This window comes from Agrobacterium sp. CFBP 3001 (genome assembly GCF_027871605.1).
Taxonomy (GTDB): domain Bacteria; phylum Pseudomonadota; class Alphaproteobacteria; order Rhizobiales; family Rhizobiaceae; genus Agrobacterium; species Agrobacterium leguminum.
In genome coordinates, this window is the sequence record NZ_JAQAHD010000004.1 from 115,343 (window position 1) to 172,616 (window position 57,274).

At 60.5% G+C, this 57,274-nt stretch carries 52 protein-coding genes (2 of these 52 cut by a window edge); 32 read left to right on the forward strand and 20 right to left on the reverse strand.

Going from position 1 to position 57,274, the window contains the following annotated elements; translation table 11 throughout:
- Positions 1 to 948: the 3' portion of an IlvD/Edd family dehydratase gene (locus PH605_RS07485; RefSeq protein WP_065655500.1), read on the forward strand. 873 nt of this gene lie to the left of the window's left edge; 948 of the gene's 1,821 nt are visible here — the last part of the coding sequence; its start codon lies off the left edge, out of view; the stop codon is at positions 946 to 948.
- 124 nt (positions 949 to 1,072) lie between these two features.
- On the opposite strand, the gene PH605_RS07490 is transcribed toward PH605_RS07485, so the two are convergent.
- From PH605_RS07490 to PH605_RS07535, 10 genes are all read right to left on the reverse strand, one after another.
- Positions 1,073 to 1,297 carry a hypothetical protein gene (locus PH605_RS07490; RefSeq protein ID WP_236781174.1) on the reverse strand — a complete coding sequence of 75 codons (225 nt, stop codon included), beginning with the start codon at positions 1,295 to 1,297 and terminating at the stop codon, positions 1,073 to 1,075.
- Between the two features lie 56 nt (positions 1,298 to 1,353).
- Positions 1,354 to 1,758 carry a VOC family protein gene (locus PH605_RS07495; protein WP_003523747.1) on the reverse strand — a complete coding sequence of 135 codons (405 nt, stop codon included), beginning with the start codon at positions 1,756 to 1,758 and terminating at the stop codon, positions 1,354 to 1,356.
- Between the two features lie 14 nt (positions 1,759 to 1,772).
- On the reverse strand, positions 1,773 to 2,255 hold the full coding sequence (locus tag PH605_RS07500; protein ID WP_125146291.1) for a helix-turn-helix domain-containing protein: 483 nt from the start codon (positions 2,253 to 2,255) through the stop codon (positions 1,773 to 1,775).
- 66 nt (positions 2,256 to 2,321) lie between these two features.
- On the reverse strand, positions 2,322 to 2,510 hold the full coding sequence (locus tag PH605_RS07505; protein ID WP_003506556.1) for a hypothetical protein: 189 nt from the start codon (positions 2,508 to 2,510) through the stop codon (positions 2,322 to 2,324).
- 164 nt (positions 2,511 to 2,674) lie between these two features.
- On the reverse strand, positions 2,675 to 3,793 hold the full coding sequence (locus tag PH605_RS07510) for a pyridoxal-phosphate-dependent aminotransferase family protein (protein ID WP_142844578.1): 1,119 nt from the start codon (positions 3,791 to 3,793) through the stop codon (positions 2,675 to 2,677).
- Positions 3,794 to 3,802: 9 nt separating this feature from the next.
- The gene (locus tag PH605_RS07515; protein ID WP_142844577.1) at positions 3,803 to 4,582 is read right to left on the reverse strand and encodes an ABC transporter ATP-binding protein; all 780 of its coding nucleotides are present in this window, start codon (positions 4,580 to 4,582) and stop codon (positions 3,803 to 3,805) included.
- A complete protein-coding gene (locus PH605_RS07520) occupies positions 4,579 to 5,382 on the reverse strand; it encodes an ABC transporter ATP-binding protein (protein WP_142844576.1) in 804 nt (267 codons plus the stop codon). The genes PH605_RS07515 and PH605_RS07520 overlap by 4 nt, the downstream gene beginning before the upstream one ends.
- Positions 5,379 to 6,209: an ABC transporter permease gene (locus PH605_RS07525; RefSeq protein WP_142844575.1), complete on the reverse strand. Its 831-nt coding sequence runs from the start codon at positions 6,207 to 6,209 to the stop codon at positions 5,379 to 5,381. Before PH605_RS07525 ends, PH605_RS07520 begins: the two co-directional genes overlap by 4 nt.
- Complete coding sequence (locus tag PH605_RS07530) at positions 6,206 to 7,195, reverse strand: ABC transporter permease (protein WP_142844574.1); 990 nt, start codon at positions 7,193 to 7,195, stop codon at positions 6,206 to 6,208. Before PH605_RS07530 ends, PH605_RS07525 begins: the two co-directional genes overlap by 4 nt.
- 9 nt (positions 7,196 to 7,204) lie before the next feature.
- Positions 7,205 to 8,815, reverse strand: coding sequence for an ABC transporter substrate-binding protein (locus PH605_RS07535; protein ID WP_142844573.1), 1,611 nt, complete (start codon positions 8,813 to 8,815; stop codon positions 7,205 to 7,207).
- A 374-nt stretch (positions 8,816 to 9,189) separates the two neighbouring features.
- Here PH605_RS07535 and PH605_RS07540 point away from each other — a divergent pair, with 374 nt between their 5' ends.
- Both PH605_RS07540 and PH605_RS07545 read left to right on the forward strand, forming a co-directional pair.
- A complete protein-coding gene (locus PH605_RS07540) occupies positions 9,190 to 11,880 on the forward strand; it encodes a DNA translocase FtsK (protein ID WP_142844572.1) in 2,691 nt (896 codons plus the stop codon).
- 92 nt (positions 11,881 to 11,972) lie between these two features.
- Positions 11,973 to 13,049: an Ldh family oxidoreductase gene (locus PH605_RS07545; RefSeq protein ID WP_065655490.1), complete on the forward strand. Its 1,077-nt coding sequence runs from the start codon at positions 11,973 to 11,975 to the stop codon at positions 13,047 to 13,049.
- A 43-nt stretch (positions 13,050 to 13,092) separates the two neighbouring features.
- On the opposite strand, the gene PH605_RS07550 is transcribed toward PH605_RS07545, so the two are convergent.
- Entirely contained in the window at positions 13,093 to 15,087 is a 1,995-nt protein-coding gene (locus tag PH605_RS07550; RefSeq protein WP_142844571.1) for a putative bifunctional diguanylate cyclase/phosphodiesterase, read from the reverse strand.
- A 316-nt stretch (positions 15,088 to 15,403) separates the two neighbouring features.
- Between PH605_RS07550 and PH605_RS07555 the strand changes: the two genes are divergently transcribed.
- From PH605_RS07555 to PH605_RS07595, 9 genes are all read left to right on the forward strand, one after another.
- Positions 15,404 to 16,450, forward strand: coding sequence for a class I SAM-dependent methyltransferase (locus tag PH605_RS07555; protein WP_161987804.1), 1,047 nt, complete (start codon positions 15,404 to 15,406; stop codon positions 16,448 to 16,450).
- 92 nt (positions 16,451 to 16,542) lie between these two features.
- Complete coding sequence (locus PH605_RS07560; RefSeq protein ID WP_078052735.1) at positions 16,543 to 17,367, forward strand: bifunctional allantoicase/(S)-ureidoglycine aminohydrolase; 825 nt, start codon at positions 16,543 to 16,545, stop codon at positions 17,365 to 17,367.
- 166 nt (positions 17,368 to 17,533) lie between these two features.
- On the forward strand, positions 17,534 to 19,039 hold the full coding sequence (locus PH605_RS07565) for a sensor domain-containing diguanylate cyclase (RefSeq protein WP_142844570.1): 1,506 nt from the start codon (positions 17,534 to 17,536) through the stop codon (positions 19,037 to 19,039).
- Positions 19,040 to 19,426: 387 nt separating this feature from the next.
- Entirely contained in the window at positions 19,427 to 20,617 is a 1,191-nt protein-coding gene (locus tag PH605_RS07570) for an efflux RND transporter periplasmic adaptor subunit (protein WP_080858116.1), read from the forward strand.
- Between the two features lie 11 nt (positions 20,618 to 20,628).
- The gene (locus PH605_RS07575) at positions 20,629 to 23,763 is read left to right on the forward strand and encodes an efflux RND transporter permease subunit (protein WP_125146280.1); all 3,135 of its coding nucleotides are present in this window, start codon (positions 20,629 to 20,631) and stop codon (positions 23,761 to 23,763) included.
- Between the two features lie 118 nt (positions 23,764 to 23,881).
- Entirely contained in the window at positions 23,882 to 24,505 is a 624-nt protein-coding gene (locus tag PH605_RS07580; RefSeq protein ID WP_080857209.1) for a TetR family transcriptional regulator, read from the forward strand.
- Between the two features lie 201 nt (positions 24,506 to 24,706).
- Positions 24,707 to 26,230 carry a sugar ABC transporter ATP-binding protein gene (locus PH605_RS07585; RefSeq protein ID WP_142844569.1) on the forward strand — a complete coding sequence of 508 codons (1,524 nt, stop codon included), beginning with the start codon at positions 24,707 to 24,709 and terminating at the stop codon, positions 26,228 to 26,230.
- Between the two features lie 50 nt (positions 26,231 to 26,280).
- Positions 26,281 to 27,282, forward strand: a complete 1,002-nt coding sequence (locus PH605_RS07590) for an ABC transporter permease (protein WP_142844568.1) — start codon at positions 26,281 to 26,283, stop codon at positions 27,280 to 27,282.
- 72 nt (positions 27,283 to 27,354) lie between these two features.
- Complete coding sequence (locus tag PH605_RS07595) at positions 27,355 to 28,308, forward strand: substrate-binding domain-containing protein (RefSeq protein ID WP_020810860.1); 954 nt, start codon at positions 27,355 to 27,357, stop codon at positions 28,306 to 28,308.
- Between the two features lie 246 nt (positions 28,309 to 28,554).
- Here the strand turns inward: PH605_RS07595 and PH605_RS07600 are convergent, their stop codons facing one another.
- The gene (locus PH605_RS07600) at positions 28,555 to 29,448 is read right to left on the reverse strand and encodes a LysR family transcriptional regulator (protein ID WP_142844567.1); all 894 of its coding nucleotides are present in this window, start codon (positions 29,446 to 29,448) and stop codon (positions 28,555 to 28,557) included.
- A 537-nt stretch (positions 29,449 to 29,985) separates the two neighbouring features.
- Here PH605_RS07600 and odc2 point away from each other — a divergent pair.
- The 7 genes from odc2 (at position 29,986) to PH605_RS07635 (ending at position 36,524) form a co-directional block, all read left to right on the forward strand.
- A complete protein-coding gene (odc2, locus tag PH605_RS07605; RefSeq protein WP_003523360.1) occupies positions 29,986 to 31,119 on the forward strand; it encodes an ornithine/lysine decarboxylase in 1,134 nt (377 codons plus the stop codon).
- A 193-nt stretch (positions 31,120 to 31,312) separates the two neighbouring features.
- Entirely contained in the window at positions 31,313 to 31,882 is a 570-nt protein-coding gene (locus PH605_RS07610) for a GNAT family N-acetyltransferase (RefSeq protein ID WP_142844566.1), read from the forward strand.
- A gap of 147 nt (positions 31,883 to 32,029) precedes the next feature.
- Entirely contained in the window at positions 32,030 to 32,431 is a 402-nt protein-coding gene (locus PH605_RS07615) for a MarR family winged helix-turn-helix transcriptional regulator (protein WP_020813347.1), read from the forward strand.
- A gap of 89 nt (positions 32,432 to 32,520) precedes the next feature.
- Positions 32,521 to 33,816, forward strand: a complete 1,296-nt coding sequence (locus tag PH605_RS07620) for an MFS transporter (protein WP_080820717.1) — start codon at positions 32,521 to 32,523, stop codon at positions 33,814 to 33,816.
- Positions 33,817 to 34,125: 309 nt separating this feature from the next.
- Positions 34,126 to 34,824 carry an OmpW/AlkL family protein gene (locus tag PH605_RS07625; protein WP_142844565.1) on the forward strand — a complete coding sequence of 233 codons (699 nt, stop codon included), beginning with the start codon at positions 34,126 to 34,128 and terminating at the stop codon, positions 34,822 to 34,824.
- A 207-nt stretch (positions 34,825 to 35,031) separates the two neighbouring features.
- The gene (locus tag PH605_RS07630; protein WP_142844564.1) at positions 35,032 to 35,475 is read left to right on the forward strand and encodes a glyoxalase superfamily protein; all 444 of its coding nucleotides are present in this window, start codon (positions 35,032 to 35,034) and stop codon (positions 35,473 to 35,475) included.
- A gap of 305 nt (positions 35,476 to 35,780) precedes the next feature.
- Positions 35,781 to 36,524 carry a class I SAM-dependent methyltransferase gene (locus PH605_RS07635; protein ID WP_142844563.1) on the forward strand — a complete coding sequence of 248 codons (744 nt, stop codon included), beginning with the start codon at positions 35,781 to 35,783 and terminating at the stop codon, positions 36,522 to 36,524.
- A 59-nt stretch (positions 36,525 to 36,583) separates the two neighbouring features.
- Here the strand turns inward: PH605_RS07635 and PH605_RS07640 are convergent, their stop codons facing one another.
- The 4 genes from PH605_RS07640 to ugpB form a co-directional block, all read right to left on the reverse strand.
- The gene (locus tag PH605_RS07640; protein ID WP_142844562.1) at positions 36,584 to 37,645 is read right to left on the reverse strand and encodes a sn-glycerol-3-phosphate import ATP-binding protein UgpC; all 1,062 of its coding nucleotides are present in this window, start codon (positions 37,643 to 37,645) and stop codon (positions 36,584 to 36,586) included.
- Positions 37,645 to 38,493, reverse strand: coding sequence for a sn-glycerol-3-phosphate ABC transporter permease UgpE (gene ugpE, locus PH605_RS07645; RefSeq protein ID WP_080854682.1), 849 nt, complete (start codon positions 38,491 to 38,493; stop codon positions 37,645 to 37,647). The genes PH605_RS07640 and ugpE overlap by 1 nt, the downstream gene beginning before the upstream one ends.
- Positions 38,494 to 38,503: 10 nt before the next feature.
- Positions 38,504 to 39,385, reverse strand: a complete 882-nt coding sequence (gene ugpA, locus PH605_RS07650; RefSeq protein ID WP_078052474.1) for a sn-glycerol-3-phosphate ABC transporter permease UgpA — start codon at positions 39,383 to 39,385, stop codon at positions 38,504 to 38,506.
- A gap of 69 nt (positions 39,386 to 39,454) precedes the next feature.
- Complete coding sequence (gene ugpB, locus PH605_RS07655) at positions 39,455 to 40,765, reverse strand: sn-glycerol-3-phosphate ABC transporter substrate-binding protein UgpB (RefSeq protein ID WP_003523344.1); 1,311 nt, start codon at positions 40,763 to 40,765, stop codon at positions 39,455 to 39,457.
- Positions 40,766 to 41,104: 339 nt separating this feature from the next.
- Between ugpB and PH605_RS07660 the strand changes: the two genes are divergently transcribed.
- From PH605_RS07660 to PH605_RS07670, 3 genes are all read left to right on the forward strand, one after another.
- Positions 41,105 to 42,211: a CobW family GTP-binding protein gene (locus tag PH605_RS07660; RefSeq protein WP_236780914.1), complete on the forward strand. Its 1,107-nt coding sequence runs from the start codon at positions 41,105 to 41,107 to the stop codon at positions 42,209 to 42,211.
- The gene (locus tag PH605_RS07665; RefSeq protein WP_080857204.1) at positions 42,208 to 42,477 is read left to right on the forward strand and encodes a hypothetical protein; all 270 of its coding nucleotides are present in this window, start codon (positions 42,208 to 42,210) and stop codon (positions 42,475 to 42,477) included. Before PH605_RS07660 ends, PH605_RS07665 begins: the two co-directional genes overlap by 4 nt.
- Before the next feature lie 97 nt (positions 42,478 to 42,574).
- On the forward strand, positions 42,575 to 43,012 hold the full coding sequence (locus tag PH605_RS07670) for a YqaA family protein (protein WP_003523340.1): 438 nt from the start codon (positions 42,575 to 42,577) through the stop codon (positions 43,010 to 43,012).
- A 156-nt stretch (positions 43,013 to 43,168) separates the two neighbouring features.
- Here the strand turns inward: PH605_RS07670 and zigA are convergent, their stop codons facing one another.
- On the reverse strand, positions 43,169 to 44,374 hold the full coding sequence (zigA, locus tag PH605_RS07675; RefSeq protein ID WP_080857203.1) for a zinc metallochaperone GTPase ZigA: 1,206 nt from the start codon (positions 44,372 to 44,374) through the stop codon (positions 43,169 to 43,171).
- Positions 44,375 to 44,670: 296 nt separating this feature from the next.
- Between zigA and aztA the strand changes: the two genes are divergently transcribed.
- From aztA to PH605_RS07725, 10 genes are all read left to right on the forward strand, one after another.
- Positions 44,671 to 45,498 (forward strand): zinc ABC transporter ATP-binding protein AztA, encoded by an 828-nt coding sequence (gene aztA / locus PH605_RS07680; protein ID WP_142844560.1) that lies wholly within the window; start codon positions 44,671 to 44,673, stop codon positions 45,496 to 45,498.
- A complete protein-coding gene (aztB, locus tag PH605_RS07685; protein ID WP_142844559.1) occupies positions 45,491 to 46,357 on the forward strand; it encodes a zinc ABC transporter permease AztB in 867 nt (288 codons plus the stop codon). The genes aztA and aztB overlap by 8 nt, the downstream gene beginning before the upstream one ends.
- A gap of 28 nt (positions 46,358 to 46,385) precedes the next feature.
- Entirely contained in the window at positions 46,386 to 47,411 is a 1,026-nt protein-coding gene (aztC, locus tag PH605_RS07690; protein WP_003525096.1) for a zinc ABC transporter substrate-binding protein AztC, read from the forward strand.
- Between the two features lie 125 nt (positions 47,412 to 47,536).
- A complete protein-coding gene (locus PH605_RS07695; RefSeq protein ID WP_142844558.1) occupies positions 47,537 to 48,010 on the forward strand; it encodes a ribonuclease H family protein in 474 nt (157 codons plus the stop codon).
- Positions 48,011 to 48,235: 225 nt separating this feature from the next.
- Complete coding sequence (locus PH605_RS07700; RefSeq protein ID WP_003525094.1) at positions 48,236 to 48,928, forward strand: FadR/GntR family transcriptional regulator; 693 nt, start codon at positions 48,236 to 48,238, stop codon at positions 48,926 to 48,928.
- Positions 48,925 to 50,097 (forward strand): PLP-dependent transferase, encoded by a 1,173-nt coding sequence (locus PH605_RS07705; RefSeq protein WP_065655466.1) that lies wholly within the window; start codon positions 48,925 to 48,927, stop codon positions 50,095 to 50,097. Before PH605_RS07700 ends, PH605_RS07705 begins: the two co-directional genes overlap by 4 nt.
- A gap of 38 nt (positions 50,098 to 50,135) precedes the next feature.
- Positions 50,136 to 51,395 (forward strand): ABC transporter substrate-binding protein, encoded by a 1,260-nt coding sequence (locus tag PH605_RS07710; RefSeq protein ID WP_142844557.1) that lies wholly within the window; start codon positions 50,136 to 50,138, stop codon positions 51,393 to 51,395.
- Positions 51,396 to 51,545: 150 nt separating this feature from the next.
- Positions 51,546 to 52,490 carry a carbohydrate ABC transporter permease gene (locus tag PH605_RS07715; protein ID WP_121490427.1) on the forward strand — a complete coding sequence of 315 codons (945 nt, stop codon included), beginning with the start codon at positions 51,546 to 51,548 and terminating at the stop codon, positions 52,488 to 52,490.
- 3 nt (positions 52,491 to 52,493) lie between these two features.
- Positions 52,494 to 53,324, forward strand: coding sequence for a carbohydrate ABC transporter permease (locus PH605_RS07720; RefSeq protein WP_035228147.1), 831 nt, complete (start codon positions 52,494 to 52,496; stop codon positions 53,322 to 53,324).
- Between the two features lie 4 nt (positions 53,325 to 53,328).
- Complete coding sequence (locus PH605_RS07725) at positions 53,329 to 54,405, forward strand: ABC transporter ATP-binding protein (protein WP_142844556.1); 1,077 nt, start codon at positions 53,329 to 53,331, stop codon at positions 54,403 to 54,405.
- A 3-nt stretch (positions 54,406 to 54,408) separates the two neighbouring features.
- Here PH605_RS07725 and PH605_RS07730 read toward each other — a convergent pair whose 3' ends face one another.
- The 3 genes from PH605_RS07730 to PH605_RS07740 form a co-directional block, all read right to left on the reverse strand.
- Complete coding sequence (locus PH605_RS07730; protein ID WP_142844555.1) at positions 54,409 to 55,413, reverse strand: ABC transporter ATP-binding protein; 1,005 nt, start codon at positions 55,411 to 55,413, stop codon at positions 54,409 to 54,411.
- A gap of 12 nt (positions 55,414 to 55,425) precedes the next feature.
- Positions 55,426 to 56,250: a carbohydrate ABC transporter permease gene (locus tag PH605_RS07735; protein ID WP_142844554.1), complete on the reverse strand. Its 825-nt coding sequence runs from the start codon at positions 56,248 to 56,250 to the stop codon at positions 55,426 to 55,428.
- Positions 56,251 to 56,495: 245 nt separating this feature from the next.
- Positions 56,496 to 57,274: the 3' portion of a carbohydrate ABC transporter permease gene (locus PH605_RS07740; RefSeq protein ID WP_104679882.1), read on the reverse strand. Its footprint extends 94 nt past the window's final position; the window shows 779 of its 873 coding nt (coding positions 95–873); its start codon lies off the right edge, out of view; it ends in the stop codon at positions 56,496 to 56,498.

The following is a 57,274-nucleotide window of genomic DNA, read 5'->3' on the forward strand; positions in this document are numbered from 1 at the left end:
CTGAACGGCCTCGCGCGTCACGTCGGCGTCGAGCTGACGGTGGATGACTGGCAGACCTATGGCGAAGACGTGCCACTGCTCGTCAACCTGCAGCCGGCCGGCGAATATCTCGGCGAAGATTATTACCATGCCGGCGGTGTTCCGGCTGTCGTCAATCAGCTGATGAACCAGGGACTGATCATGGAAGACGCCATGACGGTCAACGGCAAGACCATCGGCGAAAACTGCCGTGGCGCGATCATCGAGGACGAGAAGGTCATCCGTCCCTATGAGCAGCCGCTCAAGGAACGTGCCGGCTTCCGCGTCCTGCGCGGCAACCTGTTCTCCTCCGCCATCATGAAGACGAGCGTGATTTCGGAAGAGTTCCGCAACCGTTACCTCTCCAACCCGAACGATCCGGAAGCCTTCGAAGGCCGCGCCGTGGTGTTCGACGGTCCGGAGGACTACCATCACCGCATCGACGATCCGTCGCTGAAGATCGACGCCAACACCATCCTCTTCATGCGCGGCGCCGGTCCCATCGGTTATCCGGGTGCGGCGGAAGTGGTTAACATGCGCGCGCCCGATTATCTCCTGAAGGAAGGCGTCAATTCGCTGCCCTGCATCGGCGATGGTCGTCAGTCTGGCACGTCGGGCAGCCCGTCCATCCTCAACGCTTCGCCCGAAGCGGCGGCCGGCGGCGGTCTCGCCATCCTGCAGACGGGCGACCGCGTCCGCATCGACGTGGGCCGTGGCAAGGCGGATATCCTGATTTCCGGCGAGGAACTGGCCAAGCGTTACGAGGCGCTTTCCGCCGAGGGCGGTTACAAGTTCCCCGATCACCAGACGCCATGGCAGGAAATCCAGCGCGGTATCGTCAGCCAGATGGAAACCGGCGCGGTTCTGGAACCGGCCGTGAAGTATCAGCGCATCGCGCAGACCAAGGGCCTGCCGCGCGACAACCACTAAGACAAGGCAGTTTTTGCCGACCGCGTTTTAATCGGCCCCGGGGTAAAACCCGGGGCCGAAACATTTTGGATACCATGCTTCGCAACCGCGTGAACCGTGCGGGCGGCCGAAGAGCGCGATAGCCTCATTGCTTACCTGCCTGCTTCCCCGATGGGGCTGGCGGCTTTCCCAGATATGGCAGGAAGAACATGTAAAGCCCGCTGAGAACAAGCAAAGTCAACGGCACCAGCGGAGCATAAACGATCACTGGTGGCGTCGGGCCGAAGGCCATCGAAGCGAAGTTCGCCAGAATGGTGACAGTCAGCAGAATGCCCAGCCACCGATGGCCCTGCCTTATCCAGTTTCGCAAGATCAAAGTCGCCCCCAAGAAAAAACATCCATGATGGAATGTGACACATCGGCGCTTCAGCGGGCCTGAACGAGCTTCCAGCCATTGCCGGAAGGATCGCGGAAGCTCGCATCCACCGAGCCGTAGCGGGCGATCGGTTCCTGGGTGAATTCGACGCCGCGTTTGTGCATGGCGTCAAAGGCTTTCTGGCAATCCTCGACCACCAGAACCAGCGGCGGCATGGCGCCTTTGGCCACGGCTTCATTCAGATCCTGTGCCGTCGCTTCATCAACGGTCGGGGCCTGCGGCCGAAACAGGCCCAGCTGGAAATCCGGCTGGTCCGGGTGCTGCACGGTCAACCAGCGATAATCGCCGTTGCGTGCGTCCGTATGCAGACGAAATCCGACTTTTTCGACATAAAATTGCAGCGCTTCGTCCTGGTCATGAACATAAAGCCCGACAAGTTGAACACCATTTTTCATGAGCTATCTCCCTTTCACTCACCGTGCCTATCGCTTTCCGTTCGCCGGCGCTTCTCCGAAACTGCGATTGTGAGATGGGGACGATGCGCGGCGCTGACGAAGCAATGGGGAACCTGCTCAAGCTCGGCAGGCAAAAGCCGCATCCTGCGCCGCAATTCACTCGGGTTTTCCCCCGTCACGTCGCGGAAAACACGGCCGAACGTGCCGATGCTGTTCCAGCCGGTTTGCAGCGCGATGTCGATGATCGGAAGGTCCGTGTCACGCAACAGCGCCACGGCGCGCTCCACGCGTCGTGTTAGCAGATAGCGGTGAGGGGGTATGCCGAAAGCATCGCGAAACGATCTCGCGAAGTGCGCCTGCGAGGCGCCGCTGACGCTTGCAAGGCGTGAAACAGGCCACGCCTCATGGGGCGCCGCGTCCATATGATCCTTGGCCCGCAGAAGGCGGCGCAACAGTTGCAAGTCTCTGTTCGCAGAGTTCTTTTCGGGCCGGCGCATGCGGCAATCATTGAATGAACCCGCGGTCCTTGGCAAGGTTCATACCTGCAAGCCGCTGTGAGTGGCTCAGATCACCGGGTAAAGCGACCAGAAGAACAGTTCATATTCCTGATCGCGGTCGTCATCGTGCGACTCGTCATCGGGTCTGCGCGGTGTTTTGTCCTGAAACTCGGTCTCCACCCGCTCATTGACGACGGGCATCCTTCGGCCGATGCCAAAGAGGTCAAAGGAGAGCATATTGAACCCTGCTACCATGGCCGTTTCCCTTCTTCACGCGAGTTAACGTAGCGTTAAGTTTCGCGCGTTGCCATGATTTCGTCAAGATTGGTCGAGGAATTTGTCTACCATTTTTAACAACAATGTCGTGACTGACATTCCAACGCTGCCGGATTTGGCGCAATGAACGTCTATTAGCGGCATTAAACGCCGTTCGCAGGGGCGTCAGAATAGGCTTTTTCAGTCGCTTCCAGTGCGGAATCGGTATCTGCGGCATGGCCGAGGCTCTTCAGGGCGCTGGAGAAGGCCGCGATATTGGCTTTTACTGCCTCCGGATGCGCCCTCAGACCGGTGTGATTGAGCCTTATCAGCCGTTCCGCGCCGGGGCCGACACCGGCGGAAATATCTGCGCCCTGCTTTTGGGATGCAGCAGCGAGGAACGCCTTTGCTTCCACGGTATCCGGCAGGATCGCCGTGGAAACGAGGGCGGAGGCGTGTGTCTCCTCCACCCAGGTCGGGATACCGAGCGCCCTGATGCCGTTCCGGGTGGCCGCCGCCGCTCTTTCATGACGTTCATTGGCCGATGCCAGACCTTCCGCCTCTATCCTGTCAAGGGCGGCCTCCAGCGCGTAAAATTCCAGCGGAGCAGGCGTTCCGGGCAGCGCGCCGCGGCCGGCATCGAGCCAGAGTTTTTTCTGGTCCAGAAGCGAGAGCATGGAGTTTTCCGGCGCCTCACCATGCGAAAGAAGCTCCCACGCTTTTTCACTGACGGAAATGGCGGAAATCCCGGCCGGGCCGGCCAGCGCCTTTTGCGGGCCGATCACGGCGATATCGATACCCAGCCGGTCGACCTCAAAGGCATGGCCGCCGATGGAGGCGACGGCATCGACGAGCGTGACGATACCCCTTTGCCGAGCAAGCGCGGCAATGGCGGGCAGGGGGTTGAGAATGCCGCTTGCCGATTCCGCATGGACGATGGCGAGAAGATCGAAGCCCGGACCCTCGTTCAGCGCCCGTTCCACCTCCTCCAGCGTGACCGGCTTTGCCGGGCTGGCGGTCAGGTTGCGCACCGTCGCGCCGCCTCTCGCGAGCCAGCCGCCGAACCATGCGCCATAGGGGCTGGTAACGATGTTGAGCGCTCTAAGACCCGGTCGGGCAAGGCTCGTCGCCGCCGCCTCAAGCGCCAGCACGGCTTCCGCCTGTATGAGAAGGACGTCGTTCCCCGTGCCCATCAAGGCTGCCAGCCGGTCGGCCAGAATGGCGTAATGCTCCGCGGGAAAGGCAGGTGGGTCGAGCAGCAATGCATAATCCGGAACGGGCATGTCTTTTCCTTACGTGGCAATGGTCAGGCGCGGTGCGGCGTCGATCAGGGTTCTGGCGGTCGAGGATTGCGGTGCCGAGACGATATTTCGCGTCCTGCCGATTTCAACGATCCGCCCCGCTTCCATGATGGCGACGCGGTGGCAGACGGCCCGGATGACCGCGAGATCATGGGAAACGAAAATACAGGAAACGGCCGTCTCCCGCTGTATTTCCACCAGCAGTTCGAGGATTTGCCGGCGAACCGAAACATCGAGCGCGGAGACGGCTTCGTCCAGAATGAGAAGCGACGGTTTGAGCGCAATCGCCCGTGCAATCGCGACACGCTGCCTTTGGCCGCCGGAAAGCTCGAAGACCGAGCGGCCGGCATAGCTGGCGGGCAGGCCGACGCGCTCGAGAAGGCGGTGTATTTCCGCCGCACGCTCGCGTCTTTTGACCATGTGATGAATGCGCAAGGGCTCGCCGATGGCATCCTCGACGCTGGCGCGCGGATTGAAGGCGCCATGCGTGTCCTGAAACACCATCTGCATATGCTGGCGGGCGGCGCGAAGGTGCCCGCTGCCCAGCGCCAGCCAGTCACGGCCTTTGAAATGGATCGTGCCTTCGTCGGCCGGGACCAGCCGCATCAGAATTCGCGCCAGTGTCGATTTCCCGCAGCCGGAGGGACCGGCAAGCCCCAGCGTCTCGCCGGGCTGAAGCGAAAAGGAAATGTCGGAAAGCGCCGCCACCGTTCTTGCGCCGGTGCGATAGGTTTTCGACAGTCCGTTGACGCTCAGAAGGGCCTCGTTCATGACGCGGCCTCGCTGATGAGCGGCGGGGTGGAGAGATCGAGATAGTCGGCAAGCAGCGCACGCGTATAGTCATGGCTGGGTGCGGAAAGCACCCGCCGCGTCGGGCCGTGTTCGACCAGCAGCCCCGCGCGGAGAACCGCGATCTCGTCGGCAAGGCTGGAAGCAAGGCCGATATCATGGGTGATGAAGACCAGCGTCTTGTTTTCCTGCCGCACCAGATCGGCCAGCAGCGTGGCGATGGCGGCCTGACTGACCGTATCGAGCGCGCTCGTGGCCTCGTCGGCAATCAGGATCGAAGGACTGGCGGCAATGGCGGCGGCGATCGCCACGCGCTGCCTCTGGCCGCCGGACAGCTGGTGCGGATAGGCGGCGAGCAGATGGGAGGGATGCGGCAGCCGCACCCGCTCTAGAAGATCGCGGGCAAGATCGCGCGCTTGCCTCCATGACAGGCCGAGATGCCGCACGGCGCCTTCCGCCACCTGTTCGCCGATGGTGAGAACCGGGTTGAGTGTCGCGCCGGTATCTTGAAAGATCGTGCCGATATCGCGCCCCGGCTGTGGCCTGCCGTGAAACAGGCCGCTATCGCGGCTCCAGGAAATATCGCCGGAAACCCGTGCATTGCCGGGAAGAAGACCGGCAATGGCTCTGCCGAGCGTGGATTTTCCCGAACCGCTTTCGCCGATGATCGCCAGCCTCTGCCCATGCCGGATCGTCAGCGAAACATTCTGCAAGGCCGGTGCATCGCCTGCCGCATAAAAAACGCTGAGATCGTCGATCCGGCACAGCGCATTTCCGCTCATGGCGCTTGCCTCCTCGTCGCCATCGCCCTGTTGATGCCTTCGCCGAGAAGGTAGACGCCGAGAACGGTGATCAAAAGGCCGATGCCGGGGATGACGGACAAAAACGCGGCCGAGCGCAGGACGTTGCGTCCTTCGGCGATCATAGAACCCCAGGTGACGATATTGGGATCGCCAAGCCCGAGAAAGGACAGCGCGGCCTCGGTGAGGATGGCTGCCGCGACGATAATGGCGGCCAGCGCCAGAACCGGCGGCAGAGCGTTGGGCAGGATTTGCTGGAAGGCGATTTCCAGCGGATGCATGCCGATGGCGCGGGCAGATTGAACATAATCGCGCTCGCGGATGCTCAACACCTGCGCCCGCATCAGCCGCGCGGGATCCGCCCATGCGCCGAGCGCAATGGCGAGAATGACGATGGGCATGGAAGGTCCGATGGTGCTGACGAAGGCAAGCGCGAGCAGGAAATTCGGCACGATCTGGAAAGCGTCGGTGACGCGCATCAATGCTTCGTCCACGAGGCCGCCCGCAAAACCGGCGATGGTGCCGATGACGGTGCCGATCACCAGCGCGGCGGCGGCGGCACCCATGCCGACGAGCAGGGAGGCCTGCGCGCCATGGGCAAGCTCGGCCAGCACATTGCGGCCCAGCCGGTCGGTGCCCAGCGGCAGGGTGGCATCCGTAAACGGCGCGATCAGCGGCTCGCCGACAATGGCCAGCGGGTCGCCCGGAAAGAGGAGGGGGGCGGCAAGCGCCGCCACGGCAAGCAGCACCAGAATGATGGTGCCCGTGGCGCCTTCGAAACTGCGCAGCAGCCGGAGAGCGAAACTCATGCCTGTCTCTCCCCGCTGCCGATGCGCGGATCGAGAACGGCATAGACAATATCGATGGCGAGATTGACCAGAATGACGAAGACGGCGCTTGTCAGAATAATGCCCATCAAAAGCGGCGTGTCGCGGCCGCTGACCGCCTCCTGCGCCAGCCGGCCGAAACCGGGAATCGCGAAGACGCTTTCGATCACCACGCTGCCGCCCAGCATGGTTGCGGCCTGCAGGCCCAACACGGTGACAAGCGGAAGAGCGGCGTTGCGAGCGACATGGCGCAGCACGATCCGCCGTTTGGAAAGCCCCTTGGACTGCGCAAAAAGCACGAAATCCAGCGGCCAGACCGCCGCCATGGCAGTGCGCATGACGCGCAGGAAAAGCGCGAGATAAATGAGGCCGAGACTGGCGACCGGCAGCACGAGATGGCGGGCAATATCGAGCGCTCTTGCAAATCCCTGCTTGCCCGAGGCAATAGTTTCGATGCCTGAGGTGGGCAGCCATTTGAGTTGAACGGCAAAGACGATGGCCAGCACGAGGCCGAGCCAGAAACCGGGCGTGGCGTAAAGCGCCAGCGAAAGCGTTGAAAGCACGCGATCCGTCAGCCCGCCGGGACGCGCGCCGGCCACGATGCCAAGCCCGGTGCCGAGGATGAAGGCGAATGCGGTGGCGCTGCCCATCAGGAGAAGCGTGTTCGGCAGCCGCTCGAGGATCAGCCCCAGCACCGGCCGGTCGAAGGCAAGGGACCAGCCGAGATCGAGCCGCAGCACCGAGCTGGCATAGAGCCAGAAACGGGCAAATACCGAACCGTTCAGGCCGTATTGTTCGCGCAACACATCCCTGAGCCCGGCATCGCCGCCGCCAATGGAGACGAGATAGGCGTCCACCGCGTCTCCGGATGCATTTTCAAGCAGGACGAAAGTGAAGATGAGAACGATCAGCAGCACCGGAATGGCGCTGACTGCCCTTCGCTTCAGCAATGTTACTGCACGCTTCACGATGCGTCCTTACGTATCGACCGCCGTATCCGCCCAGTTGGAAACGGCCCAGCGGGGATTGCTGGCGACATGTTTGACGGTATCGCGCGCCACCGTGATGAAGCCCCATTCGGCAACGTTGATCAGCGGCAGATCGGCGGCGACCTGCTTCTGGAAATCCTTGTAAAGCGCCGTGCGCGCGGCGGTGTCGACCGTTATCGACGCCTTGTCGATCAATTCGTCCAGCGTCTTGTTCTCGTAACCGCCCTGATTGGAGAAGCCTACGCCCGCCGGAATGCCGGAACGCACGAGAATGGTGGTGGAAATTGCCGGGTCGCCGCGGAAGACCGGCGGCGCGATGGCGAGGTCGAAGGCATGATCGGTGTAGACCGCCTTCTGGTGAGCAGCTGAATCATTGTTAACCAACTCGGCATCGATGCCGATTTCCTGCAACGCCTGACGAAGATAGGAGCCGAACTGCCTGGTTTCGTTGAAATAGGGCGCCGGCAGAAGTTTCAGCGAGAAACGTGTTCCGTTCGGGCCGCGCGCATAACCCGCCTCGTCCAGCAGGGCGTTGGCCTTGGCCACATCGAAATCATAGGTCTCGACATCGTCGGTGTAGAATTCAGGGGCGTTCTTCGGCACCGGGCCTGTGGATGCCGTGGCGTAACCGAGGAAGACCTTGTCGATGACGAATTTTTTGTCGATGGCGTGTGCGATGGCCTTTCTGACCTTGAGATCGGCCAGTTCCTTGCGGCGATGGTTGATTTCGACCACCAGCTGATAGGTCAGCGCCTCGTAACCATCGGCAATGACCTTGATGCCAGGCACCTTCGAGATGCGCTCGAGATCGGCCAGAGGCACGGCCGAAAAGGCGGCGAGCTGAATTTCCTCTGCTTCGAGCGCGGAGGCCGCACCCGCCCGGTCCGGCAGGACGCGGTAGATGATCTCTTCGAGCTGCGGTTCGTCCTTGCCCCAGTAATTGGGATTGCGGGTCAGGCGGTAATATTCACCGGGCTTGTATTCGGCAAAGACGAAAGGCCCGGTGCCGACCGGCTTCGTATTGGCCGGGTTGGTGGCGATATCGGTGCCTTCATAAAGATGTTTCGGCACGACGCTGGTAACCACCGGCAGCGCATTGCGGATGAGCTGGAAGGGTGTCGGCTTGGAGAAGCGGAAGATCGCCGTGTGTTCATCCGGGGTATCCACCTTCTCGAGATTGGCGAAGACCAGCCGTCCGAGATTCTGCAGTGGTTTCCAGATGGAGAGCGCCGAAAAGGCCACATCCGCCGCGGTGAACGGCTTGCCGTCATGCCAGGACACGCCTTCGCGCAGCTTGAAAGTGGCGCTGAGACCGTCATCCGATCCCTGCCATTCGGTCGCAAGCCGCGGCGTGAGCCCGTCCTTGCCATCGAAGGAGGCCTCGGCCAGCGGCTCGACGATCTTGCTGGCAATATAAAACACGCCGTTTGAGGCGACGATCGCCGGGTTGAGGTTCTTCGGCTCCGAATCGGCCGCGACGATCAGCCTTCCGCCGGGTGCCGCCTGCTGCGCGGCGGCGATGCCCGCCAAACCCGTGGTTGCGGCAAGAAGGAGTGACGTCTTGAGAAGCGAGCGGCGGGACAGGTGGACAGGCGACATGATTCACTCCGGAAACGAGGGCTGGGCGGGCCTTTCCACTTGGTCCGCGGCGGCCGATCTTAAGACTGCAACCTCGGCAGTGTCCACGTTAATTCGCGGGCTTTACAGCAATGATTTTACGTTGCGCGGGCCTTTGCGGAAACAATATGCTTTCTGGCTGTAATGCGCTTTTCTCCTGCTGCGGTCCTGCCGGCGGCGATGTTCCGGAAAATTGATTTAACGCAATGAAATTAGGTGGTTGGGACGCCGGCGTTTCGGCCGTGTGTGCCCCGTTGCGCCTGTGGGTGGAGCGAAAATCTCCCGCGATGATCCCGTTTGGAAAGGGGTAATTAACCTTTATTTTCTATTTCAGGGAGACCGAAATATGTACGTTTATGATGAGTGTGCACGCTGCCATGAGTTTCTCCCGATCCAGATTCCAGAATTCGTCCAATAGCGTAGGGGAGGGGAGCGAGAAGGCTCGTCATGCCGGCGGCCAGTCGGTTGCCGCTCAGCAGACGGCGGGAATGAAGGCGGGCGCGGCACCTCGGCCGAATGCCGATGTCAGCGCAGCCGATGCCATTGAAGGCCGCGCCGAGATGCCCGGCTGGCAGAATGCTTTCGTGCTCGGCCCGAATGTGCGTTTTACCCGCACGCCGGAAAGCGCCTTTGCCCGGCGCATGCCGGTCGAGACACCCAATATTCCGGAAGAGGAAATTCTGGATGCCGCCCCGCCTGAAACGGTGGAGCAGGAAGCGGTGGCGCAGCAACACGCCGTGCAGCAGGAGGTTTCTGTCCCTCAACCCGTCGTGAAGCCGGCTGAACAGCGCGTGCCGCCGCCGCGCATGCCGTTTCTGCCGCAGCCGCCGGAGGCCCGGGGCGCCAGGGCGCTGACTTACAAATTGCGGCTGGAGCTTGCCCGCAAGCAGGCGGAGGAGGCGGCTGCAGCTGCGCAGATGCCGGTTCAGGAGGGTATCTCCGTAGCCGTGGAAGCGCCTGTGCCGCAGGCATCCCCGTCGGTTCAGCCGCAATCCGTCGCGCCTGCTGTCGAGGCCGCTCAGGCCGCCATTCCTGCTTTCGCCGCCCATCTGCCGGATGAGCTTTTCTGGGAAGTGATGACGCTCGATCTGCCGGGCAGTGCCGGCGAGGGCGTTTCTGCGTCCACGCGCGCCGTTCTTGCAAATTCGGTCGTCACGGCGCCAGCGATAGTTGCGCCGGTTGCCGTCTTGTCGCCGGCAGCGGCTGCAATCGTGCTTTCGTCCGAACCTCCTGTCGTCACCGTGCCGGGCGGTTCCGCAATCCGGCTTTACCGCGAGATTGGCGTGCGTCAGTCCGTCGTTCCTGCCGCCCTTCCGGTCGTGGAACAGGAAGTTGCACCGCCGCCCGTCGCTGAAGCGCCGATGGTTGTCGAGACGCCGAGACCTGTGGAGCAGGTTCAGCCGGTTGAGAGAATTGCGGCCGAGCCGCGCTTCACGCCACGCGCGCCCATCCAGGCCTCGCAGCCGATGTTCCGCGAAGCGCCTGTCTTCGCCGAGGGGGAATATGAATACCCCTCCATCGATCTTCTGCAGGAGGCCCGCGTTCAGCAGACCACGACCATGACGCCTGAAGCGCTGGAGCAGAGCGCCGGGCTTCTCGAAAGCGTGCTGGAGGATTTCGGCATCAAGGGCGAGATCATCGATGTCCGCCCCGGCCCCGTCGTCACGCTGTATGAGTTCGAACCCGCCCCTGGCGTCAAGTCCTCGCGCGTCATCGGTCTCTCGGACGATATCGCCCGCTCCATGTCGGCGCTCTCGGCCCGTGTCGCCGTCGTGCCCGGCCGCAATGTCATCGGCATCGAACTGCCGAACCCGGTGCGCGAGACGGTTTATCTGCGCGAACTGATCGAAGCGACAGACTATGCCGAGACCCGCCAGAAGCTCGCACTTTGCCTCGGAAAGACCATCGGCGGCGAACCTGTCATCGCCGAACTGGCGAAGATGCCGCATCTGCTGGTCGCCGGCACCACCGGCTCCGGCAAGTCGGTCGCCATCAACACCATGATCCTGTCGCTGCTCTATCGTCTGAAGCCGGAAGAGTGCCGTCTCATCATGGTCGATCCCAAGATGCTCGAGCTGTCCGTTTATGACGGTATTCCGCATCTGTTGACGCCTGTGGTTACCGATCCGAAAAAGGCGGTCATGGCGTTGAAGTGGGCCGTGCGCGAAATGGAAGACCGCTATCGCAAGATGTCGCGTCTCGGCGTGCGCAATATTGACGGCTACAATGCAAGGGCCGCTGCCGCCCGCGCCAAGGGCGAGACGGTGTTCTGCAACGTGCAGAGCGGCTTTGACCGCGCCACCGGCGAGGCGGTCTACGAGCAGGAGGAAATGGACCTCACGGCCATGCCTTATATCGTCGTCATCGTCGACGAAATGGCAGACCTGATGATGGTGGCCGGCAAGGAAATCGAAGGCGCAATCCAGCGTCTGGCGCAGATGGCGCGTGCGGCCGGCATCCATCTCATCATGGCAACCCAGCGCCCGTCGGTCGATGTCATCACCGGTACGATCAAGGCGAACTTCCCGACCCGTATATCCTTCCAGGTGACGTCGAAGATCGACAGCCGCACCATCCTCGGTGAACAGGGCGCGGAGCATCTGCTCGGCCAGGGCGATATGCTGCACATGATGGGCGGCGGCCGCATCGCCCGTGTCCACGGTCCCTTCGTTTCGGATGAGGAAGTGGAAAAGGTGGTCGCGCATCTGAAGACGCAGGGACGTCCGGAATATCTCGGCACCGTTACCGAAGACGCTGACGAAACCGACGAAGAGGCGGAAGAGGAAGCCGCTGTTTTCGACAAGACCGCCATGGGTGAGGACGATAGCGACGATCTTTATGAAAAGGCCGTCAAGGTGGTGATGCGCGACAAGAAGTGCTCCACATCCTATATCCAGCGCCGCCTGTCCGTCGGTTACAACCGTGCCGCTTCGCTGGTCGAGCGTATGGAACAGGAAGGCATCGTCGGGCCTGCCAACCATGTCGGCAAACGCGCGATTATCGCCGGCGAACGCTCTTCTTACGATGCCATGGGAGCGGAAGACTGATTGAGCCCTCGGGGCGCGCGATATTCGATTGCAAAAACGCGCCCCGTGAATAGCTTGTGCGGCATGGATTCTGGAATTGGGAGGATTCCCTCATGGCGCACAGCAATGAAAAAGCCACCGTTCTGGCGAGCCTGGGTGAGCTGGAGCGGTTTTGCCGCACCGTTTTTCTGGCCGCCGGCACCGATGACGAAACGGCCGATGCGGCGACCCGCGCCATGATGCACGGCACAAGGCTCGGTGTGGACAGCCACGGTGTGCGCCTCCTCGCCCATTATATTACCGCGCTCGAAGGCGGGCGTCTCAATCGGCGGCCGCAGATCCGCCGCGTTTCGGGCTTCGGCGCGGTGGAGACGATCGACGCCGACCACGCCCATGGCGCCCGCGCCACCTATGCGGCGATGGACAGCGCCATGGTGCTCGCGGAAAAATTCGGCATTGGCGCGGTGGCGATCCGCAACTCATCGCATTTCGGCCCGGCCGGCGCATATGCTCTGGAAGCGGCGCGGCAGGGCTATATTGGCCTCACCTTCTGCAATTCCGACAGTTTCGTGCGCCTGCACGATGGCGCCATGCGTTTCCACGGCACCAATCCCATCGCCATCGGTGTGCCGGCAGCGGATGACATGCCCTGGCTGCTGGATATGGCCACCAGCGCGGTGCCCTATAACCGTGTCCTGCTTTACCGGAGCCTCGGCCAGCAATTGCCGCAAGGTGTCGCCTCTGACGGCGACGGCGTCGATACCCGCGATCCCCATGCCGTTGAAATGCTTGCCCCGGTCGGCGGCGAGTTCGGTTTCAAGGGGGCCGCACTTGCGGGGATGGTCGAGATTTTCAGCGCTGTTCTCACGGGCATGAAACTCAGCTTCGATATCGCTCCCATGGGCGGGCCGGATTTTTCCACGCCGCGTGGGCTTGGGGCCTTCGTTCTGGCGCTGAAGCCGGAAGCCTTCCTGGAACGCGAGGTGTTCGACGAGGGCATGAAACGTTATCTCGAGGTCCTGCGCGGATCTCCCGTGCGGGAAGATTGCAAGGTGATGGCGCCGGGTGACCGGGAGTGGGCGGTGGCGGCAAGGCGGGAGAGGGAAGGGGCTCCTGTCGATCCCGTCACGCGGGCGGCCTTCTCGGAGCTTGCCGTAAAATTCTCGCTCAACCCGCCTGCTTATCATTAAAGCGGCCTGCGGCTGACGGCGTCGTTCCGCCGTCATCCCGTGTTCAGGCGGGTCGCAGTAGCATATTCGGGCGCGGATAGGACGCTGCCGCCGCGCCCAGCCTTTCGGCCCCGATGGGGCGACCGATATAATAGCCCTGCGCGTAGTCGATTTCCATCTGACGCACGAGCCTCAGCTGTTCCTCGGTTTCGACGCCTTCGATCAGGATCTTGTGGCCGCGATTGCGGATGAGGCGGATCATGTCCTGCAGCATCGCCCGGCCACGCGGGGTCTTGCTGTCGTGCAGGAAGGAGCGGTCGATCTTGACGGTATCGAAATCCGTCATGCGCAGCCAGGAAAGGCCGGCAAAACCCGTTCCGAAATCATCCAGCCAGATATTGATGCCGAGCGTTTTCAGGTCGTTCAGACAACGCAGCACGTCCGAATGCATTTCCATGTCGACGCCTTCGGTGATTTCGAAGGCAAGCCTGTTGCCGGCAATTCCCGCCTCCACGAGAATGGCGGCCACCGAGGTGGCGAAACCCGGATTTTTCAATTGCATCGGCGACACGTTGACACTGACGACCGCCACCTTGTCATCGGCCAGTATCTGCTTGCAGACGGTCTTGATGGTCCACAGGCCCAGTTCCATGATCGTGCCGGTGCGTTCGGCAATCGGAATGAAAATACCGGGTGCGACTGGATTGCCATCCAGCAGGCGAAGCCGCATCAGCGCCTCGACCCCCGCGGTCTCGTTGGTCGAAACGTTGAGAATAGGCTGATAGACGAGGGAAACGAGATCTTCCGCGACAGCGATTTTCAGCAGGGCGGCAATGTTTTCCGTCTCGTCGCTGGTCTGCGGATCGTCCGGGTCGAACAGCTTCATGCAGTTGCGGCCATTGCCCTTGGCGATATAAAGCGCGCGGTCGGCCTCGTTGATGATCTTTTCCAGCTTCCCGTCCGCATTGGGACGGGTGAAGGACGCACCGATGCTGACGGTGACGATGAAGGTGCCATCCCGGCGCTGGTCATGCGCAAGCGACAGGTCTTCAACGGTGTGGCGGATCGTCTCGGCAAGCTCACCCACCTGCTGCTTGGATTTGAACGGCGCCAGCACGATGAATTCCTCGCCGCCATAGCGGCCGATGGAAGCGCCATGTTCGGTGATCGCATTCTGCAGGGCTTTGCCTACCGTCACCAGGCATTTGTCGCCTTCCTGGTGGCCGTAACGGTCGTTGTATTTCTTGAAGAAGTCGACATCGATCAGGAAAACGGCAAAGCCTTCTTCCTTCCTGATCCAGTTGTCCCACAGCAGGCGCAGATGGTGGTCGATGGCGCGACGGTTCTGCAGGCCGGTCAGGGAGTCGGTATTGGAAAGCCGCAGCAGCGCCTGGCCACGTTCGTCAGCCGCCTTCTGCTGGGCCTTCGCCTCCAGCCCGTTGACGAAGACGTGGTAGCGCTCCCGGTTCAGGTTCCAGTTTACGTAAGAAGTGAAGACGAAACACGATATGTAGAAGGTGCCGAAGGCGAACTTGTAGAAGCTGTCTTCGGGAAACTGCGTTGCCGCCAGAAAATAGGTGACGAGAATAATGCCTGAAGACACCAGCGACAGATGGAAGCGGAAGGTGAAAAACAGATTGGCGCCCATCATGAAGATCGCCCCGAAAACCATGTAGTAAGACATGTTTTCGGTATTGTCGGTCAACAGCGACGGCAGTAGCCAGCCGATATAGCCCATGACGAGAGCGGTGGCGCAGGTTAGATCAAGCGCCGTGGTGCTGGCACCCTTGCTTAGCTGAATCTCCAGTGTCAGCAGGGATGACAGGACAACAATCAGACGTGCGATAATGGTGTAAAAAGCGACGTCGGGTATCAGAATGATGTCGGTTGCGGCAAACAGCAGATAGATGAAAACAGCGGTCCACAGGCCCCGCCGGATAGAACCGCGGCGGCTGCGCTCACCTTCCTGCTGGTAAAGGGCAAGGAGTTCATCAGAAAACCGGGAGTCCGGCCGCCGATAGTCTTGCTGTCCACTCACCTCTCCCAATGTGTGCTTCATGCACTTTCCCATAGTGTTGCGTATACTTTATTAAGTAACTGCTTATTCCACTTTTCCGTGTGCTGTCGCACCCAGTGCGGGTTCCCGTCGATCTCTGCCGATGCGTGCGGAGAACATGGAAAGGAAGAACGCATCATACGTTCGCAACATTAAGTTTCACTAAATCGCGTATCTGCTTTCTCCCGTCCTCACGAGTGTGACCAAAAAAATACGCTAATTTACTAATGTATCCCTACACCGCTCAAAAATCGAAAGCGAGTGGCCTTCCGCCTCCCAGAAACGTATAGTTAACAATGTGTTAATACTGGAGGCTGAAGTGGTGCGGGTAAAGAAGAAAAATCTTGACGGGGCAAGTCTGATTACCCCGGATACTGTCGCAAAAGAGATTTTTGAACGCAGAACGGAAACATTCGATGAGCAGTTCGCCGTTGCGAAAGCAGAGATTGCGCTCATTCTCGAATTGGCACAGCAGCAGTTCGACAATCGTATTTCAGCACGTGAGATAATACATAGAACGGCGGGCGCACTGCATGGTCTGCGTGAGAAGCTCCACTCCAGCGTGTGGGCTGAACTGATTCCGCTGGTGCAGAATCACCCTGTTTCGGTCCATTTTCTGGAGGACCCGTTCACGCGCTGGTCTTTCGAAAAGCCGCGGGGTTATTCGGGCGATGCGCAGCTGCTCGATTTCATTTATGGCCACGACAGTGTTGCCGAACTGGTAAATAAAGCCACGCCGCTCGGTGCGGCCCTTTACGACTACACGAAGGATGCCAGTTCCTCGGTCGCCGTGCGCGAGCGGCGCGATTTGCTGACACGGTTCGTCGATGAAGCTGCGGCCCGGCATGGTAGTGAGACGGAAATCCTCACCATCGCTTCCGGCCATCTGCGTGAGGCGGATGCCTCCGTGGCGCTGAAAGAGGGCAAGATCAAGCGCTGGGTGGCGCTCGATCAGGACCCCTTGAGCGTCGGTTCCGTCGCCCGCGATTTCAACGGCAGCTGCATCGAGGCGATCGACGGTTCCGTGCGCGATATCGTCCTGCGCACGCAGGAACTCGGCACTTTCGATCTGATCTACGCGGCCGGTCTCTACGACTATCTGAACGACCGCGTGGCGATCAAACTCACGCGGCGCTGCATGGAAATGCTGAAGCCCGGCGGCATGTTCCTCTTCGCCAATTTCTCGGAAGACATCGTCGTCGACGGTTACATGGAAACCTTCATGAACTGGGCGCTGCTGTTGCGCTCCAAGGCGGATATGTGGCGAATCGTCAACGCCAGCGCCGATCCTGCAGGCATCGAGGCGGATGTGTTCTTCGGGGAGAACCACAATATCGTCTACGCTACGATGCGTAAGAAGGCGTGACATCCTTCGGGCCAGTCTCTGCTTGCCAATAACCATTTGATTAAACGCCGGCGCGGGCCTAAGAATCCGCGCCGAATGCGTTGCAGAATGGAATGGCTGAAATGAAGAGATATTATTCGGATATGGGTGGTCTGCCGGGACAGACGGAACTTCTGTCGAGCAAGGCGGTGTTCAAGACCGCCTATGCGGTCATCCCCAAAACCGTAATGTCCGATATCGTGACGAGCGTGCTGCCGCACTGGACCGGCACCCGGGCCTGGATCATCGCCCGGCCAATGACGGGTTTTTCCGAAACCTTCGCGCAATATATCGTCGAGGTGCAGCCGGGCGGCGGCAGCGACCGGCCGGAACCGGACGCAAGGGCGCAAGCGGCGATCTTCGTTGTCGACGGCGAAATGACCGTGGAATTCGAGGGCGTGCCGCATGCCTTGCGGGAGGGCTCCTTCGCCTTCCTGCCGGCCGGTTCCCGCTGGCAGCTTCGCAATTCGGGCAAGGCGCCCGTCAAGTTCCACTGGGTCCGCAAGGCGTTTCAGGCGGTCGACGGGCTGGAGCCGCCGCCGGCTATCTTCACGCATGAGGATGAGCACGCTTTGTCGGCCATGCCGGATACGGACGGCAAATGGGCGACGACCCGCTTCATCGATCCTGAAGACGTGCGTTACGACATGCATCTCAACATCGTTACCTTCGAGCCGGGCGCGACCATTCCCTTCATGGAAACCCATGTGATGGAACACGGCCTTTATGTGCTGGAAGGCAAGGCCGTCTACCGGCTGAACGAGGACTGGGTGGAAGTGCAGGCGGGCGACTTCATGTGGCTGCGCGCCTATTGCCCGCAGGCCTGCTATGCGGGCGGGCCGGGCCGCTTCCGTTACCTGCTCTATAAGGATGTGAACCGGCACGTGAAGCTCTGGTAACGGGCGTCATATCGGCAAAACCCATGAATTATCGCGCAATCCGGCGGTTTGCGCGATAAATGCTTGCGTTAGATCGAATATCACTAATAAATCCGGTTATGGGGACGGCTATCGCCGTTGCGCACCGTTTCGGCATTCGCCTGCTATCCTTGAGAAGACCTCCCGTATGAATGAGATAATCGATACCAATGTCTTCAATCTTGCCCCCGTGGCGATGTGGATCGAGGATTTCAGCGAGGTGAAAAGCCAGTTCGATATCTGGCGATCGCAAGGCGTCGAGGATATCCGGGCGTTTCTTCTGGAAGATTTATCGAGGGTGGCGGCCTGCTCGCAGAAAATCCGCGTGATCAAGGTCAACGCCAGGACGCTGGAACTGTTCGAGGCCCGCGATCAGGCGCATCTCGTCGACAATCTACACCGGATTTTTCGTGACGACATGCTGGAGAGCCATGTGAACGAGCTTTCCGAGCTCTGGGCGGGCAAGACGGAATTCACCAGCAACGCGGTCAATTATTCAATCGGCGGCAAGCGGCTGGATATCCAGTTGCGCGGCGCGGTCATACCCGGCCATGAAGAAACCCTCGGGCGGCTGCTTTTGACCACCGAGGATGTGACGGAGCGGGAGGAGGCGCGCCGCAAGGAGCTTCTCAACCGCCGTTACGCCGAAGGCATGTTCAAACATTCGCCCGTTTCCCTGTGGGTGGAGGATTTCAGCCGGGTGCGGCGGCTGATCGAGGAGGTGAGGGAGCGCGGCATTATCGATTTCCGCGTGTTCATGGATGTCCATCCCGAATTCGTGCGGCAATGCATGAGCGAAATCCGCGTCATCGACGTCAACCGCGCCACGCTCGACCTGTTCTGCGCGCCGGACCGGCAGGTTCTGTTGCAGCGGCTTGGCGATATTTTCCGTGGCGAGATGGAAAAGCCGTTCCGGGAACAGCTGATGGAGCTTTGGAACGGCAATCTCACCCACCATCGCGAGGTGGTGAATTACGCGCTTGACGGTTCGGAGCGGCATGTGCTCCTGCACTTTTCCGTCTTCCCCGGCCATGAGCGCGACTGGTCGCTGGTGCAGGTGGCGCTGACGGACATTACCGCGCGCAAGAAGGCGGAGGCCTATCTCGAATATCTCGGCAAGCACGATGTGCTGACCAAGCTACACAACCGTGCCTTCTATTCGGATGAGCTGAACCGGCTGGAGCGCAGCGCGCTCAGGCCGGTTTCGGCCATCGTCATCGATCTCAACGGCCTGAAGGACGCCAATGACAGGCTGGGACACGATGCTGGCGACGCATTGTTGCGGCGTGTGGGCGAGGTGCTGAACGGCGTGGTGACAGCGCCGAACCATGCGGCGCGCATCGGCGGCGACGAATTCGCCATACTTCTTCCCGGCGCCGACAGGCAGGTGGCCGCCGCCATGGTCGAGACCGTTTATGAGCTGTTGAAGATCAACAACCAGTTCTATTCCAGCGCGCCGCTCAGCCTGTCACTGGGCGTGGCCACGAGCGAGGTCGGAGAGACGATGGAATCGCTGGTACGCCGCGCCGATATGAACATGTACGAGCAGAAGAACGCCTATTATGCGGCGCTGCGCAACAGATCCGCCGACAATAACGACACGACGAAACCCGGCCCGCAGCCGGAAGCCTCCTCGCTGAAGCGTCTGTCCTAAGGGGTAGTGAGGGTGTCGTGGGGCATTCCCTCAGCCCCATGCCGAAGATCTAGTCACGTCGAATAAAATCAATCGGTTGCAGATTCTCGGGGCAAGCCCGAAATGTCTATCCCCGGAATCTAAACCGTGCAGAGGTGGTTTGGTCGCGACGGAAACAGCGGAGAGCTTCATCCGTCCGGCTGTCGCCTCCGGCTCGTCGCGATATGTCCTGCCTCGAACGCCAGTTAGTCCTCCATTCCCGAATTACAGCGCTTTCCGCAAGCCGTCTCACGCACCTTCACAAGCGCGTGAGACGGCTTTTGCACTGCAACAATTTCATTGCCGAAATTTTACATACGTCTTAGTATGTATGTAAATGTGACATTTTTTATGGATTCGGAGCGCAGTATGGCGAAGAGATTGGGGCAGATCGCGGCGGTGTTGTTGACGGGCATCGTTCTTGTCGGATGTAGCGATGAGCAGGCGTCTGCGCCCGGCGCGCCGCCGCCCGGTGCGGTGAAGGTCGTGACGGTGAGCCAGGAAGAACTGCCCATCACCAACGAATTGCCAGGACGCATTGCGCCGACGCGGCTTGCCGAAGTGCGCCCGCGTGTCTCCGGCATTATCGTGGAGCGGGTGTTCGAACAGGGCTCGCTGGTCAAGGAGGGCGATGTTCTCTACCGGATCGATCCCGCGCCGTTCCAGGTGCGTGTCGACAGCGCCGAGGGCACGTTGCGTCGGGCGCAGGCCGCGCAGCTGCAGGCGCGGCAGACGGCCGATAGACAACAGCAGCTGCGCCGTTCCAATGTCGGTTCGCAGCAGGAATTCGACAACGCCATCGCCCAGCTGGCGCAGGCCGATGCCGAGGTAGCCGTGGCCGAAGCCGGTGTCGCGGAAGCGAAGCTCAATCTGCAATATGCCGAAGTCAAAGCCCCGATCAGCGGCCGCATCGGTCGCGCGCGCATTACCGAAGGCGCCCTCGTCAGCGCCACGGGCTCTGAAAATCTGGCGACGATCCAGCAGCTCGATCCGATCTATGCCGACTTCACCCAGCCGGCGGCCGATCTCATTCGCCTGCGCAAGGCCCTGCAGGATGGTAAGCTGATGACCGGCCCGAACGAGGCAGAAGTCAACCTGCTGTTCGATGACGGCAGCCGTTACCCGCTGCCAGGCCGCCTGCTGTTTTCCGAAGCGGCGGTGGATGAAACCACCGGTCAGGTGACGCTGCGCGGTGAGTTCCCCAACCCGAACGGCGATCTGCTGCCGGGCATGTATGTCCGTGTGCAGATCCAGCAGGGTATCCAGAAAGCGGCCTTCGCCGTGCCGCAGCAGGCGGTTCAGCGCGATGCCGGCGGGCAGGCGAGCGTGCTTGTCGTCAATGCCGAAGACACGGTCGAGCAGCGTCGCGTCAGCGTCGGCCGTTCCATCGGCGATCGCTGGGTGATTTCCGAGGGCCTGAAGGATGGCGACCGCGTCGTGGCCGAAGGTTTCCAGAAGACCGCTCCGGGCGCGAAAGTGAAGCCGGAACCGTGGTCCGATGAGGCCGATGTCGCCACCGCCGCTGACAGCGAGAGCGCGGCTCCGGCTGCGAAGCAATAAGGACCGATTTCATGGCACGTTTTTTCATCGATCGGCCCATTTTTGCCTGGGTCGTCGCCATCTTCATCATGTTGGCGGGCCTGCTCGCCATTCCCATGCTGCCGATTGCGCAATATCCGAATGTCGCCCCGCCGCAGATCTCCGTCTCGACGACCTATCCGGGCGCGTCGCCGGAGGATATTTACCAGAGCGTCACGCGTCCCATCGAAGAAGAGCTGAATGGCGTTCCAGGCCTGATCTATTTCGAATCGACGTCGGAATCCTCGGGTCGCATTTCCATCAACGTCACCTTTGCGCCGGGCTCCAACATCGGTGAAGCCCAGGTGGAGGTCCAGAACCGCATTGCGCGCGTCGAACCCCGCCTGCCGCAGGCGGTGACGCAGCAGGGCCTGCGCGTGGAGCAGGCGGGCACGTCGTTCCTGATGATGGTGGCGCTCACCTCCGTCGACGGCAACACGGACGCCATCGGTCTCGGCGATTATCTCAGCCGTAACGTGCTCGGCGAATTGCGCCGCGTTCCCGGTGTCGGCAGCGCGCAGCTCTTCGCCACCCAGCGCTCCATGCGTATCTGGATGGACCCGGACAAGATGCTGGGCCTCAGTCTCACCTCCAACGACGTCATCGGCGCCATTCAGGCGCAGAATTCGCAGGTTGCTGCCGGCCGCATCGGCGCATCGCCAAATCCCATCGGCCAGCAGATTTCCGCCACCGTTAATGTGCAGGGGCAGCTCACCTCGCCGGAAGAATTCGGCTCCATCGTGCTGCGCGCCAATCCGGACGGCTCGTCCGTACGGCTGCGCGATGTCGCGCGGGTGGAAGTGGGCGGCGAAAGCTATAACTTCTCGAGCCGCCTGAACGGCAAGCCGAGCGCCGCCATCGGCGTGCAGCTTTCGCCCACCGGCAATGCGTTGCAGACGTCCGAGGGCGTTCGCGCCACCATGGAAGAGCTGTCGCGATATTTCCCGCCGGGTCTGGAATATGAAATTCCCTATGACACCAGCCCCTTCGTCAAGATTTCGATCGAAAAGGTCATTCACACGCTGATCGAGGCGATCATCCTCGTCTTCGTGGTGATGTTCGTCTTCCTGCAGAATATCCGCTACACCATCATCCCGACACTGGTGGTGCCCGTGGCGCTGCTCGGCACCTGCGCCATCATGTATGTCTCGGGTTTCTCCATCAACGTGCTCACCATGTTCGCCATGGTTCTCGCCATCGGCATTCTGGTGGATGACGCGATTGTCGTCGTCGAGAATGTCGAGCGCATCATGGCGGAAGAGCATCTGTCGCCCAAGGAGGCCACCCGCAAGGCGATGGGCCAGATTTCCGGCGCGATCATCGGCATCACGCTGGTGCTGACCGCCGTGTTCGTGCCCATGGCCTTCTTCCCCGGCGCCGTCGGCATCATCTACCAGCAGTTCAGCCTGACCATGGTGGTGTCGATCCTGTTTTCGGGCTTCCTTGCTTTGTCGCTCACGCCGGCGCTCTGCGCGTCGTTCCTGAAGCCCATCAAGGCCGGACATCATGAGAAGAAGGGCTTCTTCGGCTGGTTCAATCGCGGCTTCGACAAGGCCTCGCACAAATATTCCTCGTCCGTTGGCAGCATCATCAAGCGTTCCGGTCGCTTCATGGTCATTTACGCGGCTTTGCTGGTGGGCCTCGGCTGGGCGTATATGCAACTGCCGAGCTCTTTCCTTCCGAACGAAGACCAGGGCTACCTGATCGTCGACATTCAGGCGCCGGCGGAAGCCAGCAGCGACCGCACCCTGCAATCCATCCAGCAGATCGAAAAGATCTTCATGGAAGAGCCGGCGGTGGATCGTGTGATTGCAGTTTCGGGGTTCTCCTTCTCCGGCTCCGGCCAGAATGCGGGTCTCGCCTTCGCCACCCTGAAGGACTGGAGCGAACGCGGACCGAACGATTCCGCCGCCGCCATATCGGCGCGCGTCAACGCCAAGCTGTGGGGTCTTCCGGACGCCATGTCGTTTGCGCTGTCGCCGCCACCAATCCAGGGCCTCGGCAATTCCAGCGGCTTCACCTTCCGCCTGCAGGATCGCTCGGGCGCGGGACAGGCCGCTCTCAGCGCGGCCGGTGCGCAGCTGATGGCTGCCGCCCGTCAGAGCCCCATCCTTGCCGGTCTTCGTATCGAAGGCATGCCGGATGCGGCGCAGGTCAATCTCATCATCGACCGTGAGAAGGCCAATACGTTCGGCGTCACCTTCAGCGACATCAACGCCACCATCTCGGCCAATATGGGTTCGTCATACGTCAACGACTTCCCCAATGCCGGCCGCATGCAGCGCGTGACGGTGCAGGCGGAACAGGGCCAGCGCATGAAGACGGAGGATCTTTTGAACCTCAACGTCCGCAATGCCAATGGCGGCATGGTGCCGGTGAGCTCATTCGCAACGGTGGAGTGGGTGCGCGGTCCCTCGCAGGTGGTCGGTTACAACGGCTATCCGGCGGTCCGTATCGGCGGCCAGTCCGCACCGGGTTATTCGTCTGGTGACGCCATTGCCGAAATGGAGCGCTTAGCGGGTGAGTTGCCGAGCGGCTTCGGTTTCGAATGGACCGGCCAGTCGCTGCAGGAAATCCAGTCCGGTTCGCAGGCGCCGGCATTGATCGGGCTCAGCGTTCTGTTCGTCTTCCTGCTGCTGGCAGCGCTTTACGAAAGCTGGTCCATTCCGCTCTCCGTCATGCTGGTGGTGCCGCTCGGCGTCATCGGCTCGGTGGCGGCGGTGATGCTGCGCGGCATGCCGAACGACGTCTATTTCCTCGTAGGCCTCGTCGCGATCATCGGTCTGTCCGCCAAGAATGCGATCCTGATCATCGAATTCGCCAAGGATTTGCGGGCGGAAGGAAAATCCACCTATGATGCGACGGTGGAGGCGGCGCATCTGCGCTTCCGGCCGATCCTGATGACGTCGCTCGCCTTCTCGCTCGGCGTGCTGCCGATGGCGATTGCTTCGGGCGCCAGCGCGGCGAGCCAGAACGCCATCGGCACCGGCGTGCTCGGCGGCATGATCTCGGCGACGATCCTTGCGATCTTCTTCGTTCCCGTCTTCTTCGTCTTCGTCATGAAGATTTTCGGGGATCGGAAGAAGGAGAATGAGATTGCTGCTGACGCCGTATCGCCGGCGGAATAAAACGGGTGTGACGGCTGGGCGAAAAGTCAGTTGAATGCGTTCATCTGACTGACAGCCCGGCACCGCAAACAAGGCACGGTGCGAAAGCGCCGTGCCGCGACTGGAAGGAGACATCAGCATGCGCCGAACCAAGGCCGAGGCAGAAGAGACCCGTCAGGCGATCCTTGCCGCTGCCGAGCGGGTGTTCTTCAAGAAGGGCGTGGCCAACAGCTCTCTGGATGAGGTGGCGGCTGCGGCCGGCGTTACGCGCGGGGCGATCTACTGGCATTTTTCCAGCAAGAGCGATCTCTTTATCGGCCTCTATCAATCGGTTTCCCTGCCGGAATCGGATCTGCTCGATTTCGGCGACCCCGACGTCAAGGGGCTGGCTCTGCTGGCCAAGATCGAGGAAGCGGCCTGCAAATGGCTGACGCTTCTTTCAAAAGATGAGCAACGCCAGCGCATCATGACCATCAGCCTGCGCACCAATTACTCCGATGAGTTCGCCCCGGTTCTGCACGCGCAGGAGGAACTGGACCGGTATCACAAGGATCGGCTCGAGGGCGCTTTCGCGCGGGCGCAGGCGGAAGGCGCATTCAACGACAACTGGACGGCGGACTCTGCGCTCGACGCGCTCTACTGGCTGCTGAAAGGCATGTGCTCCGACTGGCTGCTGTTCGGCAAGCGTTTCGATCTGGCCAAGGAGGGCGCTGAAGCCGTGCACCGTCTGATGAAGGGATTCCAGCGCTCCTCCGCGTCATGACGGGACTTTCGCGACCCTCTGGCTTGCGGTTCATGTGGTCAAATTTGAGTGTATTCTAAAACACCAGCGAAATTTGCTTTACGTACCTCAAAACGGACGCTAGCTTCTTCCTCGAGCTTTGGGAGGAGTTCGCAGATGGTCGTTTCAGATAAAATCAAGGGGCAAATGCCGTCCGTTCACACCGGATACCGGTGACGGCACATGGCTTTTGCTGACGAATCTCCAGACCACGCCCTTATCCGGACGGTTGGGCTGTCCAAGTCTTTCGGGCCGGTACAGGTTCTCAAGGACATCGAGATCGCGGTGCGGGCCGGTGAGGTCCACGCGATCATTGGCGAGAACGGCGCCGGCAAGTCGACGCTGATGAAGCTGCTGGCCGGCAATGAAAAGCCGTCGGGCGGCGAAATCCGCATCGATGGCGAAGCCGTTACGCTGAGCGGTCCGGTGGATGCCGAACATCGCGGCATCGTTCTCGTGCATCAGGAAATATTGCTGGCCCCGGATTTGACGGTGGCGCAGAACATTTATCTCGGCCGCGAAATGCGCCGGGGCGCCATGGTGGACGATCGCGCCATGCGCGCCGGCGCCCGCAAGGCAATCGCCGATCTAGGCGGTACGATCGATCCGGACGCCATTGTCGGCAGCCTGTCGATTGCCCAGCGGCAGCTCGTGCAGATCGCCCGCGTTCTGCTGGTGCCGCATCGCGTGGTGATTTTCGATGAGCCGACCGCGAGCCTGACGCCCATCGAAACGGATGCGCTGCTGAATGTCATCAGGGACATCCGGGCGAAAGGCGTGGCCGTGCTTTATATTTCGCATCGTCTGCCGGAGGTGAAGGAGATCGCCGACCGGGTGACGGTTCTGCGAGACGGCAGGCTGGTCGCCTCCCATCCGGCATCGGCGCTGGAGCCTGCCGATATGGCGCGGCTGATGGTGGGGCGCGATGTCGCCAAGCTTTATCCGGACCGCGCCGCCGGCGGCGAGCACGAGCCGGTTCTGGAGGTGGAGCATTTTACTGTTCCGGGTTATGCTCAGGATGCCGGTTTCAGCGTGCGCAGGGGCGAAATCCTCGGTTTCGCCGGTCTGGTCGGCGCGGGCAGAACGGAACTCATGGAAGGAATACTCGGCCTGCGCGCCGGCCGGGGAACGGTCCGACATCATGGCAGGCCGGTGCATTTCGCAAAGGCGGAAGACAGCCTGAAAGCCGGCATCGTTTATCTGAGCGAGGACCGCAAGGGCAAGGGCCTGCTGCTTACCAAGGATTTGCGTGTCAATCTCACGCTTGCTTCGCTGAAGAAATTCAGCCGGCTGTTTCAGATCGATACCCGCCGGGAAACGGCGGCGCTCGATGATGCGGTCCGGGATTTCGACATCCGTACCGGACGCAAGGATCTGCTGGCGGGCCAGCTTTCCGGCGGCAACCAGCAGAAACTGCTTCTGGCCAAGATGATGCTCATCGATCCGTCCATCGTCATCATCGACGAACCGACGCGCGGCATCGATATCGGCACCAAGGAACAGATTTACCGCTTCATCGCCAGGCTCGCGGATGAGGGGCGCTCGATCATCGTCGTTTCCTCGGAAATGCCGGAGCTGATCGGTATCTGCGACCGCATTCTGGTTATGCGGTCGGGCCGGATCGTCGGCGAGGTGACAGGTGAGCGCATGACCGAAAACGACATCGTGGCGCTGGCGACTGGCGTTCATACGCAGGAACCTGCCTGAGCGCCCGTGTGCCGGGAAACATGGCCTGACAAAAGAGACTGAGGGGAAACATGACTGAGGCCGCATTTGACAACGGCAAAACGCCGAAGACCTCGAAGGACTGGGATCTGCGCGCCGTCGCGCCTTTCGTGGCGCTGGCCCTGCTGCTGGTTCTCGGAACCATCGCCAATCCCAATTTCATCGGCATCGACAATCTCCTGAACGTCATCACCCGCAGCGCCTTCATCGCCATCATCGCGCTCGGCGCAACTTACGTCATCACATCGGGCGGGCTCGATCTTTCGGTGGGCGCAATGGTGGCTTTCGTCGCCAGCCTGATGATTCTGTTCATGAATAGCGGCGCCATCGCCAGTCCGCTTTTAATGCTGCTTACCGCCATGGCGCTGGCGCTCGCCATCGGGGCTGCCTGCGGGCTGACGAACGGCCTCATCACCACCATTGGCCGCATCGAGCCCTTCATCGCCACGCTCGGCACCATGGGCGTTTATCGCGGCTTGACCACATGGCTGTCGCAGGGTGGGGCGATCACGCTGCGCAATCCGGAAATCCAGACGCTTTATCGTCCGGTCTATTTCGGCAACGTCCTGGGCGTGCCGGTGCCGGTCATCGTTATCTTCGTAACCGCCGCGATAGCCGCCTTCGTGCTTTACCGCACCCGTTACGGGCGGCATCTGACCGCAGTAGGGTCGAGCGAGGATGTGGCGCGTTATTCCGGCATCTCGGTCGCGCGGGTGCGCACCATCGCTTATGTGGTGCAGGGGCTGTGTGTTGCCGTTGCGGTGCTGCTTTACGTGCCGCGCCTCGCTTCCACTTCGGCCACGACAGGCATGTTGTGGGAGTTGCAGGCCATCACCGCCGTCGTTGTCGGCGGCACGGCGCTGAGGGGCGGGGTAGGGCGCATCTGGGGGACGATCTGCGGCGCTTTCATTCTGGAGATCGTCGGCAACATCATGATCCTGTCGAACTTCGTCAGCGAATATCTGATCGGCGCCATTCAGGGGGCCATCATCATCATCGCCATGCTGGTGCAGCGTTCGCTCAGCCGCAGGTGACGTATCACGCCGCGCCATGTGGGGCAGGCGCGGTTGAAGGAGGAACGCCCCGGTCTTGGGAGGAAAGAGACTATGCGTAGTAAATTCATCGGCGTGGCCTTTGCCGCGCTGGCCACGGTGCTTGCCGCTTCAGCGCATGCGCAGGACAAGAAGGTCACCATCGGCGTTTCCATTCCAGCGGCGGACCATGGCTGGACGGCGGGCGTCGTCTACCATGCCGAGCGTGTGGCGAAGCTGCTGATGCAGGAACATCCGGGGCTCAACGTCATCGTCAAGACGTCGCCGGATGCCGCCAATCAGGCCAATGCGCTGCAGGACCTTGCCGTGCAGGGGCTCGATGCGCTGGTCGTCTTGCCGTCCGATCCAGATCCGCTGGTCAACGCCATCAAGGAGATCAAGGACAAGGGCACCTTCGTCGCGCTGGTGGACCGTGCGCCAAGCGTCAACGACAATTCTATCCGCGATCTCTATGTTGCCGGCAACAACCCTGCACTTGGCCAGGTGGCCGGCGAATACATCAAGAAGACCACGCCTGACGCCGAAGTCGTGGTCATTCGCGGCCTGCCGATCCCGATCGATCAGCAGCGTCAGGATGGTTTCGACAAGGGTATCGCTGGTTCCAGCGTCAAGGTTCTCGACCGTCAATACGGCAACTGGAACCGCGACGACGCCTTCCGCGTGATGCAGGACTATCTGACCAAATACAAGAAGATCGACGTGGTCTGGTGTCAGGATGACGACATGGCTATCGGCGTGCTGGAAGCCATCCAGCAGGCGAAACGCACCGATATCCAGTATATCGTCGCGGGCGCCGGTTCCAAGGACATGATCAAGAAGGTCATGGACGGCGACAAGCTCGTGCCGGTCGACGTGCTCTACCCGCCGGCGATGGTGGCGACCGCCATGCAGCTGACAGCCGGGCATTTCTACGATCAGGTGCCGGTCGCGGGTGAATATATCCTCGATGCGACGCTCATCACCAAGGACAATGCCGAGCAGTTCTACTTCCCGGATTCGCCGTTCTGACGAGCTGGCTTCTGCCATACGACGCCCGCTGAAACGCGGGCGTCGATACTGCTAAAAGTTTGCCGAGGCTTGAATTTGGCAAGACGGCTGCATCCCCACTCCGTCACCCCGGACTTGATCCGGGGTCCAGGGCGATCAAGTCCTTGATCGCGGGAGAGTCCTTTCACGGCGCAGACGCGCCGTTGCTGGATGCCGGATCAAGTCCGGCATGACGGAGGGACGCTCGGCGAATGCCGCCCGGGCCCTTCACCCGTTCTTCCTGAACCAGGCCGAGAGATAATCCACGAAGCTGCGCACCTTGGCCGGCAGGTAGCGGCGATGCGGATAGACCGCATAGATACCCCTGTCCTTGGAAATATAATCGTCGAACAGCGTCACCAACTCGCCGGACTGGATATAGGGTCTGGCGATGAAATCGGGCACGAGCGCAATGCCGAGCCCGGCGCGGGCGGCGCGCAGCGTGGCCTGCGGGCTGTTGACCTCGATCGGTCCGCTGATGGTGACGGAGTTCGAACCGCCATCCGGCTCCAGGTACCGTACCGTATTGTGAAACCGCGTATTGGTGTCGATGATGAAGGGAACGCGGGAGAAATCCTGCGGCCCGTCGAGCGGCCCGTGTTTCGCCACGAAATCCGCCGTCGCCACCGCATACACCCGGAAATCGGAAAGCTTGCGGGCGATGAGACCGGAATCCTCCAGCCGGGTTATGCGAACCGCAAGATCGAAACCCTCCTCGATCAGGTCGACGAATCGGTCTTCCGCGACGATTTCCAGCGATAGTTCCGGATTTTCCTTGGCGAAATCGATCAGGCTCTGGCCGACATCGGCATCGATGAAGGTGCGGGGAACGGAAATCCTCAGCTTGCCCTTCAGATCGGCATTCTTTTCGCGCACCAGATCGGCAAGGTTATCGATCTCCTTCAAAATGTCGGAAGCGGTGCGGTAATAGGTGTGCCCGGCTTCCGTCAGAGAGAACTGCCGGGTGGTGCGGTTGAGGAGCAGCGCGCCGAGATCGTCCTCCAGTTCCCGCACATATTTGGACAGAAGCGCCTTGGAACGCCCCGTCTTGCGCGCCGCGGCGGAAAAACCCTCCGCTTCGACGACATCGATAAAGGCGCGGATGCGGGTGAGCGTGTCCATGAAAATCCTCCTGTTCGTTCCATATAATTGAACGGCGAGGGTGGACTGTTCAACCCTTAATTCATTGCCGAAAAAATCCGCTCTTTGGTGAAAAAATCCTCTTGATTATGACTGCGAATATTCTTATCTCCCGTGCTGCCCAAAGTCGCACGTGCCCATGTGTGTCCGCCGATTCCTCGATGTGGTGAGGATTTAGGTAAGGTACCTGGAACTAACCCCTCCAGTCGCTATTCCGGCCAACCGGAAAATGCGAGGACATACGAAGCAACGACGGTGCGGGCCTTTCTGGTTCTCTGCCGGCTTTCCATCAGCCGGGGTACTAAAGAGGCACACCATCATTGCCTGAAGTGCGGTCGGGTCATTCCCTCCAATCCATGGCAGACAAAGCCGAATGATGCTCTGGCAGGGCATCGTTCACATTCGCGCCTTGAGCGTATGCTATCGATTCTGCGCCTCCACCGGCTGATTCGAATGCATATCTCGAGCGTCCTTTGTCCTCCGGATTTTTCCGGAGCCGGTTTGACAGGGAATACATCGATGACGACTGCACGCATTCTCGACTTCATCAAGACCCGACGTCCCGAAGGCCCTTGCCTCGTGGTTGATCTCGACGTCGTGCGCGACAATTTCAACGCTTTCCGGCATTCCCTGCCGAACAGCGCCATCTATTACGCCGTCAAGGCAAACCCGGCTCCCGAAATCCTGAAGCTGCTTGCTTCGCTCGGCTCCAACTTCGATTGCGCCTCCGTAGCTGAAATCCAGATGGCGCTCGATGCCGGTGCGACGGCTGACCGTATCTCCTTCGGCAACACCATCAAAAAGGAACGCGATGTTGCTCGCGCCCATGCGCTCGGCATCGATCTCTTCGCCGTGGACAGCCATGAGGAAGTCGAGAAGGTCGCCCGTGCCGCTCCCGGCGCGCGCGTCTTCTGCCGCGTGCTGACGGATGGCGAAGGCGCCGAATGGCCGCTGTCGCGCAAGTTCGGCTGCGTGCCGCAGATGGCGGTCGACGTTCTGGTTTACGCACACCAGCTCGGTCTCGAGTCCTATGGCGTATCCTTCCATGTCGGTTCGCAGATGATGAACCTCGACGCATGGGATGCGGCGCTGGCCGATGCCAAGCGCGTCTTCGCTTCGCTCGCCAAGCAGGGCATCCACCTGCAGATGGTCAACATGGGCGGTGGTTTCCCGACCAAGTACCTGCGCGACGTTCCGGCTGCCGAAGAATACGGCCAGGCGATCGACACGGCGCTGCGCAAGCACTTCGGCAACCAGATCCCGAAGACGATCATCGAGCCGGGCCGCGGCATGGTCGGCAATGCCGGCGTCATCAAGGCGGAAGTCGTTCTCGTGTCGCGCAAGTCCGACAATGACAACCACCGCTGGGTGTTCCTCGACATCGGCAAGTTCGGCGGTCTCGCCGAGACGATGGACGAGGCTATCCGTTACCCGATCCGCACGGAGCGCGATCAGGACGAGATGGAGCCCTGCGTTCTGGCCGGCCCGACCTGCGACAGCGCCGATGTGCTGTATGAAAAGAACATGTATCCGCTGCCGGTCTCGCTGACCATCGGCGACGAAGTTCTGATCGAAGGCACGGGCGCTTACACGACGACCTACTCGGCGGTCGCGTTCAACGGTTTCGAGCCGCTGAAGGCCTACGTCATCTGATCCGAGCGCCGTCCGCTGAGCAGGGCGGCGTCTCGACCAAGCTTCCGTTCCGGCTTTGCCGATTGTGCTGATGCGCAAATCCCTGCTTGCTGCACCTCTTCCAGCCGAGGAAAGCGTGTCGGCGGGCCGGAACGGCTCCACCAATTTTTCATCAAGGGCCGCGTGTGGGCGGTAGTGTGACGGGAGGCCAAGGATGGCCGCTCTTTTGAATTCGGTACGGGCATTTTTCACGCCGCAGACATTTCATGTCGATCAGGAAAATCCGGGCGATGTCGTCGCCCGTGAGAACCTGCTGGACCGCGCCATGGGCGCCGGCCGCCGCCGCAAGTCTTCAGAAAAGCTGCGCGCGGGTCGCATTCCGGCCGAAGGCCTGGCGCTCGTCGCCCGCGATGAGGACGGCTATGTCATCGGCACGGTGCGCTTGTGGAACGTCGAGGCCGGCATCTCGCGCGAAGGCCGCGCCGTCGAAGCCCTGCTGCTCGGCCCGCTGGCCGTCGATGCCGCCCATGAAGGCAAGGGCATCGGCTCGGCGCTGATGCGCGCTGCCATTGCCGAAGCCACCAAGCGTGGCCACGGCGCCGTTCTTCTGGTGGGCGATGCACCCTATTACGAGCGCTTCGGCTTTTTCGCCGACAAGGCCCAGCACCTCATCATGCCCGGCCCGTTCGAGCGCAGCCGTTTCCTGGCGCTGGAACTGAAAGCCGGCTGGCTTGAAGGCGCTGCCGGCCTGTTGGTGGCAAGCGGTCGCAGGCTCTCTGCCTGAGGCCGGCCTCGCTGCTGATATCAAACCCCGGCCCAAAGCCGGGGTTTATTGTTTCTGCTCTATGGCTTTGGGGTCGGCCGTTGCCCGCCGATAATTTCTCGGAGCGCCTCTTGCGCACAGAAATTTACGGGTATATACCCGAGACAAATGCCAAACGATAGTTGCCATTGCATCCTGTTGCGCAAAGCATCCCGCAAGGTTTCGTCCTATTATGACGAGGCCCTGGCGCCGCTCGGCGTGAATATCGGTCAGTTCAGCCTGTTGCGGAACATCAATCGCACGGCGCCGGTTTCGTTGACCGATCTGGCCGCGCGGGTGGAGCTGGATCGTTCCACCGTCGGCCGCAACGCCAAGGTGCTGGCTCGCATGGGTCTGGTGGCCATCGGCCACGGCGAGGATCAGCGGGAAGCGATGCTGACGGTGACGAAGGAAGGCCACGCGATCCTGAAAGCGGGCGCGCCGCTCTGGGATGGGGTGCAGGATGAAATCGAGGCCCGGCTTGGGCCTGAGAAGACAGCACAATTGCAGGAACTGCTCGCAGCCCTGTGACTTTTGGGGGCATAAGCGGGTATCTACCCGCAATATAGGGTATATACCCGTAAAATATCGGCCGCGGCCGCTGGAAAGGGAATTTGAACATGCTCTCCACACGCCTCGCCAGCTGGATGGCCGGCAGAAATCTGCATTATGGCTGGCTCGTTGCTGCAACCACCTTTTTGACCATGCTGGCCACCGCCGGTGCGATGGGATCCGCCGGGGTGATGATCCAGCCGCTGCATCAGGAATTCGGCTGGGATATCGCCGATATTTCCTCCGCAATGGCCGTCAGGCTGGTGCTTTTTGGCCTGCTCGGACCTTTTGCCGCCGCCTTCATGAATCATTTCGGCGTCCGGCAGGTGGTTTCGACCGCGCTTGCCCTGATCATGGGCGGCATTGTCGCCTCCTTCTTCATGACCGAGGTGTGGCAATTGCTGCTGCTCTGGGGCGTGGTGATCGGCGTCGGCACGGGCATGACCGCGCTGGTGTTGGGCGCTACCGTGGCGACACGCTGGTTTTCCAAGCGTCGCGGACTGGTGATCGGCCTCATGACGGCGAGCAACGCCACCGGCCAGCTGGTTTTCCTGCCGCTGCTCGCGGCGCTGACGGAAGCATACGGCTGGCGAACCGCCTTGACCCTGTCCGTTGCGGTAATCGCCACCGCCATGGTTCTCGTCCTGCTTTTGATGCGTGACCATCCTGCCGATGTCGGCCTGCCGGCCTATGGCGAGACGGCGGTGGCGAAGCCGGTCAAGCAGGATCACAATCTTCTCGCCACACTGGTATCGCCGCTGGTGACCCTGAAGAGCGTATCGGGCAACCCGGTGTTCTGGGTGCTTTTCGGCACCTTCTTTGTCTGCGGGCTTTCGACCAATGGTCTCATCCAGACACACTGGATTTCGATCTGCGGCGATTTTGGCATGGCTGCGGTGACGGCGGCAGGCACGTTGGCGGTGATCGGCATTTTCGATTTCTTCGGCACGATTTTCGCCGGCTGGCTTTCCGACCGGTTCGACAATCGCTTCCTGCTGTTCTGGTTTTACGGTCTGCGCGGTCTGTCCCTGCTTTATCTCTCATTCTCAGGGTTCAGCTTCGTGGAGCTATCGGTCTTCGCCGTCTTTTACGGTCTGGACTGGGTGGCGACCGTGCCGCCGACGGTGAAGCTCGCTGCCGAGAATTTCGGGCGCGAAAAGGCCGGTCTCGTTTTCGGCTGGGTGTTTGCCGGCCATCAGCTGGGAGCCGCCACAGCCGCCTTTGGCGCCGGTTTCTTCAAAAGCGACTTCGATACCTATATGCCCGCGCTGCAGATTGCCGGTCTGATGTGCATGATCGCCGCCGTCTCGGTTCTGCTTCTGCGCAAGCCGGGCTCCGCAACCCTGACGCCCCAGGCCGCGTGATAGACGTGATACACTGGAAGGAGGCCTGCATTTGCAGGCCTTTTTCGTATTTTTCCGGCATCTGCCGGCGCGTTGTGCACGAGCTCCACGATCGCCGGACGGCACTTGTTGCGTAATTGTCACAATCCTTGCCGGTTAATCGTTCCGATCCATGATCGGCGTTCCGGTTTGATCCATCTCAATCGGCCCGCCTCTCCCTTCGTCATAGTGGCCCCAAGCGGTTGCGGCAGGCGAAGATTCGCGAAAGCCCGCCGTCATCAGCCGGTTCCGGGGACTTGCCCGGCTGCGGTGCGCTATAGGAGAGATGGAATGACGAACGGAAACAAAAAAACCGCCTTGCTTGCCAGTGTCGCAGTCGGTGTCGCGGCCATGCTGGTATCCGCCAATGCGATGGCTGCCGATCTGGCCCAGGCAGCGCCGGCCCCCACCGCCGAAGAGGCGATTGCAGCGGCAAGCCCGTGGATGCTGCGCGTGCGCGGCCTCGGCGTCATCACCCATGACAGCGGCAGCGTCGACGGTGTGCCGGGAGCGGGCCTGTCTTATTCGGACACCGTGATCCCGGAACTCGACATCAGCTATTTCTTCACCGAAAACTTTGCCGCAGAGCTTATCCTCGGCACCACCTATGCCAAGATCAACGGCGAAGGCGTGCTGGCCGGCACGCCGGTCGGCAAGACGTGGCTGCTGCCACCGACATTGACGCTGCAATATCACTTCACCGATTTCGGTGCTTTCAAGCCCTATGTCGGCGCGGGCGTGAACTATTCGCTGTTCTATAACCAGACGGAAAAGCCCGGTTTCAGCAATCTCGATGTCAAGAACAAGGTCGGTGCAGCCGTGCAGGTCGGTTTCGACTATATGCTGGACGAGCATTGGGGCGTGAACTTCGACGTGAAGAAGGTCTTCCTCAAGACCGACTGGACGGCGGAACTCGGCGGCACGCCGATCAGCGGCAAGGCGAAGCTCGATCCGTGGCTGATCGGCGCGGGTATCACCTATCGCTTCTGATTGCGGGGGTGCCGGGCGCTCCCTTTGACGGGCGGCGCTTTCTAAGCTATAGGGACGGCCACGGGCAAAGAGCCCCGGCCGTCCGCAGGCGTTTGCGCCCCTGGTGAAGCTCTTTCTTTAACAACGGTCATCCCATGTTTTGCATGTCGTCGATGGCAACGCGGACCCCCTTCGGAATAGTCGGCATGCGCATGTTGGAGAACCGTTATGAACGTGTCCAAACCGTTTCCCGCACTTGAGGGGCTGAAAGAACAGGCAAAACGCCTGCGCGCCGCCCTTGAAGGTGAGGGGCAGGCAATCACCCATTCGAAGGCGCTGGAACTCATCGCCGCGCAATATGGCTTCCGCGACTGGAACACCCTCCACGCATCGGCCGGCAACCGCCCCGCCTTCAACCCCTATCTTCTGGGCTCAAGGGTGGAAGGTTTTTACCTCGGCCAACCCTTCGTGGCTTCGGTGCTGGGCGTGCAGGCGCTCGGCGGCGATCCCGAACGCTACCGGCTGACCCTGCATCTCGACGATCCGGTGGATGTGGTGACTTTCGAAAGCTTTTCCGCCTTTCGCCAGCGCGTCCACTGCAATGTCGACACATCCGGCCGTACGGTGGAGAAAACCTCTAATGGCCGGCCGCAGGTGGAACTGGTGTGGTAGGTTGGCGCACCCTTTGATTGGTCGTTCTTCGGGGAGGCGACGCACGGGATTTCAGGCTTTTGAACCCCTTTTCATTTGAAAACTGAATGGGGGTTCAGTCGAAATTTGCGATGTTCACCGCATTTCTCCGCATCGCCCCCTTAATACACGTCAGTGCTCGTCCGAGTATATATGATAGATTTTTTGGTCGCGCTTGTGTCTTATTAATAGTATTTATTGCATATTTGTTTTGCAAAGTGATATCTGTTCTTGTATATAATAGTTGGTATATAAATATTATTTTCTGCTTATATTTGAGGGATTTTATGAGCGATACGCAGTGGCTGGAATGGGGCAGGAAAAACCCATATTACGGCGTGTATTCCGAAGACCGATTTCACACTTCAAATATCGAGGCAACGAAGGGCGAATTCTTCGCTACAGGGGAAGCCAATGTCTCTTGGATGCTGGGTCGTGCGGAACAGTATTTCGGGCCGTTGGGTAAAGGGCGTGTTCTTGAGTTCGGTGCCGGGGTGGCTCGAATGAGCATACCGCTTGCGTCTCGTTTTGAAACCGTAATCGGCGTTGAACTATCTCCAGACATGCGTGCCGAAGCCGCTAAGAATTGCCAGTTATACAATGTCAAAAATGTCGAAATGGTCCCTTCAGACGACGATTTAAGTCACGCTTCGGGCGAATATGATCTCGTCCTCAGCTATATCGTTCTCCAGCACGTAGATGCCAAGAGGGGAGTCATGCTGATCGACAAGTTGCTGTCAAAGGTCGGCCCCAGCGGTGTTGCCATTCTCCAAACGAGCGTCAAAAGGCCTCAACGCCGCTTGTCAGACCGCCTACGCTATCACCTGCGCCACAATGTGCCAGTGCTGGCGGCAACATATAGATTCCTGCGTGGAAAAGGCTGGAATACACTTTCAATGCGAATGTCGGAATATGATCCTATCGCCATCCTCGCCGCGTTCAGTCGGAACGGAATGAAGGACGTTTTGCTTTCCGAGCATTATCAAGGTGATGTCCTTACCTTTCATTTTACAGCGAGAAAGGGCGGCTAACACCACGGGACGCCATTACTTAGATGCTGGACGTCGCAGTAATGGCATCCCGCAGTGGCTTAAATGCGCGTCCCCGCAGAATCGAACAGGTGAAAATCCTTCGCCTGGGCGGCGATCTTCAGTGTTTCGCCGATGCGCAGCTGCGAGCGGCCGTGTACGCGGAAGACGATTGTGGTGCCGTCGGCGAAGGAGCCATGCACATAGCTTTCCGCACCCACCAGTTCCACGGCGTCTACCTGCACGGTGCCGGTGAAGGCGGCGTCTGCGGGGGCTTCATCGGCAAGGGTGATGTCTTCGGGGCGGATGCCGAGCGTGGCGACGCCCTGCGGCAGTGCCGCGGTTCCCTGCACCGACCAGCCGGAAGAGCCGTTTGCCGATGTCGCACCATGGCTCAGCAGGTTCATGGAAGGCGAGCCGATGAAGGTGGCGACGAAGGTGGTTGCCGGCTTTTCGTAAAGCTCGATCGGCGTGCCCATTTGCTCGATGCGGCCGGCATTCAGCACCACCAGCCGGTCTGCCAGCGTCATGGCCTCCATCTGGTCATGGGTGACATAAACGCTGGTCGTGGCGAGTGAGCGCTGCAGGCGGCGGATTTCGACACGCATCTGCACGCGCAGCTTGGCATCGAGATTGGAGAGCGGCTCGTCGAACAGGAAGGCTGCCGGTTTGCGCACGATGGCGCGGCCCATGGCCACACGCTGGCGCTGGCCGCCGGAAAGCTGGCGCGGCTTGCGCTCCAGGAACTGTTCGATCTCCAGCGCCTTTGCCGCCTCGGTGATGCGCCGCTCGATTTCTTCCTTCGGCGTGTTGCGGTTCTTCAGGCCATAGGCAAGGTTCTGGCGAACCGTCATATGCGGATAAAGCGCATAGTTCTGGAACACCATGGCGATATCGCGGTCGGAGGGTTCCAGATCGTTGACGACACGGTCGCCGATGACGATCTGGCCGCCGGAAATGCCTTCCAGCCCGGCGATCATGCGCAGCAGGGTGGATTTTCCGCAGCCGGAGGGGCCGACCAGCACGATCATTTCGCCGTCGGCGATATCCATCGATACGCCCTTGATGGCCTCGACATTGCCGCCATAAACCTTGCGGACGTCTTTCAGCGCAATTTTTGCCATTACTTTTCGGTCTCCACCAAACCTTTGACGAACCAGCGCTGCATCAGCACCACAACGATAATCGGGGGGATGATGGCGAGGATCGCCGTCACCATCACATAATTCCAGGGCGTCGAGGCGTCGGTGAAATCCACCATGCGCTTCAAGCCGATGATGATCGTGTTCATCTTGGCGTCGTTGGTCACGAGCAGCGGCCAGAGATACTGGGTCCAGCCATAGATGAACAGGATCACGAAAAGGGCGGCGATATTGGTTCTCGACAGCGGCAACAGAATATCCCGCATGAAACGGAACGGCCCTGCGTTGTCGATGCGCGCCGCCTCGACCAGTTCACCGGGAATAGTCAGGAAGAACTGCCGGAACAGGAAGGTTGCCGTCGCAGATGCCATCAGCGGCAGCGTCAGTCCCGCATAGGTGTCGATCAGCCCAAGATCGACGATGACCTTGTAAGTGGGCAGGATGCGCACTTCCACCGGCAGCATGAGCGTGATGAAGATCATCCAGAAGAAGCCCATGCGGAAGGGAAAGCGGAAGAAGACGATGGCGAAGGCCGACAGGAACGAAATGACGATCTTGCCGATGGCGATGGCGAGCGCCACGACGAAGCTGTTGAACAGCAGCCGTTCGAGGCTGACGCCGACCACTCTTTCGACACCGCCGACCATGGCCTCGGTGTAATTGGCGCCAAGATGGTCGCCGGGCAAAAGCGACATGGGCGGGCGGATGATATCCGTCGACGTCATGGAGGAGGCGACGAAGGTGTAATAGATCGGGAAGGCCACGATGATGATGCCGAGTACCAGCATCAGATGGGCGATCACGCGGGCGACCGGGCGATTTTCAATCATTGTGAAATCCTCAGCCGTAATGCACGCGCTTCTCGACGAAGCGGAACTGGAAGGCGGTGAGCGCGATGACGATCACCATCAGGATCACGGATTGCGCGGCGGAAGAGCCGAGATTGAGGTTCACGAAACCATCATTATAGACCTTGTAGACCAGCGTTTCCGTCGCCTTGGCCGGGCCGCCGCCGGTGACAGCATGGATGATGCCGAAGGTATCGAAGAAGGCGTAAACCGTGTTGACGACCAGAAGGAAGAAGGTGGTCGGCGCGAGCAGTGGGAAAACGATGGTCCAGAAGCGCCGCGAACCGCGCGCGCCATCAATGGAGGCCGCCTCCAGCAATGATTTAGGAATTGCCTGCAAGCCTGCGACAAAAAACAGGAAATTATAACTTATCTGCTTCCACGCAGCAGCCGCGACGACGAGCAGCATGGCCTGATCGCCGTTGAGCAGCGGGTCCCACATGATGCCGTTGCGGCGCAGAATGTAGGAGAACGTGCCCATGGCAGGGTTGAACATGAAGAGCCACAACATGCCGGCTACCGCAGGGGCGACGGCATAGGGCATGATCATCATGGTGCGGTAAAAGCCCTTGCCGCGCACCACGCGGTCCGCCGCCGTCGCCAGAAGCAGCGCCAGTCCCATGGAGACGAGCGCGGTCAGGATGCTGAAAATGACCGTGACCTGCAGCGAGTTCAGATAGCTTTCATCCGAGAGCACGGCGGAAAAATTGGCCAGCCCGACGAAATTGCTGCTCAGCCCGAAGGCGTCCTCGCGCATGGTCGACTGGTAGAGCGCCTGGCTTGCCGGCCAGAAGAAAAAGATCACCGTGAGGATGATCTGCGGCGCGACCAGCAGATAGGGCAGGATCTTGTTGGGGAATACGACGCTTTGCACGGCGATCTCCTGATGAGATGGGAATGCCGCCCGCATCCTGTTGAGGATGCGGGCGGGGCAGGGGATCGTTTAGTTGCCGGCAGCCTGTTTGATGGCCGCATCGCCGCGCTCTACGATCTTGTCGAGGGCGGCTTTCGCGTCCTGCTTGCCGGCCAGCATCGCCTCGAATTCCTCATTCATGATGTCGCGCACCTGCGGCAGGTTCACGAGACGCACGCCCTTGGAGTTTTCTGTCGGCGGCTTGCCCATCATCTGCAGCAGCGGCGTTTCACGGGCGGGGTTCTTGTCATAGAAACCGGATTTCTTGGTTTCCTCATAGGCCGCGATGGTCACGGGCATATAGCCGGAGACCTGATGCAGGCGCGCCTGAATCTTGGTCTGGGAGAGGAAGTGGAAGAACTCGGCCACGCCCTTATATTCGGCATCGCTCTTGCCGCCGAAAACCCAGAGGCTGGCGCCGCCGGGAATGGTGTTCTGCGGACCATGGCCCTCATAATAGGGAAGCTGACCGATGCCGTAATTCATGCCCGTCTTGACGATATCGCCAAGGCCGCCAGAGGATTCGGTCAGGATGCCGCATTCGCCGGACATGAACAGCTGCTTAGCTTCGGAGGTGCGGCCGCCATAACGGAAGGTGCCGTCCTTGGCGAGATCGGCAATCGCCTGGAAATGCTCGACGAAGAGCGGCGCATTGACCGCAAGTTTCACATCTGTGCCGCCAAGGCCGTTTTCATTGCTGCCATAGGAGACGTTGTTCCAGGCGGCGAAGTTTTCGGTCTGAATCCAGGTGAGCCAGGTGGAGGTGAAACCGCACTGCGCGGCACCGCTGGTCTTGATCTTCTTGGCAGCTTCGAAAACTTCCGGCCAGGTCTTCGGCGGGTTGGCGGCGTCGAGGCCGGCCTTCTGGAAGACATCCTTGTTGTAATAGAGGATCGGCGAGGATGAATTGTAAGGGAAGGACAGCATGGTGCCGTCCGGCTTGGAATAATAGGCCACGATGCCGGCCAGATAATCGGCCTTGTTGAAGGTGTAGCCGCCTTCCTTCAGCACGTCGGCCACTGGCTTGATGGCGCCGGCAGCACCCATCATCACGCCCGAACCGGCGTCGAAGACCTGAATGATCGCCGGCGGCTGCTTGGCGCGGAACGCCGCGATACCGGCATTCAGCGTTTCCGGATAGGTGCCCTTGAAGACGGGCGTGATCTTGTATTCTTTCTGGCTATCGTTGAATTCTTTGGCAAGCGTATCCACGACCTCGTTATTGGCGCCGGTCATGGCGTGCCACCATTGAATGTCCGTTACTGCATATGCATTCGATGTGACAAAAAACGAAAGCGCGGATGCCGCGGCGAGGCGGTAGCTGAGTTTTTTCAAGGTCATTCCTCCCATTATGAAAACAGTAAAAGATACAGCCCCTTATTGCAGTGGTTCCTCCTCGATCCGGCTGCGGGCGATCTTCTCTGTATTAGCATTACTGATTAAAAGCGAACTCTAACGAAAATGCAAGAGAACGTGGAACGATTAAAACGAAAGTGAAGGAAACGGATTTATTATTCCATTTCCTTCGTTCCATGGTTTTTTCATGCGCCCGCCCCTCAGGGGCATACAGGCGCAGGATCAGCTCCCGCCGGAAATCCAATAATCGCCATTGATATGTTATTACATTACGTATTATGGTTCGGCGAATTTATGAATGTCGAAGGTGCGGATGTGTTCGGAATGAAGCGGAAGAAAGCGGTCGATTCCAGGGACGATTCGGCCGTCGCGCCACCTGTCCGCACGGTGCCGGTTACCCTGCTGACCGGTTTTCTGGGCGCGGGCAAGACGACGTTGCTGAACGCGCTTCTGACTGAGCCGGCCATGCGCGATGCCGCGGTCATCGTCAACGAATTCGGCTCGGTGCCCATTGATCACGGTCTGGTGCGAACGGGTTCTGAACGATATTTCAGAACGACGACGGGCTGCATCTGCTGTACGGCCACCAGCGATATCCGCACCTCGCTTTACGAGCTGCATCAGGCCTTTCTGGAGGGGATGATGCCGCAAGTATCGCGGGTCGTCATCGAAACCACCGGCCTTGCCGATCCCGCGCCGATCATCAACAGCCTGATCGCCGGCGGCACGCCGGCGCTTGGCCTGCGCGATCACATCGTGGCCCGGCATTTCCACCTTTCAGGCGTGGTCACGGCTTTCGACGTTGTCGCCGGCCCGGCGATGCTCGACAGCTTTATCGAAGGCTGGAAACAGCTTGCCTTTGCCGACCATATCGTTCTGACGAAAACCGATCTTGCCGATGCCGCTGCCGTGGACCGGGATAGCCTCGCCGATCTCAATCCTGCGGCCTCGTTTCATGACCGTAATGCCGTCGATTTCGATCTGATGTCATTGTTTGCAGCCTCGGATTATTCGCTTAGTGGCAAGCCGGAGGATGCGCCGGGGTGGCTTGCGGCCGACAGGCTGAGCCTTCATGCCGCCCACCAGCACGATATCAACCGCCATGGTGTCGGGATCGAGGCTTTCGATCTGACCTTTGAAGGCGCTTTCGATCCGCAGGCGATCGTCACGTTTCTGGAACTCGTCACCAGCAATGTGCATTCCGGCCTGCTGCGGCTCAAGGGAATTTTCGGCGCGACGGATGATCCGGAGCGGCCGGTTGTCGCCCATGCGGTGCAGCACCGGCTTTATCCATTGACCCGCCTGGAGCGCTGGCCGGATGGCAATCGTTCCACGCGCATCGTGCTGATCGGCATGGACATGCCGCAGCAGCCGATCCGCGCTCTCTTCGAGACATTGGCCTCGCAGGCGGGGCGAAAGGGCAGGGCATGAACAATCCGCTTGCGCGCAGCGGCTCGGCAATCGTCTCGCGGGCCCGACTTCTGAAGCAATGGTCCCGCGATCTGCTGCATCTCCGCCCCGAAGACATTATCACCGTCAGTGAGCTTTCCTGCGCCCTGCCGGATTGCCCGCCGCGCGAAACGGTGATCGTCATCCTGGCGGCTTCCGGTACAAGCCGGCAACTATCCATCCACAAGCCGCTTCTCGCGGTGGATCATGACGATATCGTGCACGCCATCGCTGCGAATTCGGCTTGAGAACCCGTTTTCAGGCTCAAGATGCGCTTGACCGCTGACGCCCTCATCCGCCACTTCAGGGGCAGCGACAGGATTCACGGATGATGAAGGGCGGGCGATGGCCGATCTGGCGGTATATGCGGGTTTGTTCCTGACGGCGTTTATCGCGGCGACCATTCTGCCCATGCAGTCGGAGGCCGCACTAGCCGGCCTCATTGTTCTGAAATCACAGCCCGTCTGGCTGCTGGTCGCCGTGGCCAGCGCCGGCAATGTCGCCGGTTCCTTTGCGAACTGGCTGCTTGGCCGCGGTATCGAGCGTTTTCGGCATGAACGCTGGTTTCCGGTCGGGGAGGCGGCGCTGGAGCGCGCCCAGAACTGGTATCGTCGTTACGGCAAATGGTCCCTGCTCATCAGCTGGGCGCCGCTGATCGGCGATCCGCTGACGGTCGCCGCCGGCATCATGAAGGAACCGCTGCCGGTCTTCCTGCTGCTGGTCACCATCGCCAAGGTCGGGCGTTATCTCGTTCTGGCGCTGGTGACGCTGAATTTTCTATAAAGCCTCTCCTCCGTCATGCCGGACTGGATCCGGCATCCAGCCACGGCGCGTCTGCGCCGTGAAAAGAGTCTCTCGCGATCAGGTACTTGATCGCGCTGGACCCCGGACCTAGTCCGGGGTGACGGCTTACAGATGCTTCGCATCGGTAGCTATCGATCAAGCCGCCTGCCTGTCCCAGCTTGCGAAAGGATCTGGTAGGTGCCGCCATGCATCCGGTGTGAATGCCTCGGTATCGATCAGGCAGGCGTCGAGCTGCGCGCGGATGCGCGCCTCGTTCATCGGGTCGGAGCCGATGAAGACGATTTCCTGTCGGCGGTCGCCGAAGACCGGATCGAGATAGGGCTTCATCATATCGAGGAACTGCTTTTCGCGCGGCCATTGCTCCTTCGGCACGGCGGACCACCACAGGCCCATCTTGCCGGTGCGCACCAACGCGCCGGCCTGGCTGATCTCGCCGACATAACGCGGACGCGTCGCCAGCCAGAAGAAGCCCTTGGCGCGCACCACGCCGGGCCAGGCGCGGTCGATGAAACGCTGGAACAGCACGGGGTCGAAGGGTTTCTGGGCGCGGTAAACGAAGGAGCGGATGCCATATTCCTCGGTTTCGGGAATGTGGTCCTTGAAGCCGTGCAATTCCTTGAACCACAGGGTGTGTTCTTCGGCCCTGGCGAAATCGAAACGGCCGGTGCCGAGAACCTCCTTCAGCGCCACCTTGCCGAAATCGGCCTCGATGAGCTTCGCATCCGGGTTCAGCCCGACGATGATCTTGCGGGCGGCGTCCCGCTCCTCCGGCGTCGCGGTGCCGATCTTGTTGAGGACGACGACATCGGCGAATTCGATCTGCTCCACCAGAAGGTCGACGATGGTGCGGTTGTCGCCATCGCCCGCCGTTTCGCCCCGGTCGGCGAGAAAATCGGACGAGCCGTAATCGTTGAGAAGATTGGCGGCATCCACCACCGTCACCATGGTGTCGAGACGCGCAACATCGGAAAGGCTGCGGCCGTTTTCATCGCGAAAATCGAAGGTCGCCGCGACCGGAAGCGGCTCGGCGATGCCGGTGGATTCGATCAGAAGGTAATCGAAACGGCCCTGTTCGGCCAGCGCCCGCACCTCCGTCAGGAGGTCGTCGCGCAGCGTGCAACAGATGCAGCCATTGGTCATTTCCACCAATTGCTCCTCCGTGCGGGAGAGGTTGGCGCCGCCATCGCGCACCAGTGCGGCGTCAATATTGATCTCGCTCATGTCATTGACGATCAACGCCACGCGCAGACCATCGCGATTGGCGAGAATATGGTTGAGAAGCGTCGTCTTGCCGGCGCCGAGAAAGCCGGAAAGTACGGTGACGGGAAGTTTTTGCGACATATGGACCTCGTTCTTTGGCAACGCTCGCGTCGACCTCATGGCGGCCACGGACACGATCTGGAAATGACGGGTTCGATGCTGCCCCGTCTTAGTTTTGTAACGTAATAACATTGCATATTGGCCGTCTGTCAACGGGCGACAGAAAAAAAGCGTTCCGCAATGTGGGGGCTGTGGCTTACGCGAAGAGCAACGTATCTTTCCGATAGTTAATGTTATTTCATTACATATTCGTTTGACGAATGTAATAACATTACATATCAAGGGCCATCGAATGACATCCTGCCCCGGAGGGATCGATGAGCGATCCGTGCCTCGCCTTCAAAAACCTGACGCTTGGATATGCCGGCCGCGCGGCCGTGCATCATCTGAATGGCGATATCGCCAAAGGCTCGCTCACTGCGGTGGTCGGCGCCAATGGCTCGGGAAAATCGACGCTGATGAAAGGCATTGCCGGCATTTTGAAGCCGCTCGGCGGCGAATGCCGGGTAAGCCCAGATATGTCCGTCGCTTATCTGCCGCAGCAATCGGAACTCGACCGCTCTTTCCCGGCGCAGGTGCGGGATCTGGTGGCGCTTGGTCTCTGGCCGAAACGCGGCCTGCTTGGCCGCCACCGTCCCGAGGACCGGGCGGCGATGGGCTGCGTGATGGAGGCGGTCGGGCTTTCCGGTTTTGAAAAGCGCAATATAGATTCGCTGTCCGGCGGCCAGATGCAGCGCGCCCTGTTTGCCCGCGCCATGTTGCAGGATGCGCAGCTGATCCTGCTCGACGAACCCTTCAACGCCGTCGACGAGCGCACCGTTTCCGACCTTATGGTCCTCATCAAATCATGGGTGGCGGAGGGGCGCACGGTTCTGGCCGTCCTTCATGATTTCCAGCTCGTGCGGCAGCATTTTCCGGAGACCCTGTTCCTTGCCCGAAAGCTTGTCGGGCTGGGTCCGACGGCCGAGGTCCTGCAGGCGGAAAACATCCGGCAGGCGCGGCATTTCCACGAGGCGTGGGAGGAAAATGCGCCCTGGTGCGAGCCGGCCGAGGCGCCTTCGCCGCAGATCGTCGGGGCAAGTCCGCAGGCGGCATCCGCCCATTCCCATGCCCACTCCCACGCGAATTCGAATGTCCATGGCTGATATCTTCATCCAACCCTTCGTCCAATATGTCTTCATGCAGCGCGCGCTTGCCGGTGCGCTGATCCTTGCCATCAGTTGTGGCCCGGTCGGTGTGTTTCTGATGCTGCGCCGCATGAGCCTGACGGGCGACGCCATGTCCCACGCCATCCTGCCGGGAGCGGCGGTCGGGTTTCTGTTCTATGGGCTGGAAATCCTGCCCATGACCATCGGCGGGCTGGCCGTCGGCCTCCTAGTCGCGCTGGGTGCCGGTGCTGTGTCACGCTTCACGATCCAGAAGGAAGATGCGTCGCTTGCGGCCTTTTATCTCATCTCGCTGGCGCTTGGCGTGCTGCTCGTCTCATGGCGCGGTTCCAGCGTCGATCTCATGCATGTGCTGTTTGGCACCGTGCTGGCGCTGAATAATGAGGCGCTCGGCCTGATCGGCGGCATCTGCATCGTAACGTTGGTGGTGATGATCAATTTCTGGCGGGCGCTGCTGGCGGAATGCCTCGATCCCCTGTTCCTGCGTTCGGTCAGCAACTGGGGCAGCCCGGTGCATTTCCTCTTCCTTGCCATCGTCGTGCTCAATCTGGTCGGCGGCTTTCAGGCGCTGGGAACGCTGCTTTCCGTCGGGCTGATGATGCTGCCCGCAGCCGCCAGCCGTTTCTGGTCCAACCGTGTCGCACCCATGTGCTTCATTTCCATCGGCATCGGCATGGTGTCCTGCTTTGCCGGTCTGCTTTTGTCCTATCACGCGTCGCTGCCATCCGGCCCGGCGATCATCCTTTCCGCGGGCGTCATCTATGCGCTCTCCATCCTCATCGGCACGCGCGGCGTGCTCAGCGATCTTCTCGGTTCCGGCCGTCACAGGACGGCCTGAAAACAGCGTTCGAAAAAGGAGAACCTTCATGTTCAAAAGCCTCCGTCTGGCCACCTGCGCCAGCCTTCTTTCCCTCTCCCCGGTTCTGATGGCGCAGGCTTCCGCCGCCGAACTCAAGGTCGTTGCCAGTTTCTCGATCATCGCCGATTTTGCGAAGAACGTCGGCGGCGACCGCGTCGAAATCACCACGCTCGTCGGGCCGGATGGCGACGCCCATGTCTATGAACCCCGCCCGGCCGATGCCGTCGCCGTCAGCAAGGCGGATGTGGTGCTGGTCAACGGTCTGGAATTCGAAGGCTTCCTGAAACGGCTGATCGACACCAGCGGCACCAAGGCGCCGGTGGTGGAGCTGACCAAGGGTGTGGAGCCACTCAAGCTTTCCGAAGAGCCGGCCGGTCACGCCCATCCGGAGGCCGAGGAAGAGGAAGGTCACGACCACAAGGCAGAGGAAGCTGGCCACAGCCATGAGACCGCCGAGGCCCATGATCACGACCACGGCCATGAGGGACATCACCATCACGGCGAGTTCGACCCGCATGCCTGGCAGTCGATCAAGAACGCCGAAATTTACGTAAAGAACATTGCCGGCGCCTTTTGCGAGGTCGACAAGGCCGGTTGCGCCACCTACACCGCCAATTCGGACGCCTATATCGCCAAGCTTGCTGCTCTGAACGAAAAGGTGAAGACCGAGATCGCCGCCATCCCGCCGGAAAAGCGCGTCATCATCACCTCGCATGACGCCTTCGGTTATTTCGAGCATGCCTATGGCCTGAATTTCCTCGCACCTGAAGGCGTATCGACGGAATCCGAAGCCTCAGCCGCCGATGTCGCCAAGCTGGTGGATCAGGTGAAGCACGACAAGGCCTCGGCGATCTTCGTCGAAAACATCACCGATAAGCGGTTGATCGACCAGATCGCCAGCGAAACCGGCCTGAAGGTTGGCGGCACGCTCTATTCCGACGCGCTTTCGACTGCCGACGGCCCGGCTGCAACCTATATCGACATGATCAACCACAATATCGAGACGATCACGGCGGCTGTGCTCGGCCAGTAAGTTCGACCATCTCGCTGTAAGTTCGGGGAGGGTGGCCTGTGCCGCCCTCTCTGCTTTTGTGTTTATGCCATGGCCCTGGAACTCTTCCTTTAGCGATTTCCATATCGGTGCTAAAAAGCCTCCTCATGTCCGATGCGCTTCACATCTTCACCGACGGTTCCTTCGACGATGCTTCCAGCTCCGGAGGATGGGCGTTCGTGGTTCATGAAGCGGGCCGCCAAGTTCATTCCGCTTCAGGCAGGACTGTCGGCACATCGAACAATACTTTCGAGGTCCTCGCCGTTCTCAACGCACTATCCTGGATTGCCGCCGAGGCGCCAACACGGGCTGTCACGCTCTGGACGGATGCCGTTCATGTCATCGAAGGCTGCCGCCGATATAGGGCAATCTGGCGCAACAACGGCTGGAAGCGGATCACGCCCAACCAGCGCACCCGCCGAAGACCGATCCCCGACAGGGACATCTGGCAGCAGCTCGACAGCCTGCTGGAGCGGCATCCCCATGTGGTTGTAGAATGGTGCAAAGGGCATTCCGGCACTGTCGGCAACGAGCATGCCGATGCTTTGGCGCGGGGAGTGGCCCGCGCGACGGCGATTTAGCCGGCAGCCATCAGTCGTCGTGATTCGGCGCTTTAACCTCTTCACTTCAGCCATCCCGTCTTGACCTTTTCCCGTATCGAGCTTGCGACGGTACTCTTTCGCGACTCCAACCGCATGGTGTGCACGCACGGCCGCTTGCCGGTTGACAATCGACATCCCGTTTGAAATGGTAAGATGTCAGACCAATTTAGAGGGTGCGTCTTGGACAGGTCCAGCCGGGAACTCATGCAGCCGATTCCGCCGAGCGACCGCGTGCGCCAGGTGGAGGCTGCGCTTTCCGACTATGTGGAGCGGGCGGGGCTGAAGGCGGGAGACCGTCTGCCGGCGGAGCGGGAGCTGATGGCGGCGCTGGGTGTGGGGCGGTCCACCATCCGCGAAGTCATCCGCAAGTTTCAGGCGCTCGGCGTTATCGACAGCCGCAAGGGCAGCGGCAATTACCTCTTGAAGCCGATTTCCGCTGCCACCGTGCATATGCCGATTTCCATCGATGCCGAAAGCCTGCGCGATGCGCTGCTGATGACGCTGGAAGTACGGCGCGGCATCGAGGTGGAAGCCTCCATGGCCGCCGCGCGCCGTCGCACGCCCGAGGATATCGCCACCATGGAAGCGCGGCTCGATGAGATGGAGCGGGTGCATCTGGCCGAGGGAACCTCTGGCAAGGCGGACCTCGCCTTTCACCTCTCTATCTATGACGCCACGCATAATTCGCTCTTCAAGCAGCTATTGGAACAGATGCGCGAGGGTTTTGAACGCTTCTGGTCGAAGCCCTTTGATCGGCCGGATTTCGCCAGCCGCTCCTTTCCCTTTCACCGCACGCTGTTCAACGCGATCGCCGCCGGGGATGCGGAAACGGCGCGGGAAGAAACATTGAAAATCCTCGCTGTCGTCGAGGAAGATATCAAGGACATGTCGAAATGAACCATGGCAACGATCTCTTCGATCCCGCCTCATTTATCGTTGCGCATGACGAGGCCCACGCCTTCGAAGCCGTGGTGCCGCCCATCGTGCAGACCTCGCTTTTCACCTTTTCCAGCTATGACGAGATGGTCTCCACCTATCGCGGTGAGAAGGTGCGGCCGGTCTATACGCGGGGGCTGAACCCCACGGTGCGGCTGTTCGAAGAGATGCTGGCGAAGCTGGAAGGGGCGGAAGATGCGCTCGGTTTTGCCAGCGGCATGTCGGCCATTTCCTCCACCGTGCTCTCCTTCGTTTCGCCGGGCGACCGGATCGTCGCCGTGCGCCATGTCTATCCCGATGCGTTCCGCCTGTTCGGCACCTTCATGCAGCGCATGAATATCGAGGTGACCTATGTTGACGGCCGCGATGAGGCGGCGGTTGAAAAGGCGATGCCGGGCGCAAAGCTGTTCTACATGGAAAGCCCGACGAGCTGGGTGATGGAGGCGCATGATGTCGGCGCGCTCGCCGCCATCGGCAAGCGGCATGGCGCCGTCACCGTCATCGACAATTCCTGGGCAAGCCCGGTCTTCCAGCAGCCGATTTCGCTGGGCGTCGATCTCGTCGTGCATTCGGCATCGAAATATCTCGGCGGCCACAGCGACGTGGTTTCCGGCGTGGTTGCCGGTTCGAAGGCGATGATCGACCGCATCCGTGCGGAAACCTATCCCTATCTCGGCGGTAAGATGTCGCCTTTCGATGCCTGGCTGCTCATCCGTGGCTTACGCACCCTGCCACTGCGCATGAAGGCGCATCAGGCCTCGGCTTTGGATATCGCAACGCGTCTTCACGCGCTCGATGTCGTGGAAACCGTCTGCCATCCCGGGCTGGCGAACCGCCTGCCGCCGGGTCTCAACGGCACGTCGGGCCTGTTTTCCTTCATCTTCAAGGAAGGCGTGGATGTGCGCGCTTTTGCCGACCGGCTGAAGCTTTTCAAACTGGGTGTTTCCTGGGGCGGGCACGAAAGCCTGATCGTCCCCGGCGAAGTGGTGCTTGAACAGAAGGCGCAGCCAAACTCCGCCCACACCTTCGGCATCAGCGCGCGTTCGGTGCGCCTGCATGTCGGGCTGGAGGGCACGGAAGCCCTCTGGAACGATCTCGAACCCGCGATCAAGGCGGCCACCGCCGCCTGACGTGTTTTTAAACTGACGACAAAAAAGGGGAGAACGACATGAAAAAACTGGTAACAGCAGCAATCTTCACCGCCCTGATGACCGGAACGGCGCTGGCGGACACGACCTTGAAACTGGTCGAGGTCATCACAAGTCCCGAGCGGACGGAAACGCTGAAAGGCATCGTCTCGAAATTCGAGGCCGCCAATCCCGGCACCAAGGTGGAAATCATCTCCCTGCCGTGGAGCGAAGCCTTCCAAAAATTCGCCACCATGGTCTCGGCCGGCGATGTGCCTGACGTGATGGAAATGCCCGACACATGGCTGTCGCTTTATGCCAATAACGGTATGCTCGAGAGCCTTGAGCCCTATCTTGCCAAATGGGAGCACACCGCGGGCCTGAGCGAGCGCACGCTCGAACTCGGCCGCGATGTCAAGGACACGGCCTATATGCTGCCCTATGGTTTCTACCTGCGCGCCATGTTCTACAACAAGAAGCTGCTGGAACAGGCAGGCGTGAAGGAGCCGCCGAAGACGCTCGACGAATTCGCCGATGCCTCGAAGAAGGTCGCGGCCCTTCCCGGCAAATATGGCTATTGCCTGCGCGGCGGCCCCGGCGGGCTGAATGGCTGGGTGATGTTCGGCGCCTCCATGGCCGGTTCGAACGAGTTCTTCACCAAGGACGGCACCTCCACCTTCGACAGCCCCGGCTGGGTGAAGGGCCTGACCTATGTGATCGATCTCTACAAGAGCGGTTACGCGCCGAAGGACAGCGTCAACTGGGGCTTCAACGAGATCGTTGCCGGCTTTTACTCCGGCACCTGCGCTTTCCTCGATCAGGACCCGGATGCGCTGATCGCCATTGCCCAGCGCATGAAGCCGGAAGATTTCGGCGTCATGACCATGCCGAAGGGACCTGACGGCAAGACCTTCCCGACGATTGGTTTTGCTGGCTGGTCGATGATGGCGAAGTCTGAAAACAAGGACCTTTCCTGGAAGCTGATCGAGACGCTCGAAGGGCCGGAAGGCAATATCGAGTGGAACAAGAAGACCGGCGCGCTGCCGGTGCACAAGTCGGCGGAGAAGGACCCTTTCTATGCCAGCGAGCAGTTCAAGGGCTGGTTTGACGAACTGGCGGACAAGAACGCCGTGCCGACGAAAATGCCGACCTATCTTGAGGAATTCGCTTTCTTCAAGGATTCGCTTGTGATCAAGACGTCGCAGGAAGCGCTTCTCGGCGATATCACGCCGGAAGACCTTGCCAAGCAATGGGCTGATTACATGACCAAGGCGCAGCAGAAGTTCCTGGCCTCGAAGTAACGACATTGACCGGCCGTGCGGGCGCACATGCCCGTGCGGCGGTCTTGCCGGCCTTCGCTGCGACAGGCCTTTTCATAGAAATTTTTTGGATCGGTAAGCCGAGAGGCTGGAAAACCCGTCCGTTCCGTCGTCCGATCAGGGAGCGATACAATGTCCTATGCCCATGGCGCCGGGCCGGTGGCTGCGCGCAAACCGGCTGGCAAGCCCGCGATGCGGCGGTTTGCCGATTGGGCCGAACCGTGGCTTTACAGCGCGCCCGTGCTGGTGCTCATTGTCGCCGTCATGCTGGTGCCGCTGGTGCTTGGCCTCTCCTATGCATTTCGCGATGTGCAGCTGCTCAATCCGTTTTCCGGCGGTTTCGTTGGCCTCAAACATCTGGAGACGCTCTCGCAGGATGCGGCCTTTTACCGGGCGCTGAAAAATACGTTGTGGTGGACCGGCGCTTCCGTGTTCCTGCAATTCTTCTTCGGCCTCATTCTGGCGCTGCTGCTCGATAAACCCTTTGCGGGCAGGGGGCTGGCGCAGGCGCTGGTATTCCTGCCATGGGCCGTGCCGACTTTCCTTGCCGGTCTCAACTGGGCGTGGCTGTTCAATCCGGTCATCGGGCCGCTGCCGCACTGGATGGTCTCGGTCGGGCTGTTATCCGCACCCAACAATATCCTCGCCGATCCGCAGCTTGCCATGTGGGGGCCGATCATCGCCAATGTCTGGTGGGGCATTCCCTTCTTCGCCATCACTTTGCTTGCGGCACTTCAGGCCATCCCGCGCGATCTTTATGAGGCGGCGGAAATTGACGGGGCAAACCCGCTGCAGCGCTTCACCTCCATAACCCTGCCGTTTCTGGCGCCCACCATCGCCATCACCATCCTGTTGCGCACCGTCTGGATCGCCAATTTCGCCGATCTCATCATCGTCATGACCAATGGCGGGCCGGCCGACCGCACGCAGATCGTCGCCAGCTACATCTTCACCCAGGCCTTCAGGCGGCTGGATTTCGGTTATGCCTCGGCCATCGCGCTGGTGCTGCTGGTGCTGCTGCTTGCCTATTCCATGCTGATCGTGCTGCTGCGCCAGCGCCTGATCGAGAAGGACTGACCGATGACATCAAGGATATTTCTCACCCTTGCCCATCGTCTGGCGATCCTTGCCTATATCGCCTTTGCGCTGTTCCCACTCTTCTGGCTGCTCAAGGTGTCCGTGACGCCGAATGACCTGCTCTATAGCGAAGGTGTCAGGATGTGGCCATCGCGGGCGACCTGGGATCATTATCGTTTCGTTATAGAAAACAGTGCCTTCCCGACGTTTTTTAAGAACAGCGTCATCGTCGCGGGCTCCACGGCAATTGCCGTAACGATACTCTCCTCGCTGTCGGGTTACGCGCTGTCACGCTTCCGTTTCAAGGGCAAATACTGGATCGTGGCGCTCATGCTGATCACCCAGATGTTTCCGCTGGTCATGCTGGTCGCGCCGATCTTCAAGATGCTGTCGCCCCTCGGCCTCACCAACAGCCTGACGGGCCTCGTCATCGTCTATACAGCCTTCAACGTGCCCTTCGCCACCTTCCTGATGCAGTCGTTCTTCGATGGCATTCCGAAGGACCTGGAAGAGGCGGCGATGATCGACGGGGCAAGCCGGTTTACGGCCTTCCGCCAGATCATCCTGCCGCTGACGCTTCCGGGCATTGCCGCGACGCTCGGTTTCGTCTTCACCGCCGCGTGGAGCGAGCTTCTGTTTGCGCTGATGCTGATTTCCGGCAACCAGAGCGCCACTTTCCCGGTTGGCCTTCTGACCTTCGTTTCGAAATTCTCCGTCGATTTCGGGCAGATGATGGCGGCGGGCGTTCTGGCGCTCATTCCGGCCTGCCTCTTCTTCCTGCTCATTCAACGTTATCTCGTGCAGGGCCTCACGGCCGGCGCGGTGAAAGGATAATCCCATGGCTTCCATCGAGTTGAAGAATGTCGGCAAGACCTATGGCGACCTCGCCGTGCTGCATGGCGTCGATCTTGATATCAGGGATGGCGAGTTCATCGTGCTCGTCGGTCCCTCCGGCTGCGGAAAATCGACGCTGCTGCGCATGATCGCCGGCCTTGAAGAGATAACGTCCGGCGACCTGTCCATCGACGGTGAACGTGTCAATGATCGCCGGCCTAAGGATCGGGATATTGCCATGGTCTTCCAGTCCTATGCGCTCTATCCGCATATGAGCGTTGCCGACAATATGAGCTATAGCCTGCGCCTGCGCCGCAGCCCGAAGGAAAGCATCGCGGCGGCGGTCGCCGGTGCTTCGACAAAACTCGGCCTCGATCCCTATCTCGCCCGCCGCCCGAAGGCGCTCTCCGGTGGCCAGCGCCAGCGCGTCGCCATGGGCCGCGCCATCGTGCGCCAGCCAAAGGCCTTCCTGTTCGATGAGCCGCTATCCAACCTCGATGCCCGGCTGCGCGAGCAGATGCGCGCCGAGATCAAACGCATGCATGCCGATCTTGGCGCAACCTCGGTTTACGTCACCCATGACCAGATCGAGGCGATGACGCTTGCATCCCGTATCGTCGCCATGAATGCCGGCCATGTGCAGCAGATCGGCGCACCGCTCGATCTCTATGATCGCCCCGCCAATCTCTTCGTTGCCGGCTTTATCGGCTCCCCCGGAATGAATTTTCTCGAAGGGCGGCTCGGGCAGGAGAACGGCGGCAGTTTCGTCGTGCTGGGTGACGGCACGCGCCTTGCGCTTGGCCGGGAAGTGGACCTCGCCGATGGTGAGCCGGTCACGCTCGGCATCCGCCCGGAACATGTGATCGTCGCGCCGGCTGAAGGCGGTGTGGAAGCGACGGTTGATCTGGTCGAGCCGACCGGCCTCGGCGTTATCCTGCACCTCACCGTGCATGGATTGCCGTTCAAGCTGTTTTCTTCAGACCGGGCATTGTTGCAGCCAGGCAAGTCCCTGCGGGTCGATTTCCCGCAGGAAAAGCTGCATGTCTTTGATCGGAATGGCGTCAGGATCGGGGAGGCGTGAGGCTCAGGCCGATATCGCCACACCCTTCTCATCGAACCTGTGGATCTTGGTCTCATCGGGCGTGATGAAGACGGTATCGCCGTGTTTGCACTCGAACTCGCCATCGGTCCTTGCGGTAATCGGCCCGATGCCGTTCACCTCGAGATGCAGGAAGGTATCCGATCCGAGATGTTCGGCGACGGTGACCTTGCCCTGCCACAGTCCGCTTTCCTTCGACAGCACCAGATGCTCCGGCCGCACACCGGCGGTGGTGGCTCCCTTTTGGCGGGCATAATCGCCGGTCACCAGGTTCATGCGCGGCGAGCCGATGAAGCCGGCGACGAAGAGGTTGGCGGGGGAGCGGTAAAGCTCCATCGGCGAGCCGACCTGCTCGATATTGCCGCGGTTGAGCACGACGATCTTGTCGGCCATGGTCATGGCTTCCACCTGGTCGTGGGTGACGTAGATCATCGTTGTCTTCAGCGTGTTGTGCAGCTCGGAGATTTCCAGCCGCATGGTGCCGCGCAGCGCCGCATCGAGGTTGGAAAGCGGCTCGTCGAACAGGAAGGCGGAAGGTTCGCGCACGATGGCGCGGCCGATGGCGACACGCTGGCGCTGGCCGCCCGACAGCTGCGAGGGCCGGCGCTCGAGATAATCGGTAAGGTTCAGCACCCGGGCCGCGTCTTCGACCTTCTTATCGATGATCGCCTTGTCGAGCTTGGCCATCTTCAGCGGGAAGGCGATGTTGTTCCTGACACTCATATGCGGATAAAGCGCATAGGACTGGAACACCATGGCAAGGCCGCGCTCGGCCGGCGCCTTTTCGGTGACATCCTTGCCGTCGATGACGATCTTGCCGCCGGAAACATCTTCCAGACCGGCGATGAGGCGCAGCAGCGTGGACTTGCCGCAGCCGGAGGGACCGACGAAGACGACGAACTCGCCGTCGTTGATATCGAGATCGATCGACGGGATGACCTTTGCCTCACCGAAGAGCTTGGACACGTTCTGAAGGGAAATGCTGCCCATGTTTGTCGTTCCTTATTTCACGGCGCCAAAGGTCAGGCCACGCACGAGTTGTTTCTGCGAGAACCAGCCGATGACGAGAATGGGGGCGATCGCCATCATCGAGGCGGCCGAGAGTTTTGCCCAGAACAGCCCCTGCGGGCTTGAGAAGGAGGCGATGAAGGCCGTCAGCGGGGCGGCATTGGTGGTCGTCAGCCGGATGGTCCAGAAGGATTCGTTCCAGGCGAGGATGACGTTCAAGAGCAGTGTCGAGGCAATGCCCGGAACCGCCATCGGGGTCAGTACATGGACGATCTCGTTCCACAGCGATGCGCCATCCATGCGGGCGGCTTCGAGAATCTCGCCGGGGATTTCCCGGAAGTAGGTGTAGAGCATCCAGATGACGATCGGCAGGTTGATGAAGGTCAGCATGATGGTGAGCCCGATGCGGGTATCGAGCAGGCCGGCATTGCGGAAGATCAGATAGATCGGCACCAGCACGGCGACGGCCGGCATCATCTTGGTGGAGAGCATCCACATCAAAATGTCCTTGGTGCGCTTGGTCGGCGAGAACGCCTTGGCCCAGGCGGCGGGAATGGCGATGATCAGCGCGATGATCGTCGAGCCGAGCGACAGCACCACCGAGTTCATGAACGGCTTGAAGTAATCGCGCTGGGTCTGGACCGTCACGTAATTCTCGAGCGTGCCCGACGGAATGAGGCTGAAGCCGGCGATTGCCTCGGGCTCGGTCTTGATCGAGGTGAGGAAGGCGTAAAGGATCGGGAAGAACAGCAGCAGCGCCACGGCCCAGGCCGCGATGGAAAAGCCGATCTTTGCGCGAGTGGTTGTCTTGCGGGCCATGATTAGACCTCCCCTGAAGCGATAGCGGCAAAAGCACGGCGCTGTTTTTGTGTGGAGACGGAGACATCCGCTCCACCCTCATCCCTGTGCTTGTCACAGGGATCCAGCCAGCCCAAGTCTTTGGGCTGAGAAAGAGTCTTCCCGCCGCGCCGACGCACGTCGGCTGGATTCCTGTGACGAGCACAGGAATGAGGGAGGTTGGAAGGCCGTCCAGAGAACAAAACCATGGTCATATCGCGCTCCCCCTACCGATCCAGATTCTTGCCGACGGCGCGCATCAGGAAGATGGCGACGATATTGGCGAGGATGACGGCGATGATGCCGCCGGCCGAAGCGCCGCCGACGTCGTAGCCCAGAAGTGCTGTGCGATAGATGAGGAAGGCGAGGTTGGTGGAGGCGTAACCGGGGCCGCCATTGGTGGTGACGAGGATTTCCGCGTAGACGCCGAGCAGGAAGATCGTCTGGATCAGAATGACGACGGTGATGGCGCGCGACAGATGCGGCAGCGTCAGATAGACGAAGCGGTTGACGAAGTTGGCGCCATCCATCTCGGCTGCTTCCTTCTGTTCGCCATCGAGCGACTGCAGGGCGGTCAAGAGGATCAGCGTCGCGAACGGCAGCCATTGCCAGGCGACGATGATGATGATGGACAAGAGCGGAAACTGCGCGAACCAGTCGACCGGCTGGAAACCGAAGAAGCGGGAGAGATCGGCCAGCACGCCGTAACCGGGATGCATGATCATGTTCTTCCAGACCAGTGCGGCCACCGGCGGCATGACGAAGAAGGGCGAGATGATCATGATGCGCACGATGCCCTGGCCGAAAATGTCATTGTCGAGCAGAAGCGCAATGGCGATGCCGCCAACCACCGTGATGAGCAGCACGCCGCCGACGATCAGAAGCGTGTTCCAGATCGACTGGAAGAAGGCCGGGTCGGTATAGAAATACTGGTAATTGAACAGACCAGCGAAGCTGACATTGGCCGGATTGAGGAGATTGTAGTTCTGGAACGAGAACCAGAGCG

Excerpts from the sequence above, each read along its gene's own strand:
- PH605_RS07495 (WP_003523747.1), bottom strand. The coding sequence starts at position 1,758 with ATGAAAAATGGTGTTCAACTTGTCGGGCTTTATGTTCATGACCAGGAC.
- PH605_RS07500 (WP_125146291.1), bottom strand. The coding sequence starts at position 2,255 with ATGCGCCGGCCCGAAAAGAACTCTGCGAACAGAGACTTGCAACTGTTG.
- PH605_RS07505 (WP_003506556.1), bottom strand. The coding sequence starts at position 2,510 with ATGGTAGCAGGGTTCAATATGCTCTCCTTTGACCTCTTTGGCATCGGC.
- PH605_RS07510 (WP_142844578.1), bottom strand. The coding sequence starts at position 3,793 with ATGCCCGTTCCGGATTATGCATTGCTGCTCGACCCACCTGCCTTTCCC.
- PH605_RS07515 (WP_142844577.1), bottom strand. The coding sequence starts at position 4,582 with ATGAACGAGGCCCTTCTGAGCGTCAACGGACTGTCGAAAACCTATCGC.
- PH605_RS07520 (WP_142844576.1), bottom strand. The coding sequence starts at position 5,382 with ATGAGCGGAAATGCGCTGTGCCGGATCGACGATCTCAGCGTTTTTTAT.
- PH605_RS07525 (WP_142844575.1), bottom strand. The coding sequence starts at position 6,209 with ATGAGTTTCGCTCTCCGGCTGCTGCGCAGTTTCGAAGGCGCCACGGGC.
- PH605_RS07535 (WP_142844573.1), bottom strand. The coding sequence starts at position 8,815 with ATGTCGCCTGTCCACCTGTCCCGCCGCTCGCTTCTCAAGACGTCACTC.
- PH605_RS07540 (WP_142844572.1), top strand. The coding sequence starts at position 9,190 with ATGATGAGTGTGCACGCTGCCATGAGTTTCTCCCGATCCAGATTCCAG.
- PH605_RS07545 (WP_065655490.1), top strand. The coding sequence starts at position 11,973 with ATGGCGCACAGCAATGAAAAAGCCACCGTTCTGGCGAGCCTGGGTGAG.
- PH605_RS07550 (WP_142844571.1), bottom strand. The coding sequence starts at position 15,087 with ATGAAGCACACATTGGGAGAGGTGAGTGGACAGCAAGACTATCGGCGG.
- PH605_RS07560 (WP_078052735.1), top strand. The coding sequence starts at position 16,543 with ATGGCTGAAATGAAGAGATATTATTCGGATATGGGTGGTCTGCCGGGA.
- PH605_RS07565 (WP_142844570.1), top strand. The coding sequence starts at position 17,534 with ATGAATGAGATAATCGATACCAATGTCTTCAATCTTGCCCCCGTGGCG.
- PH605_RS07570 (WP_080858116.1), top strand. The coding sequence starts at position 19,427 with ATGGCGAAGAGATTGGGGCAGATCGCGGCGGTGTTGTTGACGGGCATC.
- PH605_RS07575 (WP_125146280.1), top strand. The coding sequence starts at position 20,629 with ATGGCACGTTTTTTCATCGATCGGCCCATTTTTGCCTGGGTCGTCGCC.
- PH605_RS07580 (WP_080857209.1), top strand. The coding sequence starts at position 23,882 with ATGCGCCGAACCAAGGCCGAGGCAGAAGAGACCCGTCAGGCGATCCTT.
- PH605_RS07585 (WP_142844569.1), top strand. The coding sequence starts at position 24,707 with ATGGCTTTTGCTGACGAATCTCCAGACCACGCCCTTATCCGGACGGTT.
- PH605_RS07590 (WP_142844568.1), top strand. The coding sequence starts at position 26,281 with ATGACTGAGGCCGCATTTGACAACGGCAAAACGCCGAAGACCTCGAAG.
- PH605_RS07595 (WP_020810860.1), top strand. The coding sequence starts at position 27,355 with ATGCGTAGTAAATTCATCGGCGTGGCCTTTGCCGCGCTGGCCACGGTG.
- PH605_RS07600 (WP_142844567.1), bottom strand. The coding sequence starts at position 29,448 with ATGGACACGCTCACCCGCATCCGCGCCTTTATCGATGTCGTCGAAGCG.
- odc2 (WP_003523360.1), top strand. The coding sequence starts at position 29,986 with ATGACGACTGCACGCATTCTCGACTTCATCAAGACCCGACGTCCCGAA.
- PH605_RS07610 (WP_142844566.1), top strand. The coding sequence starts at position 31,313 with ATGGCCGCTCTTTTGAATTCGGTACGGGCATTTTTCACGCCGCAGACA.
- PH605_RS07615 (WP_020813347.1), top strand. The coding sequence starts at position 32,030 with ATGCCAAACGATAGTTGCCATTGCATCCTGTTGCGCAAAGCATCCCGC.
- PH605_RS07620 (WP_080820717.1), top strand. The coding sequence starts at position 32,521 with ATGCTCTCCACACGCCTCGCCAGCTGGATGGCCGGCAGAAATCTGCAT.
- PH605_RS07625 (WP_142844565.1), top strand. The coding sequence starts at position 34,126 with ATGACGAACGGAAACAAAAAAACCGCCTTGCTTGCCAGTGTCGCAGTC.
- PH605_RS07630 (WP_142844564.1), top strand. The coding sequence starts at position 35,032 with ATGAACGTGTCCAAACCGTTTCCCGCACTTGAGGGGCTGAAAGAACAG.
- PH605_RS07635 (WP_142844563.1), top strand. The coding sequence starts at position 35,781 with ATGAGCGATACGCAGTGGCTGGAATGGGGCAGGAAAAACCCATATTAC.
- PH605_RS07640 (WP_142844562.1), bottom strand. The coding sequence starts at position 37,645 with ATGGCAAAAATTGCGCTGAAAGACGTCCGCAAGGTTTATGGCGGCAAT.
- ugpE (WP_080854682.1), bottom strand. The coding sequence starts at position 38,493 with ATGATTGAAAATCGCCCGGTCGCCCGCGTGATCGCCCATCTGATGCTG.
- ugpB (WP_003523344.1), bottom strand. The coding sequence starts at position 40,765 with ATGACCTTGAAAAAACTCAGCTACCGCCTCGCCGCGGCATCCGCGCTT.
- PH605_RS07660 (WP_236780914.1), top strand. The coding sequence starts at position 41,105 with ATGAAGCGGAAGAAAGCGGTCGATTCCAGGGACGATTCGGCCGTCGCG.
- PH605_RS07665 (WP_080857204.1), top strand. The coding sequence starts at position 42,208 with ATGAACAATCCGCTTGCGCGCAGCGGCTCGGCAATCGTCTCGCGGGCC.
- PH605_RS07670 (WP_003523340.1), top strand. The coding sequence starts at position 42,575 with ATGGCCGATCTGGCGGTATATGCGGGTTTGTTCCTGACGGCGTTTATC.
- zigA (WP_080857203.1), bottom strand. The coding sequence starts at position 44,374 with ATGTCGCAAAAACTTCCCGTCACCGTACTTTCCGGCTTTCTCGGCGCC.
- aztA (WP_142844560.1), top strand. The coding sequence starts at position 44,671 with ATGAGCGATCCGTGCCTCGCCTTCAAAAACCTGACGCTTGGATATGCC.
- aztB (WP_142844559.1), top strand. The coding sequence starts at position 45,491 with ATGGCTGATATCTTCATCCAACCCTTCGTCCAATATGTCTTCATGCAG.
- aztC (WP_003525096.1), top strand. The coding sequence starts at position 46,386 with ATGTTCAAAAGCCTCCGTCTGGCCACCTGCGCCAGCCTTCTTTCCCTC.
- PH605_RS07695 (WP_142844558.1), top strand. The coding sequence starts at position 47,537 with ATGTCCGATGCGCTTCACATCTTCACCGACGGTTCCTTCGACGATGCT.
- PH605_RS07700 (WP_003525094.1), top strand. The coding sequence starts at position 48,236 with ATGCAGCCGATTCCGCCGAGCGACCGCGTGCGCCAGGTGGAGGCTGCG.
- PH605_RS07705 (WP_065655466.1), top strand. The coding sequence starts at position 48,925 with ATGAACCATGGCAACGATCTCTTCGATCCCGCCTCATTTATCGTTGCG.
- PH605_RS07710 (WP_142844557.1), top strand. The coding sequence starts at position 50,136 with ATGAAAAAACTGGTAACAGCAGCAATCTTCACCGCCCTGATGACCGGA.
- PH605_RS07715 (WP_121490427.1), top strand. The coding sequence starts at position 51,546 with ATGTCCTATGCCCATGGCGCCGGGCCGGTGGCTGCGCGCAAACCGGCT.
- PH605_RS07720 (WP_035228147.1), top strand. The coding sequence starts at position 52,494 with ATGACATCAAGGATATTTCTCACCCTTGCCCATCGTCTGGCGATCCTT.
- PH605_RS07725 (WP_142844556.1), top strand. The coding sequence starts at position 53,329 with ATGGCTTCCATCGAGTTGAAGAATGTCGGCAAGACCTATGGCGACCTC.
- PH605_RS07730 (WP_142844555.1), bottom strand. The coding sequence starts at position 55,413 with ATGGGCAGCATTTCCCTTCAGAACGTGTCCAAGCTCTTCGGTGAGGCA.
- PH605_RS07735 (WP_142844554.1), bottom strand. The coding sequence starts at position 56,250 with ATGGCCCGCAAGACAACCACTCGCGCAAAGATCGGCTTTTCCATCGCG.